This window comes from Shewanella sp. 4_MG-2023 (assembly GCF_030548015.1).
GTDB lineage: Bacteria > Pseudomonadota > Gammaproteobacteria > Enterobacterales > Shewanellaceae > Shewanella.
In genome coordinates this window covers 57,672-102,249 of record NZ_JAUORL010000016.1, presented here as the reverse complement: position 1 = coordinate 102,249, position 44,578 = coordinate 57,672, and the positions used below count along the sequence as shown (strand labels likewise).

35 protein-coding genes and 1 pseudogene are annotated in these 44,578 nt (G+C 42.5%); 14 read left to right on the top strand and 22 right to left on the bottom strand.

Annotated features, from left to right (window positions below; genetic code table 11):
- Positions 1-171 precede the first annotated feature (171 nt).
- Entirely contained in the window at positions 172-1,599 is a 1,428-nt protein-coding gene (gene ccoG, locus Q4546_RS10955; RefSeq protein ID WP_303446271.1) for a cytochrome c oxidase accessory protein CcoG, read from the bottom strand.
- 168 nt (positions 1,600-1,767) lie between these two features.
- Between ccoG and Q4546_RS10950 the strand changes: the two genes are divergently transcribed.
- The 3 genes from Q4546_RS10950 to Q4546_RS10940 all read left to right on the top strand — a co-directional run bounded on the left by Q4546_RS10950 (position 1,768) and on the right by Q4546_RS10940 (position 3,525).
- Positions 1,768-2,115 carry a hypothetical protein gene (locus Q4546_RS10950; RefSeq protein WP_102475837.1) on the top strand — a complete coding sequence of 116 codons (348 nt, stop codon included), beginning with the start codon at positions 1,768-1,770 and terminating at the stop codon, positions 2,113-2,115.
- 87 nt (positions 2,116-2,202) lie between these two features.
- Complete coding sequence (locus Q4546_RS10945) at positions 2,203-3,105, top strand: 1,4-dihydroxy-2-naphthoyl-CoA synthase (protein WP_102520252.1); 903 nt, start codon at positions 2,203-2,205, stop codon at positions 3,103-3,105.
- A 210-nt stretch (positions 3,106-3,315) separates the two neighbouring features.
- Positions 3,316-3,525, top strand: a complete 210-nt coding sequence (locus Q4546_RS10940) for a DUF2061 domain-containing protein (RefSeq protein ID WP_303446270.1) — start codon at positions 3,316-3,318, stop codon at positions 3,523-3,525.
- A 50-nt stretch (positions 3,526-3,575) separates the two neighbouring features.
- Here Q4546_RS10940 and Q4546_RS10935 read toward each other — a convergent pair whose 3' ends face one another.
- A complete protein-coding gene (locus Q4546_RS10935; RefSeq protein WP_102475839.1) occupies positions 3,576-4,781 on the bottom strand; it encodes a potassium/proton antiporter in 1,206 nt (401 codons plus the stop codon).
- A 641-nt stretch (positions 4,782-5,422) separates the two neighbouring features.
- On the opposite strand from Q4546_RS10935, the gene Q4546_RS10930 reads away from it, so the two are divergent.
- The 4 genes from Q4546_RS10930 to pstB all read left to right on the top strand — a co-directional run bounded on the left by Q4546_RS10930 (position 5,423) and on the right by pstB (position 8,843).
- A complete protein-coding gene (locus Q4546_RS10930; RefSeq protein WP_303446269.1) occupies positions 5,423-6,232 on the top strand; it encodes a phosphate ABC transporter substrate-binding protein in 810 nt (269 codons plus the stop codon).
- Between the two features lie 74 nt (positions 6,233-6,306).
- Positions 6,307-7,218 (top strand): phosphate ABC transporter permease subunit PstC, encoded by a 912-nt coding sequence (gene pstC, locus Q4546_RS10925; RefSeq protein ID WP_076541861.1) that lies wholly within the window; start codon positions 6,307-6,309, stop codon positions 7,216-7,218.
- Positions 7,218-8,081 (top strand): phosphate ABC transporter permease PstA, encoded by an 864-nt coding sequence (gene pstA, locus Q4546_RS10920; protein WP_303446268.1) that lies wholly within the window; start codon positions 7,218-7,220, stop codon positions 8,079-8,081. The genes pstC and pstA overlap by 1 nt, the downstream gene beginning before the upstream one ends.
- Before the next feature lie 12 nt (positions 8,082-8,093).
- A complete protein-coding gene (pstB, locus tag Q4546_RS10915) occupies positions 8,094-8,843 on the top strand; it encodes a phosphate ABC transporter ATP-binding protein PstB (protein WP_102439903.1) in 750 nt (249 codons plus the stop codon).
- A 135-nt stretch (positions 8,844-8,978) separates the two neighbouring features.
- Here the strand turns inward: pstB and Q4546_RS10910 are convergent, their stop codons facing one another.
- Together Q4546_RS10910 and Q4546_RS10905 are read right to left on the bottom strand one after the other, a co-directional pair.
- On the bottom strand, positions 8,979-11,129 hold the full coding sequence (locus tag Q4546_RS10910) for a heparinase II/III family protein (protein ID WP_303446267.1): 2,151 nt from the start codon (positions 11,127-11,129) through the stop codon (positions 8,979-8,981).
- Positions 11,130-11,133: 4 nt separating this feature from the next.
- On the bottom strand, positions 11,134-13,269 hold the full coding sequence (locus tag Q4546_RS10905; RefSeq protein ID WP_303446266.1) for a heparinase II/III family protein: 2,136 nt from the start codon (positions 13,267-13,269) through the stop codon (positions 11,134-11,136).
- Positions 13,270-13,705: 436 nt separating this feature from the next.
- On the opposite strand from Q4546_RS10905, the gene Q4546_RS10900 reads away from it, so the two are divergent.
- The 3 genes from Q4546_RS10900 to Q4546_RS10890 all read left to right on the top strand — a co-directional run bounded on the left by Q4546_RS10900 (position 13,706) and on the right by Q4546_RS10890 (position 15,700).
- On the top strand, positions 13,706-14,038 hold the full coding sequence (locus Q4546_RS10900; protein ID WP_102437243.1) for a cupin domain-containing protein: 333 nt from the start codon (positions 13,706-13,708) through the stop codon (positions 14,036-14,038).
- An 18-nt stretch (positions 14,039-14,056) separates the two neighbouring features.
- Positions 14,057-14,998 (top strand): sugar kinase, encoded by a 942-nt coding sequence (locus Q4546_RS10895; protein WP_303446265.1) that lies wholly within the window; start codon positions 14,057-14,059, stop codon positions 14,996-14,998.
- 78 nt (positions 14,999-15,076) lie between these two features.
- On the top strand, positions 15,077-15,700 hold the full coding sequence (locus Q4546_RS10890) for a bifunctional 4-hydroxy-2-oxoglutarate aldolase/2-dehydro-3-deoxy-phosphogluconate aldolase (protein WP_102437247.1): 624 nt from the start codon (positions 15,077-15,079) through the stop codon (positions 15,698-15,700).
- Positions 15,701-15,956: 256 nt separating this feature from the next.
- Here the strand turns inward: Q4546_RS10890 and Q4546_RS10885 are convergent, their stop codons facing one another.
- From Q4546_RS10885 to Q4546_RS10860, 6 genes are all read right to left on the bottom strand, one after another.
- Complete coding sequence (locus Q4546_RS10885; RefSeq protein ID WP_102437249.1) at positions 15,957-16,667, bottom strand: 3'-5' exonuclease; 711 nt, start codon at positions 16,665-16,667, stop codon at positions 15,957-15,959.
- On the bottom strand, positions 16,668-18,533 hold the full coding sequence (locus Q4546_RS10880) for a DUF294 nucleotidyltransferase-like domain-containing protein (protein ID WP_102475846.1): 1,866 nt from the start codon (positions 18,531-18,533) through the stop codon (positions 16,668-16,670).
- A gap of 204 nt (positions 18,534-18,737) precedes the next feature.
- Entirely contained in the window at positions 18,738-19,454 is a 717-nt protein-coding gene (locus Q4546_RS10875; protein ID WP_076541842.1) for a FadR/GntR family transcriptional regulator, read from the bottom strand.
- A gap of 601 nt (positions 19,455-20,055) precedes the next feature.
- Positions 20,056-20,880 (bottom strand): hypothetical protein, encoded by an 825-nt coding sequence (locus Q4546_RS10870; RefSeq protein WP_102436346.1) that lies wholly within the window; start codon positions 20,878-20,880, stop codon positions 20,056-20,058.
- A 50-nt stretch (positions 20,881-20,930) separates the two neighbouring features.
- Positions 20,931-22,550 (bottom strand): chondroitinase-B domain-containing protein, encoded by a 1,620-nt coding sequence (locus Q4546_RS10865; RefSeq protein WP_303446264.1) that lies wholly within the window; start codon positions 22,548-22,550, stop codon positions 20,931-20,933.
- Positions 22,551-22,600: 50 nt separating this feature from the next.
- A complete protein-coding gene (locus tag Q4546_RS10860) occupies positions 22,601-24,160 on the bottom strand; it encodes a polysaccharide lyase 6 family protein (protein WP_102475849.1) in 1,560 nt (519 codons plus the stop codon).
- A gap of 283 nt (positions 24,161-24,443) precedes the next feature.
- Between Q4546_RS10860 and Q4546_RS10855 the strand changes: the two genes are divergently transcribed.
- The 3 genes from Q4546_RS10855 (at position 24,444) to Q4546_RS10845 (ending at position 28,180) form a co-directional block, all read left to right on the top strand.
- A complete protein-coding gene (locus tag Q4546_RS10855; protein WP_303446263.1) occupies positions 24,444-25,439 on the top strand; it encodes a polysaccharide lyase family 7 protein in 996 nt (331 codons plus the stop codon).
- A gap of 345 nt (positions 25,440-25,784) precedes the next feature.
- Positions 25,785-27,035, top strand: a complete 1,251-nt coding sequence (locus Q4546_RS10850) for an alginate lyase family protein (RefSeq protein WP_102475882.1) — start codon at positions 25,785-25,787, stop codon at positions 27,033-27,035.
- A gap of 74 nt (positions 27,036-27,109) precedes the next feature.
- Positions 27,110-28,180, top strand: a complete 1,071-nt coding sequence (locus Q4546_RS10845; protein ID WP_303446262.1) for a polysaccharide lyase family 7 protein — start codon at positions 27,110-27,112, stop codon at positions 28,178-28,180.
- Between the two features lie 170 nt (positions 28,181-28,350).
- Here the strand turns inward: Q4546_RS10845 and Q4546_RS10840 are convergent, their stop codons facing one another.
- A complete protein-coding gene (locus Q4546_RS10840) occupies positions 28,351-28,785 on the bottom strand; it encodes a hypothetical protein (protein ID WP_102436356.1) in 435 nt (144 codons plus the stop codon).
- Between the two features lie 299 nt (positions 28,786-29,084).
- A complete protein-coding gene (locus Q4546_RS10835) occupies positions 29,085-30,863 on the bottom strand; it encodes a transporter (protein ID WP_102436358.1) in 1,779 nt (592 codons plus the stop codon).
- A gap of 545 nt (positions 30,864-31,408) precedes the next feature.
- On the opposite strand from Q4546_RS10835, the gene Q4546_RS10830 reads away from it, so the two are divergent.
- The gene (locus Q4546_RS10830; protein ID WP_102475883.1) at positions 31,409-31,660 is read left to right on the top strand and encodes a hypothetical protein; all 252 of its coding nucleotides are present in this window, start codon (positions 31,409-31,411) and stop codon (positions 31,658-31,660) included.
- A 174-nt stretch (positions 31,661-31,834) separates the two neighbouring features.
- Here the strand turns inward: Q4546_RS10830 and deoD are convergent, their stop codons facing one another.
- The 10 genes and pseudogenes from deoD to glmU form a co-directional block, all read right to left on the bottom strand.
- Complete coding sequence (gene deoD / locus Q4546_RS10825; protein WP_102530671.1) at positions 31,835-32,545, bottom strand: purine-nucleoside phosphorylase; 711 nt, start codon at positions 32,543-32,545, stop codon at positions 31,835-31,837.
- 56 nt (positions 32,546-32,601) lie between these two features.
- A complete protein-coding gene (locus Q4546_RS10820) occupies positions 32,602-33,828 on the bottom strand; it encodes a NupC/NupG family nucleoside CNT transporter (RefSeq protein WP_102436362.1) in 1,227 nt (408 codons plus the stop codon).
- A 474-nt stretch (positions 33,829-34,302) separates the two neighbouring features.
- Positions 34,303-34,502: pseudogene (locus tag Q4546_RS10815) on the bottom strand (hypothetical protein); the annotation flags it as partial.
- Positions 34,503-34,532: 30 nt separating this feature from the next.
- Entirely contained in the window at positions 34,533-35,762 is a 1,230-nt protein-coding gene (gene arsJ / locus Q4546_RS10810; protein WP_303413223.1) for an organoarsenical effux MFS transporter ArsJ, read from the bottom strand.
- A 17-nt stretch (positions 35,763-35,779) separates the two neighbouring features.
- Entirely contained in the window at positions 35,780-36,802 is a 1,023-nt protein-coding gene (locus tag Q4546_RS10805) for an ArsJ-associated glyceraldehyde-3-phosphate dehydrogenase (protein ID WP_303446261.1), read from the bottom strand.
- A 61-nt stretch (positions 36,803-36,863) separates the two neighbouring features.
- Positions 36,864-37,700 carry a metalloregulator ArsR/SmtB family transcription factor gene (locus Q4546_RS10800; RefSeq protein ID WP_303446260.1) on the bottom strand — a complete coding sequence of 279 codons (837 nt, stop codon included), beginning with the start codon at positions 37,698-37,700 and terminating at the stop codon, positions 36,864-36,866.
- 174 nt (positions 37,701-37,874) lie between these two features.
- Positions 37,875-39,704, bottom strand: a complete 1,830-nt coding sequence (glmS, locus tag Q4546_RS10795) for a glutamine--fructose-6-phosphate transaminase (isomerizing) (protein WP_303446259.1) — start codon at positions 39,702-39,704, stop codon at positions 37,875-37,877.
- A gap of 39 nt (positions 39,705-39,743) precedes the next feature.
- Entirely contained in the window at positions 39,744-40,514 is a 771-nt protein-coding gene (locus tag Q4546_RS10790; protein WP_303446258.1) for a DeoR/GlpR family DNA-binding transcription regulator, read from the bottom strand.
- A gap of 211 nt (positions 40,515-40,725) precedes the next feature.
- Positions 40,726-42,846 carry a TonB-dependent siderophore receptor gene (locus tag Q4546_RS10785; RefSeq protein WP_303446257.1) on the bottom strand — a complete coding sequence of 707 codons (2,121 nt, stop codon included), beginning with the start codon at positions 42,844-42,846 and terminating at the stop codon, positions 40,726-40,728.
- Between the two features lie 164 nt (positions 42,847-43,010).
- Positions 43,011-44,375 carry a bifunctional UDP-N-acetylglucosamine diphosphorylase/glucosamine-1-phosphate N-acetyltransferase GlmU gene (gene glmU / locus Q4546_RS10780; RefSeq protein ID WP_303413232.1) on the bottom strand — a complete coding sequence of 455 codons (1,365 nt, stop codon included), beginning with the start codon at positions 44,373-44,375 and terminating at the stop codon, positions 43,011-43,013.
- Positions 44,376-44,578: the final 203 nt, after the last annotated feature.

Below are 44,578 nucleotides of genomic sequence, written 5' to 3'. Positions count from 1 at the left end.
TTGAGGCTATTGGCCTGTCGCCGTGTCAGTGGATGCGCATTATAGGCAAGTTAAGATTTAGCGCAAGGGCTTTTATGAAGAAAACGATAGAAAATGGCTTGTTCGTTGCTATTTCAAACGAAACGCACAAAAAAGGGACTAACCGTCCCTTTTAAGGCGTTATATCAGGCTTTACTCACCAAAGAATCTTGATTCTTGTTTGATGACAACGGCCTCATCATCAATGGTCGCGGCTACGATTAAGTTAATTTTAGTCACGGTTCGCTCTAACACCCCTGGATCGACAGCAATACTAATAGGTAAGGTGAGCACTTCACCCGCTTGCACTGATACGGTTTGTGGACCGCTCCATTCATATCCTTCAATACCATCCATCGAAAGTGCATATTGCTGTGCTTGCTCAGTTTTATTAAGTAGCTTTAAGGTATAGGTGTTCTGCACTAAGCCATCATTGGTTATTCTATATAAAGCATTTCGGTCTCGGATAACATCCATTCGCACAGGGGCAATTGTGGCGCTGGCATAGATAAACACTAAGATCATGACTGTTAACGCCACACCATAACCCACCAATTTCGGTCTTATGATGCTTTCTTTAACGTTTTCTAATTTATTTTCGGTGGTGTAGCTGATAAGTCCCTTGTCATAACCCATTCGATCCATTGTGGTATCGCAGGCATCAATACAGGCGCCGCAGTTAATACACTCATATTGCAGCCCATTACGAATATCAATACCGGTAGGGCAAACTTGGACACATAGGTCACAGTCAATACAATCACCTAAGCCCATTTCTTTAGGGTCTGCTTTGCGTGAACGTGGGCCACGGGTTTCACCACGTTTTGCGTCATAACCGACTATATAAGTGTTCTTATCAAACATGGCTGCTTGGAAGCGCGCATAAGGGCACATATGAATACACATGATCTCACGCATCCAGCCAGCATTACCGTAGGTTGCTAAGGTAAAAAATACTACCCAGAAATAAATGCCAATATCGGCATTAAGGGTAAATACATCAATATAGACTTCACGGCTTGGCACAAAGTACGACACAAAGGTCATCGCTGTAAGTAATGATATGAGTAACCAAGAAGTGTGTTTGGCTGTTTTACGCCATAGCTTATTAAAGCTCCAGGGCATCTGATCTAGCTTGATACGTTTATTTCGCGCACCTTCAAACTTCTCTTCTAACCAGATAAAGATAAATGTCCACACGGTTTGCGGACAAGTGTAGCCACACCAAACTCGCCCGAGATAGGTGGTAACAAAAAACAGTCCAAATGCGGCAATAGTAAAGAGTGCTGCCAATAGGGTTAAATCTTGCGGCCAAATAGTGAGATTAAAGATGTGGAACTTCTGTTCACCCAAATTAAACCACACGGCTTGTCTATCACCCCAAGGCAACCAAGGCAGGATAAGAAAGAAAGATAAAGTCGCCCAGCCAATACGGCGTCTTACCGTGGTCCACAGTCCTGTGACAGCACGGACATAGATACTGTTACTCGGATTAAAGCGATCCGCTTTACTGGCGTCGGGTTGATGAATCTTGATCCGGGTTTGCTTAGCGTAATCTTTAGTTTGAGATTCTTGTGTCATCTTGATGCCTTACTACTCAAAAAAGGGGCAAATTCTGTTTAGGTTACAGAAAACGTTATTAATTTAGATAAAAATAGCCTGTAACTGCTATGCACTCGTTTATAGAGTGTTAATTGAGTGTATTATACTCGCATTGTTTAAACTTATTCACTTTAATTGGACTAAAAGATGAGAGGCTGGATCCTTATAGCACTGATTGGCGGCGTTATTTACTACTTTGCCACCGAAACCGACAAATTAGATGAACCTATTGCTGCAGTTGAGTCGGTATTCAACGATACAGAAAAAAAACTAAAATCAATGACGGGCACTAAGATCACCAGAAAGGAAGATATCATCCCCACCATTCCCAGTGAGGTGATTGAAAGACTGACAGCTAAAGAACTCACTGAACTGAAAAGCGTGTTTACTGACAATGAGTCTGTGAGTGCATTTAAAGATGAGTATTGCGGTTTTGGGCTGACACATCCTGCTATTAGTAAACAAAACCTGCAATTTATCTGCGATAAAATATAATTTTTGGCTTTCCTGCCCTATGTCAATTGACCTGAGAATTATTTCAGCCTAGCCTTTGGATAATCTATTGAAAAAGGCTAGCAAAAAATGACTCAGCAGGTTTCCGACATATTCGACCCAACACTTTGGGACACTGTAACTGACTTCGATTTTGAAGACATCACTTATCATCGCGCAAAAGATCAAGGTACGGTGCGTATCGCGATTAACCGCCCCGACTGTCTTAATTCATTCCGCCCAAAAACCGTTGATGAACTCTACACTGCGTTAGATCATGCCCGCCAATGGTCTGATGTCGGCTGTGTATTAATTACAGGTAACGGCCCATCAGCAAAAGGTCAGCACTCTTTTTGCGCCGGTGGCGATCAGCGTATCCGAGGTAAAGATGGCTATAAATATGAAGGCGCAGAAGAAGGTAAACCTGATGTGGCACGCATGGGCCGCTTGCACATATTAGAAGTACAACGCCTTATCCGCTTTATGCCTAAAGTGGTTATTGCTGTAGTACCTGGCTGGGCTGTTGGCGGCGGCCATAGCTTACATGTTGTGTGCGACCTCACCTTAGCTTCTAAAGAACATGCGGTATTTAAGCAAACGGATCCTGATGTAGGCAGTTTTGACTCAGGCTATGGTAGTGCTTATTTAGCGAAAATGATCGGCCAAAAACGTGCTCGTGAGATTTTCTTCCTTGGCTTTAATTATACCGCTGATGAAGCGTTTGATATGGGCATGGTTAACCGCTCTATCCCCCATGCTGAACTTGAAACTGAAGCATTAAGCTGGGCGAAAGAAATCAACAGTAAATCCCCAACCGCGATGCGTATGCTCAAATATGGCTTTAACTTGCCAGATGATGGTTTGGTTGGGCAGCAATTATTTGCTGGTGAAGCCACTCGTTTAGCTTATGGCACAGACGAAGCGCAAGAAGGCCGTGATGCATTTTTAGAAAAGCGCGACCAAGACTTTTCTAAGTTCCCTTGGCATTACTAATACTTGCTGTTGCTTACTGTTGCTTACTGTTGCTTACTATCGTTAACTTAGAAGATGTCAGCCACTCATAGTAATAGCAGCAAATTAAGCCGACCATTTCTCGGTCGGCTTAATTGAAAAATCAAATAACGCCTATCGATAAACTGACCTTTACAACCTAGATGATAACAATTATCATTTGCATCAGATTAATAAAACAGGTCATTTATCATGAAAAAAACAATCACTTTCGCCATCTTACATTTCTGTGTCGCTTTTACTGTCACTTATCTATTAACAGGCAGTATTGTTATCGGCGGCGCTATCGCACTATTAGAACCTGCTGTAAATACCGTAGTATTCTATTTTCATGAGAAAGTCTGGAAACGCATTGAGCAAGCTAAAGCTGAAGATACCTTGCAACAATTCAGCGCAGCTTAACCCCCATTTATAATGGCTTAGCCAATTACAGTATCAAATGATCTGATCGATCACTCTGCTTTATGCTGCTCTTTTTGCTCTAACCCAAGTTTATTGGCCAAGGGTGCAATAGCGCCGCCCTGAATAAACACAGACATCAATACAAAAAAGAATACCATGTGGACGATTTCTATCGCACCTGGTACGCCTGCCGCTGCAGGTATTAAGGCAAACACAATCGGAGTTGCCCCTTTTAGGCCTATCATTGAAATAAATAAACGCTTTTTCCAGCTGGCCTTCACAAACGGCAAGTAACATAACTGCACCGCTAACGGTCTCGCGACCAAGATAAGTAATAGCCCCGGAATAATAGAAATCCAAAAGACGTTCATTAATGTCTGCGGGAATATCTGCAGTCCGAGCACGATAAACATCAACGCCTGCGCCAACCAAGATAAACTATTAAAAAAGTGTAAATTAACCAGTTGGCCGCGCTTAATGCCATTACCTATCACCACACCAGCAATATAAGACGCCAGTAAAATATTACCGCCAAGCATCTCGGCGCTATAAGTAGCAATAATAAAGCTCGCTAACACAAATACCGGAATAAGCCCGAATTCAGCCAAACTAATTCGATTAAGCAGTAATACTGCTAATTTACCAATTAAGAAGCCCACCACAATGGCAACCAAAATCTGGCTCGCTAGGTGCAGTGATAAGGTTGAAATAGCAACCGCTTGATGAGAAGCCAGTGTCATATCGGTTAATACAATCACCATTAGCATTGCCACAGGGTCATTGGTGGCTGACTCGAACTCCAGCACAGTATCGGTTTGCTCTTTTAACTTAAGCTTTTTAGACTCTAAAATTGAAAATACTGCCGCCGCATCAGTTGAAGATACGATAGCGGCAAATAACAAGCAGGTGATTAGATTAAAATCCAGCAGTCCATAAAGAATTGCCGCAAAGATGAGCGTGGTAAATATCACCCCAAATGACGCTAATACTCCGCCTTCTTTATAGGCCACTTTAATTTTATCGGTGGAGGTATTTAAGCCACCGACAAATACAATCACATTAAGTGCCAACCCCCCTATCCATGCAGTTTGGTCGAGATTGTCATACACGAAATTAAACTCACCATTACCCAAGGATAAACCGACCCCCATAAATATCAGCAACGAAGGTATGCCTAAGGTGCGAGATGGATGGTGCAATAAAATGCCAATAACAATGAGTACTGAGATGCCAATCATGACCATTTCTGTTGTCATACATTTACCTTATATAGTGTGAATAATGTCGATGCACTCTGCTGTAAGAGTGGGCGTTGCATGCGGTGTGCATATCTTAGTTGCTCGTAAACTTGGCAATGAAAAGGTAAAAAGACGATGTTGCAGTGTACATTGCGATGACTTAACCCCACTCAAACGGCGGTTTAGCTTACTAATTGTATATTATTTTAGCGCCTTAATTGATTGTCATAAAACTTTCATATTAGCCCAAATGTTAATAACCACTGCATAAAGAAAAACCCAAATATCGACACAAGGTTAAAATAAACTTAATTCACAATTAACTTAACACAGCAAAACAACTAGCTGACAAGCCCCGAACGCACCCAAGCACCCACTACAACTATATCCACATAAAGCCTGCAAATTTAAGAAATTAAAAGCCAACTTCCAAAATGCCTCACTCGACCACCCGTTACCGGTAACAACCAATTAACACCAACAAAACAATAACCTAACCACAATTAATCCAAATTAATTTGCTCGCTTTTGACTGTAACTTAACTGTCATATTGATCTGTCTTAATGCACTCGCTTCAAATCGAACCTTAAAAGAGAAGCGCCCTAATGTTGATATCCAAATGGATTAAACGAACTACCTATATTAAGTGGAACTTGTGATGAAAAAAGTGATTGGTTTACTAACAGCTGTTGGTTTAATGGCAGCACCTCTTGTTCAAGCTGGTACAGTTACAGTGTCTGGTTCAACCTCTGTTGCCCACGTTATGGAAGTGCTGGCAGAGAATTATCAAAATACGACAAACAAAAATGTTGAAGTACAGGGCACCGGCTCATCAGCAGGTATTCGCGCCGCTAAAGATGGCACCAGTATGATTGGTATGTCATCTCGTAATATCAAACCAAATGAATTAACGCCAAAAACAAAAGAAATCGTTATCGCTCGTGATGGTATTGCTGCTGCAGTAAATAAAGCAAACCCAGTTAAAGACCTGACTCAAGAACAAATTTCTAAAATCTACCGTGGCGAAATCAAAAACTGGAGCGAAGTTGGCGGCGAAGCACGTCCAATCGTTGTTGTTACTCGCGAAAATGGTTCAGGTACTCGTGGCGCATTTGAAGAAATCATGCAGCTACAACGTAAAGTTGATGGCCACACAGTAACTGCTATTACTCCTTCCGCTCAAGTCGGTAACGGTAACGGCATGATTAAAACCATCGTTGCTAACAACCCATACGCTATTGGTTATATTTCACTAGGTAGTGTTGATGATTCACTCAACGCATTATCAGTCAATGGTGTTGCAGCTACCGATAGCAACATTGCCGCTGGCGACTATCAAATTGCCCGCCCTTTCATTGCGTTAATAAATGAAGACGCACCAGCAACAGCAAAATCATTTATTGAATTTATTATGTCTGCAGACGGTCAAGGTATCGTTGCAGAAGAAGGCTACATCCGCGTTCAGTAATTACTGATTGAATGCATGGCATAAGAAGGCCTAGACCTTCTTATGCTGCTTTTTGTTTATATAGAGGTTGTAACATGGAAACGGCTAGCAAAATAGACATGACGACAAAGGTGTCACTGTCTCCTGCCAAGAAAATTGATTGGGTTGAACTACTCTTTCACGGGTTATTTTTTCTCAGCGCCATGGTCGGCGTGGTATCGGTCATCACTATTGGCTGGTTCGTTTTCTATGAAGGATTACCCGCATTTAAAGAAGCGGGAGTGTTAAACCTCATTTTTGGTAAAGAATGGCTACCACCTGCGCTTTACGGTATAGCCGCCATGATTGTCGCCTCGCTTGCTTCAACCATGGGCGCGGTAATGATTGGCGTACCAGTCGCAATATTAACCGCTGTCTTCTTAGCGGAAATTGCCCCAAAGTGGCTCGCCAACATTGTTAGACCTGCTGTTGAGCTATTAGCGGGTATTCCGTCGGTGGTTTATGGCTTTTTCGGTTTGATTGTTATCGTGCCAGCTATTGAAAGCATTTTTAATATTCCTGCAGGTAACACTCTATTAGCGGGGATTATCGTGTTGGCGATTATGATTTTGCCAACGGTTATTACGATTTCAGAAACATCACTACGCGCACTCACCCCGACTTATAAAGAAGGTGCTTTAGCCTTAGGGGCATCGCACATTTACAGTATTTTTAACGTATTAATTCCTGCTGCTAAAAGCGGAATTTATACCGGTGTGGCTTTAGGTGTCGCCCGCGCCATTGGTGAAACCATGGCCATTATCATGGTGATGGGTAATGCTCCTGCTATGCCAGGTTCACTACTTGAACCTGCACGTTCATTAACGGCTAACATCGCTATGGAAATGTCTTATGCAACCGGCATCCACTCAAGTGCTTTATACGCTACAGGCATTGTATTACTGGCCTTTATCGTTTGTTTAAATGCTGGACTACTTTATCTAAACCGTAAAAGAGGGCATGCATAATGACTCAAGTATCAAACAAGCAATCCCGAGTGTTTAAAGACAAGGCTGCACTGGCAGGCGTTTGGGCATCTGCAGCGCTCACCATAGTATTTTTACTTTGGGTTGTGTGGCACATTTTATCTAACGGCTTAAGCCATGTCAGTTGGGAGTTTATTACCAGTAGCTACACACGCATTGGCGAAGCATCAGGTATTTGGGCGATGATTGTATCAACCGTTTATATGGTTGGATTGTCACTGGGTATCGCAGCGCCACTGGGGATTATGACCGCTATTTACTTAACCGAATACGCCAAACCTGGCAGTAAATTGGTTGAAGTGATCCGTTTTTGTATTGAATCATTAGCCGGTATTCCATCGATTGTTTACGGTCTGTTTGGTATGACCTTCTTTGTGACAGTACTCGGCCTTGGGTTCTCTATCCTTGCTGGCGCGCTGACACTATCAATGCTGATTTTACCTGTGATAATCCGCACCACTGAAGAAGCGCTAATGGCGGTACCTATGAGCTACCGTGAAGGGGGTTATGCACTGGGCAGTTCAAAGATTTATACCATTTGGCGCCTCATTTTACCTAACGCATTACCGGGTATTGTGACCTCAATTATTTTGAGTACAGGCCGCGTTATTGGTGAGTCGGCACCGGTATTTTTAACCGCAGGCATGGTGACACAAATTCCTGAATCAGTATTAGATTCTGGCCGCACCTTAACCGTGCATTTATATAAACTCACCCAAGAATTATTTACTCAACATGAGTGGGATCAGGCCTATGCCACAGCCACCATCTTGATTGTATTAGTGCTAGCACTCAATCTAGCCACCAAAATTATCGCAGCTCGATTTGATAAACATTCACATTAAGGCAATTTAAAAATGAACAAGCTTGAAGTCAATAATCTCAACCTTTTCTACGGCGAAAACCAAGCGCTGAAGAATATTTCATTGCCTATTCCTGCTAAACAGGTCACGGCGTTAATTGGCCCGTCAGGTTGTGGTAAATCAACCTTATTGCGCACCTTAAACCGCATGAACGACTTAGTGGCAGGGGTAAAAATTGATGGTGATGTGTTATTTGAAGGCGAAAACATATATTCAGACATTGATGTAAAACAACTGCGGATGCGCGTGGGCATGGTATTTCAAAAACCCAACCCATTCCCAATGAGTATTTATGACAATGTTGCCTTTGGCCTAAAAGCGCAAGGCGAAAAAGACAAGTCAGTGATTGATAAAACCGTAGAGGAGTCTCTACGCGGTGCAGCATTATGGGATGAAGTGAAAGAACGCCTTCATAGTCCAGCACTTGGTTTATCAGGCGGTCAGCAGCAACGTTTGTGTATTGCCCGTGCCATTGCTATGCAACCTGAAGTGATTTTGATGGACGAGCCAACCAGTGCGCTTGATCCTATCGCCACCCATAAAATTGAAGAGTTAATGGACGAGCTACGTAAAAAGTTCACCATTGTAATTGTGACTCACTCAATGAATCAGGCAAAACGGATTTCAGATAAAACCGCCTTCTTCTGGATGGGCGAGTTAGTTGAACATGCAGATACCGCCACCTTATTCCAACATCCTGTTGATAGCCGCACTCAAGGTTATGTTAGCGGTGAATTTGGTTAAGCTGTCTACTAAATAGTTTATCCAAGCCTGCTTATACTGCCCGCTAAAGACAAAAAGCCCGAGACTAACATGGTTAGCTCGGGCTTTTTTGATTGGTAATAAATAAGACTGCTTATTAGGCAGCCTTATTGGCCATTAACCAATATGCACTTCACCTTTCCAGCTTACTGTTTTACCAGCAATTTCAAGGCTTGTGTGGCTGTCTGCATTGACATCAGCTTTGTTTGATACAAACACATTAACCTCTTGGCCTGACACCAGCGTCAGTTTCACAGCTGATGCATCAGCTGTGTGAGTGAGTACTTCAACCTTGCTCACTTGACCGCGAGCATCAGTGCTCGCTTCAATCGCTTCATTGAAATAGCCATGGGTTTCATAGACGTTAGCAAATAAATGCGTCTTGCCTTGCTGACGTAACAGCATTACCGGCTCGCTGCGTAAGTTAAAATCAGGATCATTGGCGCCAGTACGGGCAAAAATGACTTCACTGTCTTGGGTTGCGCTGCTCACCATTGAATAGTAGCTGCTGCCCATTAACCAGCTTACCAAGCTGCCTTGCTGATCAACCTTGCCTGAAGCAATGTTCCACAAGTGCTGATAACCTGATTTTTCACCGACAGGCTTAAGCTTAGACGCCGTTTGGTACTCAAAATCAGTACGGATAATTTGACCGCTGTGATGCATTACATAATCATAGGTATGCTGCTCGTCACTGGTTAAGCGGAATAAATCCAATACGATTGGCTTAGCAATGCCGGCAACTTCGAACATCACTACTGTGCGTTGTTGATCAACCCCTGGGTAGTAGCCACGTACAAATGCACTCATGGCTTGCATGTTGTTATCACCTGCCACAAAGAAGTGCGGTTCACCCCAACGTGCTTCAGCAGTGGCGGTGTCACCTTGGTTTTGACTGGTTTCATCAACCACAACTGTATTGTGAGCAACAGTTTGCTTACAGTAGCTTTTGTTTTCAGGAATATAACGACCGCCAAATTTTGGCTCAACGTTAACCCAACGGCCAAAGCCATAATCGTGAGTCACTTCTTGACCGTGATTAAACAGGCTGAGGTGTAAACCATCAAAATGACCGTGATCTAATGCTGAATGCAATTTATGGTCACTACCGTGTTGGCCGTACCATAGTAGCGCCATGCTATCGTCATCTTTTTCATCACGATGACGTAAAATTGAAATACCGCCGCGCTCGCCTTGTGGGCCGTCAGTGAGTTGTAAACTACCCCAGTTAAAACCGGCGAGTTTTTCAGAGTTTGCTACACCGTCAGATAATGCGGCACCTGAACCATGTACCCAAACCTTGTCTTGATGCACAGCCATTGATTTAAGGTTGTCATCTTGGGAGTAACGCTTAAAGCACACGCTAGTGGCAATCAGTACCCCTTCGTCTTTAATGTCCATGGTTTTAGATGAATCATTAAGCGCTGGCAACACACCATTAGGGAACGCGGTAGACATCACGGCGTAAGTGGTGGTTTTAATCACTTGATCTTTTAAGTTATAGATATCGATTTCAGGCTGACGACGTTGAATAGTCTCAGCAAATAAGTAAATCGGTCTAAGCGAGAAACGGTGATAATACGGACCTTCCATATAGTAACCATCTGGCGAGAACAGTTGCGTAAGCTGAGCAATAAAGCCACCTGATACGCTGTCACCCGCTAAGCCATAAAGTGCTTTATCAACACTGGCTTGGTCGTTAATGGCGTAACCACAAATACCCACACCCGCCACAGCCCAAAGGCCATGGTTATGGACGATGTCAAAATCGTGGGCATAAGTATCAACAAACAAGTCAATCATAGGACGGAATAAGTCGTTTTCGATTAACTGTTGTTCGTCAGTGGTTAACTCATGACGAATACACGAATAAGCACAAGATGCATACAGCATCCACATGTTTTCATTCAGTGTCTGATGGAAAATACGCCCCGGTGGGTTTGAGTCACGGCTAGTGTTCAGCTCAAAGCTGGTATACACCTTAGCGTACTCAACCAACATGGTTTTAGCGTAATCAAGGTAGCGCTTATCTTGAGTGATCAAGAATAAACGCCCTGCTAAATCCAGGTGAATATAGTTTTGCTTATGGCGGTTATGCTCATAACCGCCCGCTTCACCGTGGCCAGGAATTTCAATGCCGACAGGTAAATAAGCTTCAAGGGCTGCCACTTCAGTAGCAATAGAGCGGCCCATTAAGCTGTCTGTATTTAGATGAGTACGTAACTCAGCAGCTTCTTCAAAGCTCATTAATAATGGTTGGTAACTCATGGTATTAACCTCTTACTTCAACAGCAAAGTAACCCTGCCATTGGAAATCTTGATTGTTAAATGTCACGCTAGTTTTGCTCTCGTCAGTCACGCCAACTTGGTTACTGACCATCACAATGATTGAGTAATCTTTAGCGATAATTTCGATGACCGATCCCTGCTCATTGGTGCCAATAACCTTAACCTCGGTAATTTGGCCGCGGGCTTCAGTACTGGCTTCAATGGCTTCATTAAAGTAACCATGAGTCTCAAGTACGTTGGCAAATAGCGTGTCTTTTGCATTGCGACGTAATACTAAGCCTGGCTCGCTGCGTAAGTTAAATGATGGGTCATTGGCGCCGCTGCGAGTAAAGATAACTTCGTCTTCTTCGCTTGATGCCGTAAGCCAAGTGTAATAGCTGCTACCTTGTAACCAGCTCACTAAAGTGGTGTCTTTTGCTTTACCTTGACCAACATTCCAAAGATGTTGATAACCAAAATCATCACCTAGCGTCGATAACTCGGCGTGAGTTTGATAATCAAAGTTTGTCCGCACGATTTGACCATCGTAATGCAGTGCGTAGTCATATTGATGCGCCACCTCACTGGTTAAACGGTATAAATCAACCAAGATGGGTTGTGCTAAACGCTCGTCGTTTATCATGAGCAAGCTACGTTGCTGATCAACCCCTTCATAGAAGTCACGACAAAATGCACTCACACCTTGAATTTCTTTATCATCACCGCTAAAGAAGTGTGGTTCACCGTGGCGGCTATCAGCTAATTTAACGTCAAAGTTGTTTTGACACTTTTGATCTACCGCTACCGCATTATGGGCAATAGTTTGGCGAGCATAAGATTTGTTTTCATCTAAGTAACGACCACCAAATTTTGGCTCCACGTTAACCCAGCGACCAAAGCCGTATTCACGTAATACTTCTTGGCCATTGTTAAAGAAGCTCACTCCTAAGGTATCAAAGTGACCATGGCCCATACCGTGTTGACCGTAGTTCATCACTAACTGGCTCACATCGCCTTTATTACTTTGCATACGTAAAAATGCCTGCGCGCCACGATCACCATTTGGGCCTTCGTTTAGCTCAACACTGGCCCAGCAAGGGTTTAAAGCAGCTTCATTGTTATCAAAAGCGCTTGAAAGTGCTTGGCCACAAGCATTAACCCACACTGTATCTTGAATCTGCGCCATGCCTAAGATGTCATCATCAATACCATAGTGTTTCGCGTATAAGCTCAGCGCCACAATCACACCCGCATCGCAAATATCCATGGTCAGTGAAGCATCATTTAATGCAGGGAATACCCCATTTGGATAAGCTGTTGCCAGCATTGCTTTAACGGTTTTACCAATGACTTGACCGTTAAAGTTAAAGATATCTAGCTCAGGACGGTGACGGTGAATCGCCTCAGCAAACAAACATAGTGGACGAATGGCATAACGATGATAGTAAGGACCTTCCATGTAGTAGCCAGAAGGAGCAAACAACTTACTGATTTGCGCTAAATAACCACCTTCAATGTCATCACCTTTAAGACCGTGAATAGACATTTCAACATATTCAGGCTTATCAATGGCTAAACCACACATGGCAACAGCTGCTACAGCCCAGATGCCGTGGTTATGGATGCGGTCAAAATCGAATTCATACTTATCAGTAAACATATCTAACATTGGCTGGAATAAACCATCGATAATGGTTTGCTGCTGCTCAGCAGATAACCAATGGCGAATACAGCTATAACCTAAGCTAGAATAAAGCAGGAAGACATGTTCATTGAGGATTTGATGAAACAAACGACCCGGTGGGTTAGTGTTCAATTGCTCATGGTAATCAAGCTTCAAATACTTATCTGCATAAGCAAGTAACAGGTCAGCTGTATACTGAGCGTACTTGTCTTCACCTGTTACCAGAAACAAACGTCCTGCTTGGTTAATATATTGATAGTTTTGTTTGTGACGATTATGTGCATAACCACCCGCTTCACTATGGCCAGGGACTTCAACCCCTAACGCCATAAACGCGTCAGTATCTTCAATTAACTTGGTTAAGCTTTTACCCATTAGGCTATCTTTACCTAATTCATTGGCGATTGATGTGATTTCCGACTGTTCAAAAAGTACCGCTTTAATGGCTTGCGACATATTAACCTCAAACTAAAAGTGCTCATCTGAATCTAAAATAATACAAATAAACAAAAATTTCAGCATATATAAACTAATAATAGACTTGGATCACTGACTATTAGTTTTAGTTTTCACTATCAACTGTGCTTATTAAAATAATGAATAAATTACATAATTTATTTTTAACCCGATAAATCAATCAGATAGATGTATGACCTGTAAAATAATATAAAACAAATACGAAGCCGATCACAGTTACGGTAGATTTGTATTACAAATAAAAGTATTTTACTAGTACACTTAGATCATACTAAACAAGGTGGCGTTCGATTAACGTACAAATTGAGCGGCAACTTTAGCCAAGATAAATAGTCGATACCACAAAGTTCAATCAAGCACTAAGGCCTGATGAATATAGCTTACTTGCTTCTATCGACAATAAAAGGAGATTGTAATGAACGCATTTTATGAAGACGACAAAACCGCTTGGGAAGACCTAGGTGATGGTTTGAGCCGCAAAATAATTGGTTATACTCCTGATTTAATGGCTGTATTTGTAAAATTTGATAAAGGTGCCATCGGCCACCCGCATACTCACGACATTCACGATCAAATTGGTTATGTGGCTGCAGGCAGCTTTGAAGCTGAAATCGATGGTGTTAAAAAAGTGCTTAAAGCTGGCGATGCTTATATTGCGCCTAAAATGGTGATGCATGGTGCCGTCGCGTTAGAGCAAGACAGCATTTTAATTGATATGTTCAATCCTGCTCGTCAAGATTTTCTATAAAACCAAATAGGAGCTGATATGTCTATGTTAAAGGTCGGTATCATTGGCGAATGCATGATTGAACTGCAACAACGTGATGGCGAACTTGTCCAAAGCTTCGGTGGTGACACCCTGAATACTGCGGTGTATTTATCTCGATTAACTCAAGATAAAAATATAACCATCAGCTACTTCAGTGCCTTAGGTCAAGACCCCTTCAGCCAAAACATGCTTAAAAGCTGGCAACAAGAAGGCATAGATACCCAGCACGTTCAAATTATGTCTGAAAAGCTGCCAGGTTTATACGCTATCGAAGTCGATGACGAAGGTGAGCGAAGCTTCCATTACTGGCGTAATGATGCCGCGGCAAAATTCTGGTTAGAACACGCTTCAGCAACACTGCTAACAACGATCAGTCAATACGATGTGTTGTACTTATCAGGTATTAGCTTGGCGATTTTAACCCCTAAAAGCCGAGCAATACTGTTCGACGTCCTGCAAAAGTGTAAAGACAATGGCGGCAAGATTATTTTTGATAATAACTTCCGTCCCAGATTGTGGCAGTCACATCAACAGGCCCAAGAAAGCTATCTTAAAATGTTGGCCCTAACCGATATTGGCTTACTCACGTTTGAAGACGAACAAGCCTTGTTTGGTGACACGCAACTGGCAACCTGTATCGATCGCAGCCTCAGTGCAGGCATGAGCGAAGTAGTCATTAAGCGCGGTGCAGAAGAGTGCCTCATCGTCACCAAAGACGGCCAAGTTAGTGTGCCAGCCACCTTAGTAGAAACTGTGGTTGATACCACCTCAGCGGGCGATTCATTTGCTGCTGGGTATTTGTCACAACGTTTACTGGGCGCAAGCCATCAACAGTCAGCGCTTACCGGTCATGCATTAGCAAGTGAAGTGATCCAGCACAAAGGTGCCATCATTGATATCAGCGTAATGCCAGCAATACCAATGGCCTTTGATTCATAGCGCTAAGTATTTTCTGCAACAGTTTTAGGTAATCCATTTGGGCGAATTACCGCTAGTTATTATTCAAAAGGAAACAATATGAGCACGCTAAACGAAAGACTAAAACAGCTAAAAGTTATCCCGGTCATTGCCATAAAAAATGCCGATGATGCGGTGAAACTCAGCCAAGTTTTAGTTGAAAATGGTATGCCTTGTGCGGAAATTACCTTCCGTACTCCAGCAGCGGCTCAAGCCATTAAGAATATGCGCGCAGCTTACCCTGATATGTTAATTGGTGCGGGCACGGTATTAAATTCAGCAACGGTAGATGCGGCTATTGATGCAGGCGTGGATTTTATTGTTAGCCCAGGTTTTAACCCAAGCACGGTTAAATACTGTCAGCAACGCGGTATGCCGATTATCCCTGGTGTAAACAACCCATCATTAGTTGAGCAAGCAATGGAAATGGGTTTAGACACAGTTAAGTTTTTCCCAGCAGAGCCTTCTGGCGGCATATCAATGCTAAAAGCATTAACCGCTGTTTACCCAGTAACAATCATGCCTACTGGTGGCGTTTCACCAAAAAACATCAATGACTACTTAGCTGTTGATGCTGTGGTTGCCTGTGGTGGAACTTGGATGGTGCCAGCGAATTTAGTTGATAATCAGCAATGGGATGAAATTGGCCGTTTAGTTCGTGAAGCGGTAGCTGCACTAAACTAATACCTGTGGTGAATATAATGAGTTGCTGCAAATGAGCAAGTTGCAGCGCTTATTAAAAGATTAACAGAAAGACCAAATCATCATTTTAAATCCGATATAAAAGCTAGTGCAGAAACTAGCGAAAACCTAATCCCCATGCTCAAATAATAATAAAAAAATCATACTCCCACTCCGGTGGTATTCTTTCCCCAATATGGATATTGGGGATTTTTCGCTTTATGCCTGCAGCTAACTAAACCACGATTAAACCACAACGTTAAGGGCGATAGACCTGCTTAATCTCTCCTGTTTGATTGCCAAATAATTTCGTGCATAAGGCCAAATAAAGCTCTGCGGTAGCCACTGCATCAACCGAGGCACTATGACCATGGTATTCAGGTAAACCGTAACGCTGTCGTATCGATATCAGTCGATAATCACCATCTTGTTGACTAGCTTTGTTCAAGGTCATCGACTTTTCAATCGCTAAGGTATCAAGCCACAACAGTGGCATGGGTGGTAGCTGATATTTTTTCATCAAATAATGATCAATAAACTGCTGCTCAACTTGCTTACCATGCACTAACAGTAACTTACCCTGCATCTGCCGAAACAGATGCTCCATCACAATATCCAACTTCTGCGCCCGATTAACCATCTGCGGCATAATGTGGTTTATCACCGCGGTTTCTGGCCTCACCACACCTTTAATATAGGTATGGCCGACACTGGCTAAGTCAATTCGCTTGCCACGCATAGTAACGTAACCAACACTCAAAATATGATCTTGCTTAGCATCCAAACCACTGGTTTCAATGTCTAGCGATAAATAGGTGAGTTCAGTGACCTTAGCTCCAAGCTCTGGCAACGGCTGGGTTAATAACGCCAATAAAAAATCCGGTAATTGCGGATGCGCAGCAATATAATCCTGCCTGGCTTTATTGAGTCGCGTTAGTGGGTGAAAGTGGTTTAGCCATTTTTTTATCATTTAATTACCACTAAAGCGAAGCTTGGCCGCATCCTGAAGGTTACTGATAATTCTAAAAGCATCTTTTAAATGTTTACGCTCAAATGAGCTGATCGAGCTCGGCTCCATGTGATTATTGGGTTTTTGCCCCTGACGCAATGCCGATAGTTGATGGTTATAACGCACTTGAGTCACAAAATAGAAGGCCTCAATAATATCTTTAAAGTCATCTTCATGGAGTAGCTTTTGATTCACGGCATACTCAAAACGATGTCGAGTCCCTGACTCTGAACACCCCACAGCTAACCCATAAATACGTGCTAAATCGACAATTAAATTCAAGGCATACTTTTTAATATTAAGCACCTTAGTGTTATTACCGCTTTTTTCTACCACCAATTTATTAAAAATCCCTAAAGGTGGCTGCACTCGAACGGCATCAGTAACCAGCGAATGCAAAAACTGATGATCTTGGGCAATTAATTGATGTAAGTGCTGCTGCAGTTCAGCGGAAAAATTAGCATTGCCATGTAAGCTTCGCACCTCTAAAAATACGCTGACATTCATCAGCATGCCATATTGGGGATTGCTGACCCACTTGCGGTAAAACTGTTTCCATACAGATAAGGTCTGACACCATTTAGGGTTCGATGCCATGTAATGACCGGTACAGGTGGGATAGCCGCAACCATCCAAGCCTTGATTAACGAATTCACTAAGCTTAATAAAGTAAACTTTATCTTCTTCTGTCGCACTGTCATCCATAATAATGGCGCTATCTTGATCTGACAGCATATGAATTTCATTGCGGGCGTGGGAGCCTGCAACCACCCAATTGTAATCACAAGGTGGTGCGCCAAATTGCTCTTCGGCCATTTGAATTAAGCGGCGATTATAGGCATCCATGATCATCGACATCACTTGGCCGATAATTTCGGCGCTTACCTTGCCATCAACTAGGGCCTCAAAAATCGCTTGCCGCTCTGAAGTTAACTCTGCCAACCCTGCTGTAGTCTCGGTGTATTTGATTTTCTCAATTAAGAAAATCGCCTGCATCCGATGTTTTTGCACCAAGTGCGACGAGGTTAGTAACCCCAAAACTTCATTGCCACGTACCACAGGTAAGCTGCGAATACCCGACTGCATCATTAAAGATGCCGCTTTTAAAATTAAATCATCAGGGCCAATGGTAATAGCAGGCGTAGTCATTACCGTATGAATAGGCAAACTAATATCAAGGCCATCTGCAATGACTCGCTTGGTCATATCTCGGTCGGTAATAAGGCCAACAATGTTAGCGTCTTTTTTGATAACTGCGGTTGAGGTGCGGCAGGTATCACGCATTTCTTTGGCGACATCTTGAATGCTCATATCAATATCAACCACTGCAGCATGACCACTGGCCACTTCAGAAACTTTCTTTAAAAATAGGCCTTTCTCTTTATTGGACCACACCACATTTAAGGCCGAACGTAAGCGCAGTTGCGCCGCTGAGGAGATACTTTCACTAAACTGTTGATGTTGGGCGGTCAGTTTAAGCAGTTTTGAATGAGGAATTAAATACAGCAAGGTGTTTTCGATGGCGGTCGCGGTATAACCATCGAGGATATTCTTTAGGGGCTCTAAAAAGGTAAACCCGAATAAGTCTTCAGGGCCCATTTTTGAACGCAACACCCCGTCAGGCTTACGCTGCTCCATGGAGCCGGTACGAATAATATATAAATATTTTTCATTCGAACCGTCGCTGAATTGGATCTGCTCACCACGGCCAAGGTAGGTAATACTAATGCAGCTGGCAACATCTTTTAAAACGTCCCCTGACAGTTGATCAAACGGGTCAATTTGCCCAATAAAATCAACAATATTAGGAATTAGCGATTCATCCATTATCTTCTCTCAATCAGCGACGGGTAGATACCAAGGTCAAAAACCTTGGCATTTGTATGATTTAATATTAACGCATTTTGAGGAATAAAACGTTAACCAGACAGCAATCTTCTGCGAAAAACTGCTACTTTTTAACTTATAGAACAGCTCACAAAAAAAGGCCAACCTGTCAGTAACAAGTTGGCCTTTTTTAGCGATTAAAGCTTACTGCTGAATCGCTTCTAATTCTTGGTCACTTTGATTTAGCAACTCTTCACTGGCTTGACGAGCCTTTTCTGCATTACCCGCCATAATCGCTTCGTAAATTAAACGATGCTCTTCAATACAGGTAGTGCCACGCTTTGAGGCATGGTGGAAGAAGCTCTTAAACATCGTGGTTAACACATTGGCAAACGGTAAAAAGAAGCTGTTACCAGTCGAAATAAAGATTAACCGATGAAACTCTAAATCGGCATCGACCCAACCTTCATGGTCAAACCCTTTAGAAATTCGATCCATTTCTTGAAATAGTGCGGATAACTGCATCCGCTGCTCAACCGTGGCATTGCGGGCGGCGCAAGCACAGGCTTCAGGCTCTATCGCTTTACGCAGCGATAAAAACTCTTGATAGAGATGCTCGGTTTTTTCCATGTCAATGAGCCAGTCAAGTAATTGAGAATCAAGATAATTCCAATACTCTTGCATTCGCACTCGGGTACCGACTTTGGGCTTAGACTCCAACAAACCTTTAGAGGTCAATAGCTTAATCGCTTCTCGCAATGCGGTACGGCTGACACCAAACTGAGTACAAAGGTCCATTTCCCCAGGGATAATCTCACCCTGTGGCAAATCACCAGAAATAATACTACGAGCCATTTCACATGCCACTTGCACATGTAAGCTGCGTTTTTCGCCACCAATTGGTGTAAATTTTGTGCTCATGTAGTAATACCCACCTATGATTTACACATTAATTAATACAAAAGACATAATAACTTGTATCACAAAGATACAAAGCAAAGGAGCCTTGCTGATAAGCAGAGGTTTAACAATGGCAATTGATAACCACAACATTTTAGCTAAGTTAGGCCTTGACGCAAATATTAAAGTCAGCAGTATAAAATATTTTTACTCTATATATTAGATGATTAGCAAGTAATAACAGTGAAATCTATTACACTTGTCAGCCAATAAAGTTTGTTAAACTATGTCTTTTACAATGAACTATAACGCCGACTGATACTCTTTTAACTAGTATATGGCATCGTTTAACATTCACCCGTTTTAGACCAGTAATAATATTAATGTAATTATAATAACCTTAATTGAAGATTAATACTTAATCCTTGTTCATAGTTAATACTGACAAGCTCACAAAAATCAAAAATAATCTTTATTTCAGTGTTAAGGGTAAAAAAAATGCTGCCTGTCACCAAGGACAAAGCAGCATTTCAAGTCAGACTTCTTGTTAATTAATCACTAAAAACCAAGGAATTAGATAAAATCCCAATAGTTATTTATTCATTAAATTAACAGCTAAACATTAGAAGCTGTATTTATAACCAAGCTCGATAGCGTTATCACGCTTACCGTACCAATCGTAACCACTGTTTTCTACCATATGGCTGTCTTTAAGCATCTCAGTTTTCAGCTTAAATTTACCGTATACTGTGTGCTTTTTCGCATGTGGGAAACGGTAGTTCGCGGTAAACTCGTGCTCAAATAAACTGCGATCACCATTACTGTATACATGCTGCTCTACACCACTGTCGTTCTTGTATGATGAGATTTTGCTATAGTGGATCAAGTTATAAACAAAGCGGAAGTTATCCCAACGGTACGTCAGCCACATGTCGTAACGCATTTCTTTGTTTTTGTCATCGCGGTAGTAGCTATCGGCCGGATCATCTTTTAGTGAGATACGGTCAAGGTGCTGACTATAACGTGCACGCACTTTTACCTGCCAATCGCTATTAATTTTATAACCATAGTAACCACCAAATCGGATACTGTTGGCAGTTTCTTTGGTTTGATAATCTAATACTGGGCCCGCCTGGTGCTCGTTATTATCGCCCCAACGCGTTTGATAATCTGTTTTGAATGTCAACTCGTACTGCTCAGGGGCAAAACCCACTTCTTTTTCAGACTTGCTGCGATCATATTGCCACGCTTGTTCAACACCAAACTTAAAGCCGTTGCGCATACGATGGCCAAACTCGACTTTAGGGCGGTCGGTACGACCATCAAGCAGTTTATGTTCCCATTTAATGGCAATGGTACTTTTACCAGGGCGTAGATTATCATCATCTTCTGCTGCAGCGTTAAAGCTTAAGGCACCTAAAACAGCAATTGCTAAATACTTTTTCATTCTGATATTCCTAATTATTTTTTTAATCAAATCCAGTTAATAACGCGAGCTTATTCAGCTGACTCTGGGCCAACCTCTGCTTCAGTAAGGATCACTAAGCCTGTTGCGCCTTTACCAGCAACATTACCTTCTGGAGTTGCAAGGAATAATTTTGAATCTTCAGCAGATTCTGTTAATTCAGCAGTGCCATTACCTAAGTTTTCACGCTCTCCTGTCACTTCTTCGTAGTTATCATTGCTTGATAACGTGGTTACCGCAAACATGTTGCCAGACCAAGTAGAACCTTCACCAAGTAAGCAGTCATCACGTACACCCTTGTCACTAGAATCAACACCGTCAACACCGTTTGCCACTAGGTTGTCGGTAAGATTAACCACTGAGTCATCGGTACATGCACCAGATTTACCAATGATGAAACCTTGTTTGGCACTCACAATCGTGTTGTTAGCAACTGTTGATGGGGCTTTGAGCGTTACGCCAGCATCGATTTCTTCATCTAGTACTGAAATAGCGCCCACTTCATTACCGGTTTTAGAACGGCTATTGTTGTAGACATAGTTATTAGTCACTGTGTGGCCTTTAGAGATAATACGAATACCCGCTTCGTACTTACCATCATCTTCACCTGAGCCATCGTTGATCATAATATTGCTAGCTACAGTGTTGTTTTCACCACCTTCTAATGACACAAAGCCATTGCTGCTAATAAAAGTGTTATTTTCAATAGTGTTACTACTTAAACGCACATAGATCATCCGGCGTGATGCATTTACGTCAGTAAATAGATTGTCGCTGATGAGTGTATTGGTCACATAGTCTGTTTTAGATGAGCTTGAAGTGCCTAAACGAATCGCAAACACGTCATTGGTGCCGCTAAAAGGGTTATCAAGGGCTAAGTTGCTGAAATGGTTGTGACTAATAACCACATCTTTATGTGATGAACTCGTACCTTGAACAGTAATGAAAGAGCCTTCTTCTGTCGGTTTGTTAGTAAAGGCGTTATAGATGATTTGAGTGCCTTCACCGCGCACCATAATCCAATCTAATGGATCATCCTGGCCATTTGATGCAAGGTTTTCACCATCAATGGTCAGTTGTGATAACACCACGCCAGCAGGCTTACTCTCAACGGTTTCATAAGCCTCACCCATTGATGATGAAGTACCTACGTTGATTAGGGTGGTGGTTGAACTGTCTTTACAGATTGGAGTAACGTCTTTAAAAGTAATGTTACGTAACTGAATGTTATCAGCAGAGATAACCACACAACCTTCGCCACCTATAATTTGTGCCGCCGCGCCATATTCAGAGCCTTCTAGGCCATCATAAGTCGGTTCACCACCTAATAATACTAATGGGGTTTCACTGTCTAAGACTAAATTGCTTAAACCGCTAAAGCTGGCAGTATTATCTAATAAGATAACGATTTGACCATCTTCATTAACGTCAGTCGCGCCGTCAATAGCCGCTTTAAGAGTGCTCAAATCAGCATCACTAAATACCAAATCAGGGACTAAATCCCCTACCGGTTCAATTGGGTCGGTTGGATCTGTTGGATCAGTAGGGTCTGTTGGATCTTCAGTTATCGGCTTATCATAAAAATCACAGGCAGATAGCGTTGTTACAGCGAAAACAGCACTAATAAATAACGATAATTTATTAAGTTTCATACAACTTCCTTTTTTCTAAGTTTATTATTTTAATCGAATTCTTTTTTGCATTACTTTTGGATTGTGTAACTGGCACCAACATCTGCCATGGTCAGTACTTTTAAGCCCTTCGCGCCCACATCTAAATCTGCCGCTTCAAGCAAACCATTCGGTGCAACAATAAGCTTTGGCTCAGCAGTGCTAATACCTTCTGCTGGTAAATCTACCGCTTGGATAGGACCAAAATAGACTTCGTTGTTATAGGTAGGGTTAACCAGCTTAGCTACTTCATCATTACCTTTTAGGGCTAAAGACTTTTTCACTGCGGCGTAAGATAAGTTGTTATTAAAGGTCATATCGACACCAGCAAATACCGTCGATACTTTTTGATTGTCATAGAGGCTTACGCGGTGTTTTTTGTCTGAATATAAGACGTTTTGACGCGAGTTAATCACAGTGTTGTTTTCGATTAACACCTTGTTTGGCGTCGCTTGTTTGTTTAAGCCTTTACCTTTGACGTCTTGGCTTAATCGCTCACCTTGTTGCACATCGGTAATGCCGGTATTAATGGCGATGCCACCACGGACATTGCCGGTACCCATGACTCGCTCAATGTAGTTGTTACGAATAATATGGCCTTCGTCATATAAGCGAATACCACCTGAGTAACGTTTGCCATTACCAAGGATGACATTGTCTTCAACCACATTATTGATACCGTGACGCAATGACACCATTGAAGCGCTGTTAATAATGGTGTTACCACGTAGCACGTTGCCAGCTGACTTAAATGACACTAACTCTGTTTCACCATCACACTCGTAAAATAGGTTACCTTCAATGGTGGTTTTTGATGGATAGATTGAGCTTTTTGAATCGCCGACACGAATGGCTTCCCAGCTATTTGAGTTGTAACGGATCGCATCGCTAATATCGAACTCTTCATACTGGTTATGCTTTTGGTCATAAAACAAATTACCTTTAATGACATGGTTATCTGCAGTTTCGTCACCTTTAGCTTTCTGAATACCTATCAAGGTGCCGCGTTTATGCTTACCTTCGAAGGTGTTGTTCAATAATTGATTGTTTTTGCCGTAAAGCGATAACCATAAATACTTTGGATATTCATCACGCTTAGAATCTGGCTGATAAGCGTATTTATCATTGAAGAAGTAAAACATCGAGTTTTGTAGAGTGTTGTTATTACCGCGGAAAGTGATGCCGCCCATACGCTCAGCAGGGCCACCTTCGGTAAAGACCACACCATCGAGGGTAATATTGTTACCCACAAGGTTTAGCTGCACTAAGCCGGTAAACCAAGTTTGCCCTGGTACTTTTGCTTTAATAACAACGTTACTCGCGGTGATATCGAGACGACCTAAATCAGCATATTTGCCCGGTTCAAGAATTAACTCTTCCCCATCAGCAAGTGAAGCCAGCTTGCTTTTTAACGCTGCGCTATCAATGGCCTTGATTGAGCCTGAAGTAATCACTGCTTTTTCGTGAGCAACAATATTGTCTATTGCGACCTTATTAGTCTGTGTACCCTCATCAACTTTTGAATAGTTTTCGGTGGCACATCCGCCCAGTAAACTTAACGTAACTAAACCTGCAATTAAGCTAATCTTCATTAAACCGTCCCCTTATTTGTATTATGTTATTGTTTTATTTTTGTCGTATCATATCTGTGATATTGCGCAAACTTTTTTAAACTTTTTTATTATCAAAAGTGCAACAATCAAAATTAAACAATATAAACCATAAAAAACAGCAACTTAAAAAACTTGACCATTTAAGTCAAAAAACGTTAATCTTGTTTTTTGACGCGGGTCACATTTATGGTTCGGATAATAGCAATCAAAAAGCACTGGATCTATTGTATTATTTATTAATTAGAGGGGATTTGGATAAAAAATGACTAAAAAGACATCAGTGCCGCTTTTAACCAGTGTTATTTTTATGCTAATTGCTTGCGGAGGTGGCAGTTCAGAAACGGTTCCGCCTGAAGAAACGGTTCCGCCTGAAGAAACGGTTCCGCCCGAAGAAACGGTTCCGCCCGAAGAAACGGTTCCGCCCGAAGAATGTGAAAGTTGCAGCTGGAACATAGATCAATGGAAACTCACCCTACCTGTGAGTAAAGATGATTACTACGGCACGGGTGGCGACTCTGCCGCAGAGCTAATTCCAGCTGATTGTAGCGGTAAAACTCGACTATCAAACGACACCAACGAACCCTACTTCTGGGTTGATGACAGTGATGAGCGCATGTATTTTCAGGTCAACTTAGGTGATAGTGGCGCGACTACCATCAATTCATCTTATGTACGTTCAGAATTAAGAGAGCTATATCACTATCAAACCCAAGACCCTTGCAGTAGCAGCAATCAAAACTGGGCTATAAATCAACAACATCAACTATCAAGCAGCCTGCGCATAGAGCAATACCCACAGATAAATGGCCAAGATCCTAAAGTGATTGTCGGCCAAATCCACGCTTATCAAATAAAACAAGCACTGGTTAAACTGCAATGGGATGGACCAAACAAACCAATCCGCGCCATTTTGAACGATAGCTTTGCCCCTAATAACGACAGCTGTGATAGCTGCCAGTCGTTCAGTGTTGAACTAGGCACAGTGGATGCCGGTACTCAGTGGCACTATGACATTGTGGCCAACCAGCAAGGATTAACAATCACCACTGAGATCAATAATACCACCACAGCAAGAACCCTAGCTTGGGGCGAGCCTGTACTGGCAAAAGACGGTAAGTATTACAGCTTAACAGAAGCTTGGTTAGAGGAGACTTACTACTTCAAAGCTGGAATTTATCCGCAAATCCAACCTGACGAAGACTACCAAAATCAGATTTTTGAAGTGTCATTTGACAAGATCACAATCCAGCACCAGTAGTGTTAAACGTAAATGGCAGCCGTAATATAAGGCTGCCATTAACTTATAAGCGTTAATTCCATTCAGCCCAAACGCCGCATTAATGTATGACAAATTTACAATAAGGGTTAGCAGCACTATTTACTATAAACCTTATATAAGCAGTGGCTGACGCCATATAAGATTACACTCAAACCATTAATTAAAAACCAAATAAACCTAAGCTAGTAGCAAATGGCGCAATAGTTTGCCATTAACACAATACAATAAGATCTGGATCACAGCATCGAAACCGCTAGACAACTACCCTATTTGTATTATTTAATCTTTATAACAAATTCTATGAAGGATGATATTGTGACCCAAATGACCCTACGCCCAATTGCACTACTTATAAGTGCATTAGCACTCAGTCACCAAGTACAAGCCGCCGATTTTGTGTTCTTAAATGAAGATGTTTTGCAGCAAAATCGCACCATCCTTCAAAGCAAAGATGCTAGCGCCTCAATGAAGCAAGCTTATGAACGCTTGCTTGAAGAGGCCGACATCGCCATGAAACAAGCGCCTTTTAGTGTGGCTGAAAAAGGCATGACTCCACCAAGTGGCGACAAACATGATTACATGAGTATCAGCCCTTATTGGTGGCCAGATGAAACCAAAGCTGATGGTTTGCCGTGGATCCGCCACGATGGCAAAACCAACCCAGCCTCAAAAACCACAGAAACTGACTCTAGACGCATTGGTAACTTTACCCGCTCAACCCGCGCGGTCGCCTTAGCGTATTACTTTAGCCAAGATGAAGCCTATGCCAAAAAAGGCATCGAATTTGTGCGTACATGGTTCTTGAATGAAGCCACTAAAATGAACCCTAACGTCAACTACGGTCAAGGGGTTCCCGGCAGAGCAGAAGGACGTCGAGGCGGTATTATTGATACCCGCACCCTTGCCGACAGAATGCTAGATGCCATTGCTATTTTGTCGCAATCAAAGCATTGGACTGAACAAGATGAGCAGCAAATTAAGCAGTGGTACAGCGAGTACTTAGATTGGCTAATTGTTGATGATCTGTCTGGCGGCCCTAAAGGTGAGGCGGCAGCGGCTAATAACCATGGCACTTGGTATGACTTCCAAGTGGCCAGCATCGCTTACTTTATTGGTAATGATCACCTGACTAAACAGATGGTGCAAAAAGGAAAAATGCGGGTTGATACCCAGTTTGAAGCTGACGGCTCACAACCCCATGAGATTGAGCGTACTCGTGCCTACCATTATCACTATTTCAGTATTGTGCCATTAGTGGGCATTGCTGAACTCGGTGAAAAAGTCGGGGTTGATTTGTGGAACTATGAAAACGACAAAGGCGGCTCGATGGCTCAAGGTATCCAGTTAATGGCCAACTACCATGATCCCGCAGTGAAATGGCCTTACTCACAAAAAGATGACCGTCGCCGCGTTGAGCGCATGACTAGCATCTACTTAAAAGCCGGTGAGTCACTGAATAAACCTGAGTGGATAAAGCTTGCCAAAGACACCGACTTTAGCCAGTTCAGCGTTAAAAAGAACTTAGCCGAAGTGTGGGAGCAGCGTGACATTGAGCTGCTTTATCACAAGCAATAATCATTAATAAAATCCTAACACCCAGTCGCAAACGCTACTGGGTGTGTTATTTATAGTGTCAAACAGGAGGCAAGATGCCACACCGTTTAATAAAAACTACCATTGCTACAGCGATGACAATAGGGCTTTGTTCAAGCGCCTATGCCGCCACAGACTTAGCCACTCAGCAGCAAGCCTACAAAGCCAAACTCAGCCGAGCATTAAGCCCGACGCTGGCACCTGCGCAAAATTTTGATTTATCGCAAATGAAAATCAATCTGCCTATTCCTGATCATCGCCCTGCGCGCCAAGGTCAAGTAATGGAAATTGAAGTGGATGAACTTAACGATAGCGTGCGCCCGTACACTAACCACTTTTGGTTTTACAGCCACCCTGAAACTGGCGCCATGGTAATGGCATCACCTAACACAGCACCCACTACTAAAAACAGCGCCAATGCCCGCTCTGAACTGCGGATCATGCTCAATGGTGAAGGGACCAAGGTCAACCCCAAGCACCCAAGCAATAACTTTGTCATTGATACTCACCCTAACAAGCAAGCTTATGGCGCTATCGGCGGCCAGTTAAGTGCCACCGTTGCGGTTGATTGGGTTAGTGTTAGTGGCGATGACAGTAAATTCCCATCCCACTCGGTGGTGGTTGGCCAAATTCATGGATCAAGTAAAGTTGAACCACTTAAAATTTACTACCGCAAAATGCCAAACCATGAATATGGTTCACTGTTTTGGAACTATGAAGTTTACCCAGCAGATATAGACCAACGCTACGATATCCCTATTCCAATTTGGGGCAGCGATACGTTAACCAAGCAAAGTGACGACCCTGTTGATGGCATCAAGCTAGGGGAGCTATTTAGCTATGACGTCAATGTTGTCGGCAGCTTGATGACGCTAACCTTTGTCAAAAATCCTGGTACCGATGCCGCCCAAACCAAGGTATTTAAAACCGATTTAAGTCAGCCTTACCCAGGTCACCCCATTGACCAAGGTTATGGCAGCGACAACATGTACTTTAAAGCCGGTGCTTATAACCAATGTAATCAAGGTACTGCGCACCCAGTTTGGGGCACGGGATGCACTAACAACGGCGTCGCCGCAGGAGATTACACCCAAGTGAGTTTTTATAAGCTGAACTTGAAACAGTAGTGTTGTGGGTCATTTAAGTCAGTAACTAAGCCAGCTACAAGCCAAAAAAAGCCAGCGACAAGCTGGCTTTTTTTGGCTAAAAATAACACTCATTAGCTAGCATTTATCGTTAATTTCGAGCTTGAGATCTTGATTTTTTAAACTGCAAACGAAGTTTGATAACTAAAAACCTATCGCCATAACCTTATTGTGCCCAGCAGGTAATAAGCACCGAAAATACAACAAATGACAGAACTGACAACCCAAAATGTTAGCGAGTTTTGGTGCACCAGGGGATCGGATGTGAAAAACGGTACAATTAACCCTGCAATACCGCGCACTAAATACACTGCGGAGATTAAGACTAAGCAGGTTTTTAATAGAGGAAGCTTGAAGATAACCCCTGCGCCAGATAGGGCGTAAAAGCCCCAGCCCGCTAGAATAGCAGCGATGATAAGCGTGACTATCGTTGGGTATGAGTCACCAGCTGCAGCCATCTGCGCCATCCCCTCTCCAGCACCGAAAAAACGGTACCAATCCGGCCCGCCGAAAATACAGCCGATGTGTAATAACGCAGCGAAAAAGCTTAAGTACGCAGCAACAATAAGTAAATTATTTCTTTGCATCTAAATCCCTTTAGAACATAACGTTTATAGCCAGCCAATGACTGTACATTCAGCAAAGCTATTGATTAATAAGTACTCTAGCAAATCAAAATCGAAATCGAAATAACGAGTAGGCTTAATGGCCAACACTCACTTCTAATTACAACGTTAATCTTTTTAAATCAGCAAACCAAGTTTGAAAAACTCAATTTCCCATTGGCAAATAGCCAAAAAAAAACCACCTAGATAACTAGGTGGTTTTCATGGTCAACATTTTGTAGGGAACTGAGTTAACGGTTCAATCTAACCATATTTAAAGCTTAGCTATTGCTTGCTTCTGCCTCAAGGGCTGCATCTTCAATCTTGTCGTCTACCGCTTTAATCAACACTAGACCCACGGTAAGTACAATGCCGCCACACAAGATAAAGATAAAGCGTCCGGTCATTTCGTTAGGAATGAAGAACATCGACATGATCCCAATACCTGCCACCGAAATCAGTGAACCGAGCATTTTACGTTGCTTGTTATCTAATTTCTGCTGCTCTTCACCTTCTGAAATCAACGGTGTATCAAGGTTCTCGAAGAATTTATCTACATCTTTTTGACGCTCTGCAGTTAATGGCTTGTAGAACAATGTTGATGCCACGAAGAAGCCAGCAGTAAACACTAAGTGACCCACTAAACCAATGGCAACCACAAGCTCTGACCACTCACGAGAGGTTAACTGATTGTCTAAGTTAAACGCAGTTTCTATCATTTCTGGGGTAATAATAAAGCCCACAAAGAATGAAACAAAACCACCGACAACTAAGGTACCCCAACCAGCCCAGTCCGGCGTTTTCTTAATAAAGAAGCCACAGAAAGCAGGGATAGTCATCGGGAAACCAATCAAGGCGCCCACGTACATCATGGTATCGAATAAGCTTAACCCTTTGAGCGAGTTGATAAACAATGCCACCAAGATAATCGCAACACCAAAGAAAGTAGAGGTTAGCTTAGAAACCACCACTAGCTCTTTCTCGTTCGCTGTTGGGCGAACAATCGGCTCATAGAAGTTTTTAACAAAAATACCTGAGTTCTTATTCAGACCAGAATCCATAGAAGACATGGTTGCTGCAAACATGGCCGCAATCAATAACCCAACCATACCTGCAGGCATGTAAGTTTCTACAAAGTAAAGGTAAGCAAAATCAGAGGCTTTGCCAGCTGCATCTGGGTAAGCCAGTGCCAAGTTAACCCCTTCACCAGCTATAAACCAGCTTGGCATGAACCAAATTAATGGGCCCATGGTCATTAAAATACACGCTAACAATGCTGCTTTACGGGCATTTTTAGAGTCTTTTGCAGCAAGGTAACGGTATGAGTTCAGCATGTTATTGGTAATACTGAACTGCTTTAAGAAGATAAACACACCCCACATAGCAAAGATGCTCAAGTAGTTCATGTCGTTACCAACAATGAATGACTCAGTTGGGAAGTTTTCAATGATGTTATTTACGCCACCACCTTGAATAATTGCCACTACCGCACAAGTAACGGTTACGGCCATAATCACCAGCATTTGCAAGAAGTCTGAGGCGATAACCGCCCAAGAACCACCAGTCACTGACATCACTAATACCACAAGACCCGTTAGGATAATGGTGGTGGTCATGTCAAAGCCAAAGATGCCAGAGGCAATAATAGCCAAACCATTTAACCAAATACCCGCGGTAATAACGCTGTTTGGCATGCCAGTCCAAGTAAACACTTGCTCGTTAACTTTACCGAAGCGCATTCTAATGGCTTCAATTACGGTAACAACGCGAAGTTGGCGGAATTTAGGAGCGAAGTAGAGGTAGTTCATCAGGTAGCCAAAGGCATTGGCTAAGAACAATATTGCGACGGCAAAACCGTCGGTGTACGCTTTACCTGCAGCACCGGTAAAGGTCCAAGCACTAAACTGCGTCATAAACGCCGATGCACCAACCATCCACCACAGCATGTTTCCGCCGCCACGGAAGTAATCACTTGTATTGTTAGTGAACGTTCTAAACATCCAACCAATACCAATCAGGAATAAGAAATATATTCCGACAACAATCGTGTTAAGTTCCATTGTTCAACCTTAATCTAATACGCTTGAGTTGACTATAATCTAAAAGCCCCATTTAATTGTACTACAATATAGCAAATGTGTGATCAAACACATAATAGTTATTCGGCTATTTTATTTGCAGTCGCATTTTATGATTTAGATTCATTTTCAACAAAAACCAAAAAGAAAATAAAACGATAAAAAACAGGAGTATATCAAGTTTAAGTGAGTGAGTTCACACATTTTATCTTAAAGAAAAAACACAAATAATTATTACATTATGACAGTTAAGAGTAGTTACTCTTTCACCACAACCGCCCAATTGTAGTATTTATTAACTATTTAGAGAGAGATTTCACTCACGAAGATTAAACAAAGTCACTTTCAAACCACCTCAAAAAGCTATTATGTGTGTAAAATACACTTAATTAATATTCAAAAAGTTTGACAGCACTGCACTCATAATAAGTGACAGCAACAAGCATTAAAATAGCACCTAAGTGCGTTGCACACTTTCTCAATTAGCAGCTTAAAAGATGTCGCTAACCTTACTGAATGAGACTTTAATGGCAAAACCCAACCCTAAAGGCCCTAGTCGCACTGTCGATATCTTCTGTGGCAAATGTAAAACCCAACTTTTTAAGTACCGCAAAGGGGGTAAAGGCGCATTAGTAAAATGCTTTAAAGAGCGCATTGTAAATGATTACACCACCAGCCCATGTATATGTCCGCAATGTGAAAGCACTTTTGCTAGAGACACCTTGGTTCGTGGTACCCCTGCCTTTAAGATGATTGGCGGCAAGGTAACCATGAAATAAAGTCTATTAAGTCGCTGCGTTATTCAAGTCATCGCTTAACAAGCTAATCGACCCGCTGCTGATAAAGCCCATAAAAAATGCCGCCCATTACCATAAGGTATTGGGTGGCATAACGGTTTCATACTAACAAGCAGTCTCACCTAGCGTTTACATCCAGGTAAGCACTTATCATCATTAGTCTAAATGGCTTACCGCTTCTAATGTCAGCTTGATCATGTCATTCAAGGTCTGTTGACGCTCTTCAGCGCTCAAGTGTAAACCTTGTCTTAAATGATCGGTCACTGTCATCATTGCTAATGCATTAGCGCCGTATTCCGCAGCGACGCCGTAAAGCCCAGCCGCTTCCATTTCAACGCCTAAGATGCCGTACTTTTCCATTAGGTCGTAACGTTCTTCATCTGCACTATAAAATAAGTCAGAAGAATATAGGTTACCGACATGGTAACTTGCACCTTGTTTATCAGCTGCATCAGCCGCTAAACGCAACATGTTAAAGTCAGCAATCATAGCAAAATCGGTATTAGCAAAGCGCGAACGGTTAACCGCTGAGTCTGTGCTTGCACCCATTGCCATAACCACATCCATCAATTTAATTTTATCGCTCACAGCGCCACAAGAACCGATACGGATAATGTTCTCAACGCCGTATTCGGTGATCAACTCTTTAGCATAGATAGAGATTGACGGAATGCCCATACCAGAACCCATCACTGAAATCGGCTTACCTTGAAACTCACCGGTATAACCCAGCATGTTACGAACATCAGTCACTAGCTTAGGGTTATCAAGGAAGTTTTCAGCAATATATTTAGCACGTAGAGGGTCGCCAGGCATTAAAACTGTCTTAGCAAAAGCACCTTCTGGGGCATTAATATGTGGGGTCATGTGTTACTCCAATAAAAAGCCTGCTACTGATAAGCAGGCGTAAAAAATTAAGGTTATTAGCCGGCTAAGCTAAATAATAAACCGGCAATAGTACCGCTCATTAAGTTTGCTAGTGCAGCGGCAATTAAGGCTTTCATGCCAATTTCACCTAGGTCATGACGACGCTCTGGGCACAATGCCGCTAAACCGCCAATCACCATGGCGAGTGAGCCAATGTTAGCGAAGCCACAAAGGGCAAAACTGATAATAATTTGGGTTTTTGGCGACAGCTCTGAAGCCACTTTTAAGAAGTCGAGATAGGCAACAAACTCATTAATCACCATTTTTTGGCCGATAAATGAAGCCGCTTGGGTCGCTTCAGACCAAGGCACACCCATTAACCATGCAAGTGGCGCTAATAAGTAACCTAAGATGGCTTGTAGCGTTAGATCTGCAATACCAAACCAACTACCTACGCCACCGATAAGACCGTTAACCATTGCAATCAATCCCACAAATGCAATCAGTAGCGCAGCAACCATCATCACCTGCTGTATGCCCATCGCTGCGCCATTGGCGGCAGCATCAAGTACATTGCTCGGTTTGTCTTCTTGCTCATCCATGACCTTACCAATGTCATTGCGAGGCGTTTCAGTTTCTGGCCACATAATTTTGGCAAACAACAGTCCTGCTGGTGCAGTCATAAAGGCAGCGGTCAGCACGTACTTAATATCAACACCCATTTGGATATAACCAATCATGGTGCCACCAGCAACAGAGGCTAAACCGCCAGTCATCACTGCAAATAGCTCTGAGCGGGTCATGTGTTTTACAAAAGGACGCACCATTGAAGGGGCTTCAATCGGTCCCACAAAAATATTGGCGGTTGCCGATAAGGACTCAGCGCGGCTAGTGCCAAGTATTTTTGATAATGCGCCGCCAATAATGCCAATAAACAGCTGCATGATGCCAAGGTAATACAGCACGGCGATGAGCGAGCTAATAAATACCACAATAAATAACACGTTAATTAAGAAGATGAATCCAACACTGAATTTGGCTAAGTCACCAAACACGAAGCTTAAGCCTTCATTGCCGTAGCTAATAACGTGCATCACGCCATTAGAAGCGCTATCCAATATGGTTTGACCCATTGGCACGTACATTACAAATGCACCAAAGGCGACTTGGAATGCTAACGCACCGATAACCGTTCTTAGGTTAATAGCCTTTCTTCGTTCTGACAGTAAAACAGCTAAACCAATCAAGGCACACATGCCTAGTAAACTGATGAAAACATCCATACATTTTTAACTCACTAAACTCTACGATACGAGCAGTTTAGCGAGCAATGGCACGGACTCAAGCAATAGATACCAGTCGGGATGATTATTTTTATTAGACGATTAAAAGCCTGATAACGCCTTATAAACAACAACACAAAGCCTAAATAGCGCTTTCATAAGGAGCAGACAGGCAGCAATCAAATTACAACTTAAAAACATCACCAACATCATCCTCACAAGGGTGACCAACTGAATCAGTAGCGGCGTGATTTCAAACAGAATAAAATGTCACTTTATCCGATCAAATTATTACAATTAAGTAATTTTACAACACTAAAAAACGTTAAAAATTAGCCCCAAAATGCTTCACTTTCGAAGTACTCAAACAAGAACAATGATTCAAATAAGATAGATGAAGATGAAAAAGCCCGTTAAACGGGCTTTTTATTTAGAATGACCATTAAATAGCACTGCGGTAACTGTAACGATAAATCAGTTCGTATTCAGTTTGGTCACAGGTAACTTGGTCGATAGCCCTGCTGCAATAGCAACAAAGGCCGCTGAGATCCACAAGCAGGCTTCTAGACCATAAAACTGAAACACTGCCCAGATAATACCGTACCGATTAATCGCCCCATGGCGTTAGCCATATAGTAAAAGCCCACATCAAGGGACACTTCATCACTGTCGGCAATAATTGTGACTATTAATTAGTGCGTAAATTAGTGCGTGCTCAGTTTGGTCACAGGTAACTTGGTCGATAGCCCTGCTGCAATAGCAACAAAAGCCGCCGAGATCCACAAGCAGGCTTCTAGACCATAAAACTGAAACACTAGCCCAGATAATACCGTACCGATTAATCGCCCCATGGCATTAGCCATATAGTAAAAGCCCACATCAAGGGACACTTCATCACTGTCGGCATAGCTCACGATTAAATAGCTATGCAATGATGAGTTCACCGCAAACACAGCGCCAAATATCAGTAAGCCAATGATAATGCTGCTTTGAACATAAAAATCCATCTGTAACGCCAGTGCGATAGCCGCAGGAATGACGCATAAATAGCTGGCCCACAATACCGCTGCACGGCCGCTAGGCACTTGGCCATGCTTTTTACCAGTAATGTAAGGTGCGAAGGATTGCACAATGCCGTAACCAATAACCCAACTTGCCATAAAGCCGCCCACCCACCAGTGATCCCAATTAAAGGTCACCGCCAAAAACACTGGCAAGGCCACCACAAACCACACATCACGAGCGCCGAATAAAAACATTCGCGCTGCAGACAATATGTTGATTGAACGACTTTTTGAAAACACCTCTTTAAACTTAGGCTTACTCTTGGCTTTACCTAGATCCTGCTTAAGCGTAACTAAGCTAAATAGCCATACCAGCGCCAACAGTGACGCCATTAAGATAATCGCCCCTCTGAACTCAAGTAATGTCAGTAATAAGCCGCCTAAGAAGAAACCCACCCCTTTTAAGGCATTTTTAGAACCGGTAAGAATAGCGACCCACTGATATAACTTGCCCTCAGCCCCTGCTGGCACCAAGAGTTTAATGGCGCTTTTAGCACTCATTTTATTTAAATCTTTAGCAATACCTGACAGTGCCTGCGCCAACATAACATAGCCAATACTAAGCATGTCAGCCGGCACCGCTAACATGGCTAAGGCGATAATTTGCAGCCCCAAACCAATATTCATGGTTTTATTCAGCCCCAAACGCGCCCCAAGCCAACCGCCCACTAAGTTAGTGACCACCCCAAAGATTTCATAAAACAAAAACAGCATGGCAATATTGAGCGGGCTATAACCTAAGTGGTGAAAATACAGCACCACCAGCATCCGCAGTGCACCATCGGTTAAGGTAAACGCCCAATAATTACCGGTTATCACCAAGTACTGCTTAATCTGTGGTGATAAATTGCTTAATGATAAAAGCCCCATTAACTCATAACCTATATCTAGTTTTTGTCAGCCAAACCAACCATTCGTACCAATTCCGCAGTGCGATTTGCATAGCCCCACTCATTGTCATACCACACATACAGTTTTACTTGAGTGTCATTGACCACCATAGTGGATAAGGCATCAATAATGCTTGAGCGCGGGTCGGTTTTATAATCGATTGAAACCAGCGGACGCTCCTCATAACCTAAAATATCTTTAAGCTCGTTTTCTGCAGCCTGTTTTAGTACTTGGTTAATCTCAGCAATATCGGTTTTACGCTCAACTTCAAATACGCAATCGGTTAAAGAGGCATTGGTTAATGGCACTCGAATCGCGTGACCATTAAGCTTGCCTTTTAGCTCAGGGAAAATATGGGTAATTGCCGTTGCTGAACCTGTGGTGGTAGGAATTAAGCTAGTGCCACACGCACGGGCGCGACGTAAATCTTGATGCGGTGCATCAATAATGGTTTGGGTGTTAGTAATGTCATGAATAGTGGTCATCGAGCCATGCTTAATACCAATTTTTTCATGAATAACTTTTACCACAGGGGCTAAACAGTTAGTGGTACAAGAGGCTGCGGTCACAATAGGGTGAAGCGCTTTATCATATAAGCCTTCGTTAACACCCATCACGATATTCAGCACGCCATCTTCTTTAACCGGCGCAGTAACAACGACACGTTTTACGCCTTGATCTAAATAAGCTTGCAGCAATGCTTTGGTTTTAATTTTACCCGACGCCTCAACCACTACATCACACTGTGACCAGTCAGTATCTTGGGTGGCGATATTTTGCGTACAAGGAATAGCTTTGCCATTAACCATCATAGACTCAACGCCATTTTCAGAAGTGTGTGTCGCTTCATGATGCCAACGGCCATGAACTGAATCAAAGGTCATCAGGTGCGCTAGTGTTGCGGCATCGCCCGCGGGATCATTGATATGCACAATTTCAATGTCATCCCAATCAAATGCGGCGCGCATTGTTAAACGTCCCATACGGCCAAAGCCGTTAATTCCGATTTTAATCGTCATGTGAAAATCCTCTGCTATTACTAATCAATTACTTTTAAGGTTATTTTGAAATAGGTGAACATTACTTACAAAAACTGGCCTTATTCGGACGACATTGCATCAATGCCAATCTTTGTAAGTCTTCTGAAATCAATGGAATATTATTTTCAGTAGTTTGGGCAATAACACACTTAGCCCACATGGGTAAGTCTGGATTAATGCGGTAGAACACCCACTGGCCGTGTTTCCTATCGCTGATAATGTTGGCTTTTTTAAGCACCGCCAGATTACGCGACACCTTAGGCTGGCTATCTTCTGCCAGCGCTTGCATTAACTCGCAAACACACAGCTCGCCGTGGTAATGGGTCAGCATTAGGGTTTTTAAGCGAATATCATCTGTCAGGCATTTATAAAAAACGCTGGGTTCAAGGCTAGTTATGCCCTCATTGCTGGTGGCTGATTCTGAGGTAATCGTTTCTGGGGTAATAGCTTCTGGGGTAATAGCTTCGACCAAAAGAAACATCGACAAGCGATTATTGAGTTCATTTAAGGTGGTTAAAAATGGATGATAACCTTGACGCGATTTTGGATCGGGAAAATCCCATGCCAGTTGTTTACCCGCACCTTCATAACTGCGGCACTCATCAGTGGCACGATCACAAAGGGTGATGACATAATCAAACTGCTGCGCTTTAAAGTCGCTAATAGGATTTGAAACAAGCTGAGTCATATTAGCCGTATCAATACCAAAACGGTGCAAGGCATCAATAGCACGAGGATCCACCGCTTCAGGCTGAGTACCCGCACTATAAACCTCAAAGCGATCCCCCGCCCGATGCTTTAACAACACTTCAGCCATTTGCGAACGAGCTGAATTTCCCGTACACAGAAATAACACTCGTTGTTTGTTAATACTCATATTTATACCCATTCAAAACTTATATAAAAGATTGTATATACGAAATACCATATATTCTAGTTTTATTTTGAGCTTAGAATGATAAGTTTCAGCTAATATTCAAACTCCCATAAACAAAAAAGCCCCAACATCTGCATGTTGAGGCTTTTAAAATGCTAGTAATTAACTCTCGATTTATTCAACCGTTACCGATTTGGCGAGGTTACGTGGTTGGTCAACATCAGTACCTTTAATCAAGGCTACGTGATAAGACAATAACTGCAATGGAATGGTATAGATAAGCGGTGCCATAAACTCATCACAATGTGGTACTGGGATAACCTTCATGGTGTCATCAGACTCAAACTCGGCATCTTTATCGGCAAACACATACATTAAGCCACCACGAGCACGCACTTCCTCTACGTTTGATTTAAGCTTTTCAAGTAGCTCGTTGTTTGGTGCGACAACAATAACCGGCATGTCAGCATCAATAAGCGCTAATGGGCCGTGCTTTAGTTCACCAGAGGCATAGGCTTCTGCATGAATGTATGAAATTTCTTTCAGCTTTAGTGCGCCTTCCATTGCGATTGGGTATTGATCACCTCGGCCTAAAAATAGTGCATGGTGCTTGTCGGCAAAGTCTTCGGCTAGCTCAGCAATGGCATCATCTAAACCAAGGGCTTGCTCAACTTTCGCAGGCATAGATTGTAGGCTTTGGGTGATAGCGGCTTGCATTTCTTCACTCATGCCATTGTGACGACCAATTGCTGTGGTTAGCATTAATAAACCAGCCAATTGCACGGTAAAGGCTTTAGTTGAAGCCACACCAATTTCAACGCCGGCTTTCATCATGTAAGCCATATCAGATTCACGCACTAATGATGAACCAGGTGCATTACAGATGGTTAAGGTGGCTTTATAGCCCATTTCTTTTGCTAGACGCATTGCCGCTAAAGTATCAGCTGTTTCACCTGATTGTGAAATCGTCACCAACAAGCTGTTAGGGAATAAGTGCGATTTGCGATAACGGAACTCAGAGGCAATTTCAACATTACAGGATACGCCTGCCCAGTCTTCTAACCAGTAACGCGCCGCCATACCCGCATGGTAACTGGTACCACAGGCAATGATTTGTACGTGTTTGATGTCTTTTAAAAACTCGGCGGCGTTTTCACCAAAGGCAGTATCTAATACTTTACCACCAGCAATACGGCCTTCTAAAGTATGGGCGATGGCAGTTGGCTGCTCGTAGATTTCTTTAAGCATGTAGTGACGGTATTCACCTTTATCACCGGCATCGTGGGTGACTTCTGACTCTTTCACTTCACGCTCTACTGCATTGCCATCAACATCAAAAATATTCACTTCACGGCGAGTCACTTCGGCTACATCACCTTCTTCTAAAAAGGCAAATGAACGGGTAACAGGTAATAAAGCCAGCTGATCTGATGCGATAAAGTTTTCACCTAAACCGTAACCCACGACTAACGGGCTACCACTACGGGCAACAACCATGCGAGAGTTATCACGGCGATCGACAACTACAGTTCCGTAAGCACCTTCTAGTTGTTTAACAGCAGTTTGCACAGCGGCAACTAGGGTGTCATGTGTTTTCAACTCGTGATGAACAAGGTGACAAATCACTTCGGTATCAGTATCTGATGCAAAGCTGTAACCCAAACCTTTTAGCATTTCGCGCAGTTTATTATGGTTTTCAATAATACCGTTATGCACTACGGCAATATCGCCTTCAGACACATGTGGATGAGCATTACGCTCGCTTGGCTCACCGTGGGTTGCCCAACGGGTGTGCGCAATACCTGTGCCGCCAGCCAGTGGTGCTGCGGCTAACGCATCTGATAACTCTTGTACTTTACCGACGCGGCGAGTACGGCCAAGTTGATCATTATTGATGATGGCAACACCTGCAGAGTCATAACCACGGTATTCAAGGCGCTTAAGGCCTTCTACTAAAATTTCAGCCACATCTCTTTGCGCTACTGCGCCTACGATTCCACACATAATTTATGTCCAATTATTTAATTTAGTAAAAATGAAAAACTATTCTTTGTGAGGAGCCAAAATGACTCTCACACCATATTCTGTAATTGTGGCCACAGTCTCTGCAGGTAGCTTGTCATCAGTGACTAATACACTGATATTGCTCCAAGGTAATTCGAGGTTGGGGATCCTGCGGCCAAACTTGTCCGATTCAAGCATCACGATAACGTCTCTTGAGACCTCTGCCATCACTTTGCTTAAGCCAGTTAATTCGTTAAAGGTGGTGGTGCCACGGGCTAAATCAATGCCATCTGCGCCAATAAATAGCTGGTCAAAGTTATATGAGCGTAGTACTTGTTCCGCTATTTGACCTTGAAACGACTCTGAATGCGGATCCCAAGTGCCACCGGTCATCAATAATGTCGGCTCATTTTCTAACTCATGGATGGCGTTTGCCAGTTGCAATGAGTTCGTCATCACTAACAAACCGCGCTTATGATTGAGCTGTTGAATTAACCCTGAGGTGGTACTGCCGCTATCAATGATAATGCAGTTGTGATCGTTAATTAATTCAGCCGCAGCTTTGGCGATTGATAATTTATTAGGGGCTATTTTGCTGCTAAATGCCTGAGTGACTTCATCAGGTATAGCAACTGCGCCACCATAGCGGCGTAATAACAGTCCGGTTTTTTCTAAAGTGGCTAAGTCTTTACGAATGGTGACTTCAGAAGTTTCGAACCGTAAGGATAACTCATCAACACTGACTTCACCTTGGCTATTCAACAGGCTAATAATGCTATGGCGTCGCTGCTGTGTGTTTCTTTTATTCATGTTCAGTAGCTTAAGTTTCGATTCGAAAGACATATTATAACTAAACGAAACTTTTTTACTAGCCTTTGAAAGTTAGCTATTTCAAATTTAGCCCAACAAAAAGCCCCTATCATTGATATAGGGGCTTGATATTGATAATCAAAAGTTAAAGTAAGCTAGCAGTGTCACTGTAACAATTGTGGCAGTAATTTACTTAATGCCTTATTAATACTTAGAATTTTGCTTCAAATGCTAAGCTAAAGTTCCGTCCCTCTCCAACGGTGACATCAGTTTCTGAACCACCATCAAGATAGTCGGTATCAAATAGGTTTTTGATATTCATGCGTACGCTAATATCGCTTCCCATTACCGGCATTGAATAGGCAGCACCTAAGTCAAAACGAACATAGTCGTCTTTTACAATGGCATTACTGGTATTAGCAAAACGTTCGCCAACATATATTGCCCCGAAATTAAAGGCTAAGTCTTGGGTCATTTCGTAACGAGTCCAGATATTCGCCGATAATTCAGGCGCATCTACTGGGGTTTTGCCATTCAAGCTATCTTGATCTGGGCGGATATACTCTGCATCTAAATACATCATTGAACCGGTCATAAACCATTTATCGCTTATCTGGCCTTGTGAACCTATTTCAAAACCTCGATGGCGCTGCTCACCTGATTGAGTGGTAATGGTTTGTTCAGAGTTTTCAATCTGCTCTTTTACTGTGACATTATTCACTGTGATATCAAATACAGCGCCAGTCAGCAATAAACTGCCGTCAAATAGCTCCCACTTGGCACCAAGTTCATACTGTTCGCCGTATTCAGGATCAAGGTTCATTTGGTCATTAAGATCATTAATATCGTTAACCATACCTTGTGGTGTGAAGCTTTTTGAATAATTAAGGTAAATGCTTGCGCTTTCTACTGGCGAGTAAATAAGCCCAAACTTAGGTGACACTGCATAGCTATTGTTACCAGCACCTTCTTTCTTTTGCTCGTCATAACGCATACCAGCCAGCGCTTTCCATGAGTCATTGATTGTTATTAAATCTTGAATATAAAAGCCGTAATGCTTGTATTCACTTTCAGATTTAGTGTCATCATTACGATAATCAAGTTGAGGGTTAGGCATGGGCAGCCCAGGCATCACAACTTGATATTTGTCGCCAGATTCTTTGAGCTGACCGTAATAATAATCAAGCATATTGGCGCCAATTAACAATTGATGACCTAAATTACCAGTTTGAAAATTACCCGTTAAATCAACAAAGCCAGTCTTATGCTGCCAATCATCATAACGATCAAATGGACTGATATAGTAGCCATCTGTTAGCGAATCATCACCACATGCAGTACATAGGCTTGGCGATGAATCTAAACGCTGACGGTTAAATTGTTGGTCGTTATAACCAGCTTTAATTTTCCAATCATCAGTTAAATGATAAGTTAATTCAGCACCTAAATTACTAATGGTGTTATCGGTAAATGCCCAAGGCATATCCCAAATCGTGTCACGTCCACCAATAAGTTCTCCATCAGCATCTAACCAACCACCACGATCGATTCCGGTTTTGTCTTGGGTATGGTCATATTTAACCGACAACAACAAATCATCAGTGACATCAAACTCTACATTTAAATAGCCTAACCAACGATCTCGTTCTTGATTAGAGTCATCGCGGTACTCTCGCCAATACTGGGTATCTTGTTTCACCAGCACGGTGCGATAGCGCAGCGTTTGCGCTTCATTCAAACTGCCACCCGCATCAAGTTGCAAACGAGTAGAACCATGCTCATCAATGTCAAAACCGATATCGATCATTGAATCATAAGTCGATTTTTTGGTAACCATATTAATCAGTCCACCGGGACCTGACTGACCGTACAACATGCTTGAAGGCCCTTTTAACACTTCAACTTGCTGTAATGTTTCGATTGGCTGTACATAGTGAGACCACTGCTGCTGACCATTAATCAAGAAACCTGAGCCTGAAGATAGCTCAAAACCGCGAAGGTTAAATACCTGACGATTCCACTTTTCACTGCCGCCAGTCACACTGGAGTCATTAACTAACACTTCTGATAAATTCGTGGCTAATTGCTCGTCGGTAATAAAATCAGGAATGACGGTAACTGATTGAGGGGTATCTAAAATGCTAATATCACCGCGCATTGCGCCAGATGCCGTACCGACTTTATAGTCATTGAATTGTCTACCTGTGACTTCAATATGCTCGATACCTGGAGAGCTGGCTTGATTGGTATGGCTCTGCTCTTCTGCTATAACAGACATTGATAAAATTGCACTCGTTACCGCAAGTGACAAACAAGATAGCTTTGTTAACATCTTCACCCTCTAAAGTTTCGCAATTGTGTATTTATGTGGCGCAACTATAAATGAGAATGATTATTATTAAAGTTTATTTACATTGCCTTTACCTTTGTGTTTTTTATGTAAAAAAAAACGACAAGCAACTATGCTTGTCGTTTGATATTTAATCGTTTTTTAGTCTATTTGGCTTTTTTAACTGGTCTTGCCCAACCACTGATATGGCGCTGTTTAACACGAGTAATAACTAACTCGCCTTCAGCGACATCTTTAGCAATTGTTGAACCAGCACCCAAAGTGGCATTTTTACCTATGGTCACTGGGGCAATTAATTGAGTATCACTCCCCACAAATACGCCATCTTCTATGGTGGTTAAGAATTTATTCGCACCATCATAGTTACAGGTAATAGTACCTGCACCAATGTTAACCCCTGCACCAATATTGGCATCGCCTAAATAAGCCAAATGGCCAGCTTTAGAACCTTCACCTAACACTGCCTTTTTCATTTCAACAAAGTTGCCAATATGGGCATTATCTTTTAGCTCAGCGCCTGTACGTAAACGAGCAAATGGTCCAGCACTGGCTGCAACTCCAAGCTTTGCCCCTTCAACGATTGAGTAAGGCTTAATTTCAGCATTATCAGCGATAACGCAGTCAGTTAATATCGCGCCTGCGCCAATAGTGACATTGTTACCTAAAGTCACTTTGCCATTAAAGATGACATTAACATCAATCATCACGTCCATACCCACGGTCACATCACCGCGGATATCGATACGGCTAGGATCACGTAAATTTGCGCCAGCCAGCATTAACGCTTCAGCTTCACGGGCTTGATAAGCACGTTCTAATTGCGCTAACTGAACGCGGTTATTAGCGCCTTCAACTTCCACTGCTGATTGTGGCTGCGCGGTATCAATTGCCACTCCATCTTCGTGGGCCATAGCAATAATATCGGTTAGGTAATACTCACCTTGGGCATTACTGTTTGAAAGACGCCCTAGCCACGCTTTTAATTGCTTACCAGGTACCGCCATAATGCCGGTATTCACTTCATTGATAAGTAGTTGCTCAGCATTAGCATCTTTTTGCTCAATAATACCAACAACCTTGCCACCTTCGCGCACGATACGGCCATAACCGCTTGGGTTAGCTAAATTAACTGTTAATATTGCTAAACCATTTTCAGGGCGAGCAGCAAGTAGGCTTTCTAAGGTAGACTGCTGAATTAACGGCACATCCCCATATAAAATCAGCACAGTGTCATCATCGTTAATGTTTGGATTGGCTTGCGCGACGGCGTGGCCTGTACCTAATTGCTCAGCTTGCAATACCCAATTAACCGCTTGCTCACCTAAAGAAGCTTGCAGCTTGTCTGCGCCATAGCCATAAACCAATTGAATAGCGTTTGAGCCTAATGAGTTTGCAGTATCAATAACATGTTGCACCATGCTTTTGTGGGCAATAGGGTGCAGTACCTTTGGCAAGTCTGAACGCATCCGTGTTCCTTTACCAGCAGCTAAAATTACAACATTTAATGACATCGGGATTCCTTTATACAAGTATTCAATTTTGGCTAATGCAGTTTATTGACGCTGATTTTAACCTAGATTGTGGGGGACAGGAAATCAGCATGGAAATTATTACACTATTAGTCAAAAATTGGCGTATAAGCACGACTATTATGATGCAATTGATTCAAATTCTAGATACAAAAAAGGCGACCCTAGGGTCGCCTTTTCAAAAC

What these genes read in the sequence shown, in the direction of transcription:
- Q4546_RS10870 (WP_102436346.1), bottom strand. Translation starts at nt 20,880, where the DNA reads ATGAAAAAGTATTTAGCAATTGCTGTTTTAGGTGCCTTAAGCTTTAAC.
- Q4546_RS10830 (WP_102475883.1), top strand. Translation starts at nt 31,409, where the DNA reads ATGGCAAAACCCAACCCTAAAGGCCCTAGTCGCACTGTCGATATCTTC.
- Q4546_RS10905 (WP_303446266.1), bottom strand. Translation starts at nt 13,269, where the DNA reads ATGTCGCAAGCCATTAAAGCGGTACTTTTTGAACAGTCGGAAATCACA.
- Q4546_RS10900 (WP_102437243.1), top strand. Translation starts at nt 13,706, where the DNA reads ATGAACGCATTTTATGAAGACGACAAAACCGCTTGGGAAGACCTAGGT.
- Q4546_RS10950 (WP_102475837.1), top strand. Translation starts at nt 1,768, where the DNA reads ATGAGAGGCTGGATCCTTATAGCACTGATTGGCGGCGTTATTTACTAC.
- glmU (WP_303413232.1), bottom strand. Translation starts at nt 44,375, where the DNA reads ATGTCATTAAATGTTGTAATTTTAGCTGCTGGTAAAGGAACACGGATG.
- Q4546_RS10840 (WP_102436356.1), bottom strand. Translation starts at nt 28,785, where the DNA reads ATGCAAAGAAATAATTTACTTATTGTTGCTGCGTACTTAAGCTTTTTC.
- Q4546_RS10820 (WP_102436362.1), bottom strand. Translation starts at nt 33,828, where the DNA reads ATGGATGTTTTCATCAGTTTACTAGGCATGTGTGCCTTGATTGGTTTA.
- Q4546_RS10785 (WP_303446257.1), bottom strand. Translation starts at nt 42,846, where the DNA reads ATGTTAACAAAGCTATCTTGTTTGTCACTTGCGGTAACGAGTGCAATT.
- Q4546_RS10890 (WP_102437247.1), top strand. Translation starts at nt 15,077, where the DNA reads ATGAGCACGCTAAACGAAAGACTAAAACAGCTAAAAGTTATCCCGGTC.
- glmS (WP_303446259.1), bottom strand. Translation starts at nt 39,704, where the DNA reads ATGTGTGGAATCGTAGGCGCAGTAGCGCAAAGAGATGTGGCTGAAATT.
- deoD (WP_102530671.1), bottom strand. Translation starts at nt 32,545, where the DNA reads ATGACCCCACATATTAATGCCCCAGAAGGTGCTTTTGCTAAGACAGTT.
- Q4546_RS10850 (WP_102475882.1), top strand. Translation starts at nt 25,785, where the DNA reads ATGACCCTACGCCCAATTGCACTACTTATAAGTGCATTAGCACTCAGT.
- Q4546_RS10835 (WP_102436358.1), bottom strand. Translation starts at nt 30,863, where the DNA reads ATGGAACTTAACACGATTGTTGTCGGAATATATTTCTTATTCCTGATT.
- arsJ (WP_303413223.1), bottom strand. Translation starts at nt 35,762, where the DNA reads ATGGGGCTTTTATCATTAAGCAATTTATCACCACAGATTAAGCAGTAC.
- pstA (WP_303446268.1), top strand. Translation starts at nt 7,218, where the DNA reads ATGACTCAAGTATCAAACAAGCAATCCCGAGTGTTTAAAGACAAGGCT.
- Q4546_RS10865 (WP_303446264.1), bottom strand. Translation starts at nt 22,550, where the DNA reads ATGAAACTTAATAAATTATCGTTATTTATTAGTGCTGTTTTCGCTGTA.
- Q4546_RS10945 (WP_102520252.1), top strand. Translation starts at nt 2,203, where the DNA reads ATGACTCAGCAGGTTTCCGACATATTCGACCCAACACTTTGGGACACT.
- Q4546_RS10790 (WP_303446258.1), bottom strand. Translation starts at nt 40,514, where the DNA reads ATGAATAAAAGAAACACACAGCAGCGACGCCATAGCATTATTAGCCTG.
- Q4546_RS10875 (WP_076541842.1), bottom strand. Translation starts at nt 19,454, where the DNA reads ATGAGCACAAAATTTACACCAATTGGTGGCGAAAAACGCAGCTTACAT.
- Q4546_RS10800 (WP_303446260.1), bottom strand. Translation starts at nt 37,700, where the DNA reads ATGAGTATTAACAAACAACGAGTGTTATTTCTGTGTACGGGAAATTCA.
- Q4546_RS10860 (WP_102475849.1), bottom strand. Translation starts at nt 24,160, where the DNA reads ATGAAGATTAGCTTAATTGCAGGTTTAGTTACGTTAAGTTTACTGGGC.
- Q4546_RS10805 (WP_303446261.1), bottom strand. Translation starts at nt 36,802, where the DNA reads ATGACGATTAAAATCGGAATTAACGGCTTTGGCCGTATGGGACGTTTA.
- pstC (WP_076541861.1), top strand. Translation starts at nt 6,307, where the DNA reads ATGGAAACGGCTAGCAAAATAGACATGACGACAAAGGTGTCACTGTCT.
- Q4546_RS10845 (WP_303446262.1), top strand. Translation starts at nt 27,110, where the DNA reads ATGCCACACCGTTTAATAAAAACTACCATTGCTACAGCGATGACAATA.
- Q4546_RS10910 (WP_303446267.1), bottom strand. Translation starts at nt 11,129, where the DNA reads ATGAGTTACCAACCATTATTAATGAGCTTTGAAGAAGCTGCTGAGTTA.
- ccoG (WP_303446271.1), bottom strand. Translation starts at nt 1,599, where the DNA reads ATGACACAAGAATCTCAAACTAAAGATTACGCTAAGCAAACCCGGATC.
- Q4546_RS10855 (WP_303446263.1), top strand. Translation starts at nt 24,444, where the DNA reads ATGACTAAAAAGACATCAGTGCCGCTTTTAACCAGTGTTATTTTTATG.
- Q4546_RS10895 (WP_303446265.1), top strand. Translation starts at nt 14,057, where the DNA reads ATGTCTATGTTAAAGGTCGGTATCATTGGCGAATGCATGATTGAACTG.
- Q4546_RS10940 (WP_303446270.1), top strand. Translation starts at nt 3,316, where the DNA reads ATGAAAAAAACAATCACTTTCGCCATCTTACATTTCTGTGTCGCTTTT.
- Q4546_RS10885 (WP_102437249.1), bottom strand. Translation starts at nt 16,667, where the DNA reads ATGATAAAAAAATGGCTAAACCACTTTCACCCACTAACGCGACTCAAT.
- Q4546_RS10880 (WP_102475846.1), bottom strand. Translation starts at nt 18,533, where the DNA reads ATGGATGAATCGCTAATTCCTAATATTGTTGATTTTATTGGGCAAATT.
- Q4546_RS10930 (WP_303446269.1), top strand. Translation starts at nt 5,423, where the DNA reads ATGAAAAAAGTGATTGGTTTACTAACAGCTGTTGGTTTAATGGCAGCA.
- pstB (WP_102439903.1), top strand. Translation starts at nt 8,094, where the DNA reads ATGAACAAGCTTGAAGTCAATAATCTCAACCTTTTCTACGGCGAAAAC.
- Q4546_RS10935 (WP_102475839.1), bottom strand. Translation starts at nt 4,781, where the DNA reads ATGACAACAGAAATGGTCATGATTGGCATCTCAGTACTCATTGTTATT.